Origin of the sequence: Xanthobacter pseudotagetidis (assembly GCF_043194795.2) — a bacterium.
Classification (GTDB): domain Bacteria; phylum Pseudomonadota; class Alphaproteobacteria; order Rhizobiales; family Xanthobacteraceae; genus Xanthobacter; species Xanthobacter tagetidis_A.
The window spans coordinates 505,826-562,001 of sequence record NZ_CM195534.1 but is presented as its reverse complement, the minus strand read 5'-3'; the positions used below and the strand labels follow the sequence as shown (position 1 = coordinate 562,001).

Genomic DNA, 56,176 nt, shown 5'->3' with positions numbered 1-56,176 from the left:
CCGCGCCAGCATCCCGCCGAGCCGCTTCACATCCAGAAGGCCGGTGGCGGCATCCGCCCGCGCGGCGCGCAGCAGCAGATGGTCGCTCTCGTGGCGGCGCAGCACGTCGTAGATCAGGTCGGTGGAGACCGTGACCTGCCGCGCCGTCTTCTCCTTGCCGGGAAAGCGGCGCTCGATCAGCCCGGCGATCACCGCGCAGTGGCGGAACGTGCGCTTCATCAGCGCGCTTTCGGCGAGCCACGCCTCCAGGTCGTCGCCCAGCATGTCCTGGTCGAACAGATCGGCCAGCGAGAGCCGCCCCTGCCGCACCGCAAGCCCCATGTCGCCGGCGCCCCAGACCGCGAGCGCATAGTCGTTGGCGACGAAGCCCATGGGCTTCAGCCGCGCCCGCTCCAGCCGCCGGGTCAGCAGCATGCCCAGCGTCTGATGCGCGAGCCGGCCCTCGAACGGATAGGTCACGAGATAGTGGCGGCCGGACTGCTCGAAGGTCTCCACCAGCAGGTCGTCGCGTCCGGGCAGGCGCGAGCGCGCGCGCTGGAGCTCCAGCCACTCGCGCACCTGCGCCGGCAGCGAGGCCCAGCGTTCCGGAGCGGACAGAAGCGAGCGCACGCCGGCGGCCAGGAAGGTGGAGAGCGGGAACTTGCCCCCCGCATAGGCGGGAACCCGCGGCTCCTTGGCGGTGCTGCGCGAGACATAGACCTCGTCCTCCACCAGCGCCTCGTAGCGCAGGATCTCGCCCGCGAAGACGAAGGTGTCGCCCGGCACCATGGTCTCGACGAAGTACTCTTCGACCTCGCCCAGCATCCGCCCGCCGAAGCGCACCTTTCCGGCCACCCCGCTCTTCGACGCGCCGCGCGCCGAGACCAGGCGCACCTTCAGCATGGCGGCCTCGACGATGGTGCCGACGTTCAGCCGGTAGGCCTGCGCGATCATGGGGTTGGCGACCCGCCACAGGCCCTCCTTGGTGCGGCGGATCTTGGCGTAGCGCTCATAGGCCTTCAGCGCGTAGCCGCCGGTGGCGACGAACGCGACCGCGGCGTCGAAATCGGCGCGCGGTAGGGCGCGGTAGGGCGCGGCGGATGTCACCTCGCCATAGAGCGCCTCGGCGTCGAAGGGCGTCGCGCACGCCATGCCGAGGATGTGCTGGGCCAGCACGTCCAGCGCCCCGGCGCGCTCGGGCGGGGTGTCCTGCGCCCCAGCCTTCACCGCCTCCAGCGCCGCCCGGCATTCCAGCACCTCAAAGCGGTTGGCGGGAATGAGCACCGCGCGCGAGGGCTCGTCGAGCCGGTGGTTGGCGCGGCCGATGCGCTGCATCAGGCGCGAGGCGCCCTTGGGCGCGCCCACATTGATGACGAGATCCACGTCGCCCCAGTCGATGCCGAGGTCGAGCGAGGAGGTGGCCACCACCGCCTTGAGCCGCCCGGCCGCCATGGCGGCCTCCACCTTGCGGCGCTGCTCCACCGCCAGCGAGCCGTGATGGAGCGCGATGGGGTAGCTGGCGTCGTTGATGCGCCACAGCTCCTGGAACAGGAATTCCGCCTGCCAGCGGGTGTTCACGAACACCAGCGAGAGCGTGTTGGCGCCGATCAGCTCGTAGATCTCGGCAAGCGCATGGTGGGCGGTGTGGCTCGCCCAGGGCATCCTCGCCCGGCTCTCCAGCATGGAGACGTCCGGCGCCGCCCCGCCCGCCGCCACCACGAGATCGGCGAGCGGGGCGCCCGCGCCTTGCGGCACCAGGTAGCGCCGGAGGTCGTCCGGCTCGGCGACGGTGGCCGAGAGGCCGACGCATTGCAGCCCCGGCGCGATCGCCCTGAGTCGCGCCAGCGTCAGCGCCAGCAGGTCGCCGCGCTTGGAGGTGACGAGGGCGTGCAGTTCGTCCAGCACCACCCGCTTGAGGCCGGAGAACAGGTGGTCGGCATCCTTGGAGGCGAGCAGCAGCGCGATCTGCTCCGGCGTGGTGAGCAGGATGTCGGGCGGGTCGCGCCGCTGGCGCTGGCGGCGCGAGGCCGGCGTGTCGCCGGTGCGGGTCTCGACGCGGATGGGAAGGCCCATCTCCGCGACCGGCGCCTCCAGGTTGCGGGCGATGTCCACCGCCAGCGCCTTCAGCGGCGAGATATAGAGCGTGTGCAGCGGCGACGGCGGCCGCTCCGCCTGCCAGCGGGCGAACGGAACCGGGGCGGCGCCCTCCTCCCCGCCGGCGCCGGCCTTGCCCCCTTCCTTGCCCCCTTCCTTGCCTGCGGGGGAGGGCGGAACAGGGGCGGGCTTGGGCGGGGCGATGCGGCGCGCCGGCTTCCCGCCCCGCGCCGCGCTCAGCTCCACCAGCGTCGGCAGGAAGCCGGCCAGCGTCTTGCCGGCGCCGGTGGGGGCGATGAGCAGCACCGAGCGGCCGGCCGCCGCGGCGCCGAGCAGATCGAGCTGGTGCGCGCGGGGCGTCCAGCCGCGGGCGCGGAACCATTGGCGGAACGCTGGGGGAAGGGCGGCCTCGGCCCTGGGCGCGGCATGGGACACGTCCCGAAGATAGGATGCGGCCGGCGGTTTCGCGATGGTGTCTTTAATCGCCCGTCAACCGTCTCGGCCCCATGGTGCGCCGTCAGTTCCCGCGTGGAGTAGCCAAGTCCCATGATGTCCCGCGCCGACCGGACCGTCCTCAGCGAATGGTGGTGGACGGTGGACCGGGCCCTGCTCGCCGCCCTCTTCGGCCTGATGATCATCGGCATCATCCTCTCGCTTGCGGCGAGCCCCGCCGTGACGGCGCGGATCGGCATCGACGATCCGTTCCATTTCGTGAACCGCCAGCTCCTGTTCCTCGTCCCGGCGGTGGGGGTGCTGCTCGCCACCTCCTTCCTCACGCCGCGCGCGCTCCGGCGCACCGCGATCGGCGTGTTCGCGCTGTTCTTCGTCCTGCTGCTGGCGACCCTGGTGTTCGGGCCCGAGGTGAAGGGCGCCCGGCGCTGGCTGACGCTCGCCGGCATCACGGTGCAGCCCTCGGAGTTCATCAAGCCGGCCTTCGTGATCCTCGCCGCCTGGCTGTTCGCCGAAAGCTCGAAGCGGCCGGAGATGCCGGCGCAGTCGCTCGCCATGCTGCTGCTGGCGAGCGTGCTGGTCCCGCTGGTGCTCCAGCCCGATTTCGGCCAGAGCCTGCTGATCTGCCTCGTCTGGGGGGCGCTGTTCTTCCTCGCCGGGCTGCGCTGGATCTGGATGGTGGGCCTCGTCGGCGTGGGCGCGGGCGCGGGCGTCGTCGCCTACCTCACCGTGTCGCACGTGCAGAAGCGCATCAGCCGCTTCATCAATCCCGATTCCGGCGACACCTACCAGATCGAGGCCGCGCTCAACTCGTTCCGCAACGGCGGCTGGTTCGGCACCGGGCCGGGCGAGGGCACGGTGAAGCGCATGCTGCCGGACGGGCACACCGACTTCGTCTTCGCGGTGGCGGGCGAGGAGTTCGGCATCATCCTCAACCTCATCATCCTGGCGCTGTTCGCCTTCATCATCCTGCGCTCGCTCCGGCGCGCCATGGACGAGAGCGACCCGTTCGCGCGCTTCGCCATCACCGGGCTGACGCTGCTGTTCGGCCTCCAGGCCTCCATCAACATGGCGGTGAACGTGCACATCGCCCCGGCCAAGGGCATGACGCTGCCGTTCATCTCCTATGGCGGGTCCTCGCTGATCTCGCTCGCCTTCGGCATGGGCATGCTGATCGCGCTGTCGCGCAAGCGTCCCGGCGCCGCCGCGCTCGCCGCGCTGAGCGAGCCGCGCCGGAAGGCGGAGCCGCGCGCGATGGAGACGTCCGGGCCGGAGCCGGCTGCGGCCGCCGCGCCCTGAGATTTCCGCCCCGGCGCGCGCCGGGGTAGAACGGCGCCGCAATCCCCACGGGGGTCCGGCAAAGGATGAAGATCTTGAGCGAGCTCGTGCTTCTCGCCGCCGGCGGCACCGGCGGCCACCTCTTCCCCGCCGAGGCGCTGGCGGGCGTGCTGACGGCGCGCGGCTTCACGGTCGACCTCGCCACCGACGCGCGCGCCGCGCGCTATGCCGGCCACTTCCCGGCGCGCGAGCTGCATGTCCTGCCGGCCGACACGGTGCGTGGGCGCTCCGCCGTCTCGCTGGCCCGCACCGGCATCGCCTTGGTCTCGGGCCTGGTCTCGGGCCTCGCTTTGATGCGCCGGCTGAAGCCCGCCTGCGTGGTGGGCTTCGGCGGCTACCCCACGGTGCCGCCGCTGCTGGCGGCCTCGATCAGCGGCCTCCCCACCGCGCTCCACGAGGCGAACGGCGTCATGGGTCGGGCGAACCGCATGCTGGCGCGCCGCGTCGGCGCCATCGCCACCGGCTTTCCGGGCCTGTGCCGCAACGATCCGGTCCTCGACGCCAAGGCGGTGTGGACCGGCAACCCGCTGCGCCCCGCAGCGGTCGCGGCCGCCGCGCTCGCCTATGACCCGCCCGCCCCCGGCGGTCCCCTGAAGCTCCTGGTGTTCGGCGGCAGCCAGGGCGCGCGCGTGATGTCCGACGTGGTGCCCGATGCCATCGGCCTGCTCGACGGCGCGCTGCGCGGACGGCTCCAGGTGGTCCAGCAGGCGCGCGAGGAGGATGCGGACCGGGTGCGGGCGGCCTATGCCGCGCTCGGCGTTTCGGCGGAGATCGCGACCTTCTTCGACGACCTGCCGGCGCGCATGGCGGCGGCCGATCTCGTCATTTCCCGCTCCGGCGCGGGCACGGTGGCGGAGCTGTCCGCCATCGGCCGGCCGGCGATCCTGGTGCCGCTGCCCCACGCGCTCGACCAGGACCAGGCCGCCAACGCGCGGGCGCTGGCGGACGTGGGCGGCGCCAAGGTGCTGAGGCAGGTGGAGTTCGATCCCGAGCGGCTGGCGCTGGAGATCCACACCTTTGCCGGCGAGCCGGACGCATTGACGCGGATGGCCGATAAGGCCAGAAGCCAAGGCGTGCTCGACGCCGCCGAGCGCCTGGGCGACCTGGTCCAGCACCTCGCCGGCGGCGGCACGGTGAAGACCTTCAAGGACAAGACCATCAAGGAACCGCACGCATGAAGCTGCCGTCCGGCCTCGGAGCCATCCATTTCGTCGGCATCGGCGGCATCGGCATGAGCGGCATCGCCGAGGTGCTCGCCAATCTCGGCTACACGGTGCAGGGCTCCGACGCCGCCGAGAGCGCCAACGTCAAGCGCCTGCGCGAGCACGGCATCACCGTCTTCATCGGCCACGACGCGGCCAATCTGGGCAACGCCGAGGTGGTGGTGGTCTCCTCCGCCATCAAGCGCGACAATCCCGAGCTCGCCGCCGGCCGCGCCAAGCGCCTGCCGGTGGTGCGCCGGGCCGAGATGCTGGCCGAGCTGATGCGGCTGAAGAGCTGCGTCTCCATCGCCGGCACCCACGGCAAGACCACCACCACCTCGCTGGTGGCGACCCTGCTCGACGCCGGCAATTTCGACCCCACCGTCATCAATGGCGGCATCATCAACGCCTACGGCACCAACGCCCATCTCGGCCAGGGCAAGTGGATGGTGGTGGAGGCGGACGAGAGCGACGGCACGTTCCTGAAGCTGCCCACCGAGGTCGCCATCGTCACCAATATCGACCCCGAGCACCTCGACCACTTCAAGACCTTCGACAAGGTGCAGGAGGCGTTCAAGGCGTTCGTGGAGAACGTGCCGTTCTACGGCTTCGCGGTGATGTGCATCGACCATCCGGTGGTGCAGGCGCTGGTGGGGCGGATCGAGGACCGGCGCGTCATCACCTATGGCGAGAACCCGCAGGCGGACGTGCGGCTCGTCGACGTGGACCTGAAGGGCGGCGTCACCAAGTTCGGCGTCGTGTTCCGCAACCGCGCCGGCAACGTGGTGCACGAGATCAAGGGCCTGCGCCTGCCCATGCCGGGCAAGCACAACGCCCTCAACGCCACCGCCGCCATCGCGGTGGCGCACGAGCTGAAGGTGCCGGACGACAGGATCGTCGAGGCGCTCTCGCGCTTCGGCGGCGTCAAGCGCCGCTTCACCCGCACCGGCGAATGGAACGGCGCCGCCATCTTCGACGATTACGGCCACCACCCGGTGGAGATCGCCGCGGTGCTGCGCGCCGCCCGCGCCGCCAGCGAGGGGCAGGTGATCGCGGTGGTGCAGCCGCACCGCTACACCCGGCTCGCCTCGCTGTTCGACGAATTCTGCACCTGCTTCAACGATGCCGACCACGTCATCGTCGCCCCGGTCTACGCCGCCGGCGAGGCGCCGGTGGCGGGCGCGGACCGCGACCATCTGGTGGCGGGGCTGGTGGCGCACGGCCACCGGAGCGTGACGCCGCTCGAAGGGCCGCAGGACCTCGCGGGCATCGTCGCGGGGCTGGCGAAGCCCGGCGACTATGTGATCTGCCTCGGCGCCGGCAGCATCACCCAATGGGCCTACGCGCTTCCAGGCGAGCTTCAGGCGCTGAAGCCGGCGGCGTGAGGCCAGGACACGAGGTGCTTGCCGCCCCATCCGGCGATCGTGATGCCATCGCCCTCCGGCTCGACCGGAGGACCCATGGATGCTCCGGTCGAGCCGGAGCATGACGGTACCTGAAGCCGGATGTGGCCCCCACGCCTTCGGAACGTCCCCAATAATCTGATTATGATACCTTCAATGTCCCGGAGGCGGTGCTTTAACACCACCGCGCGCCGCTTGCGCCGTGGCATAGGGATGCAGCGCCGGACAACCGCCCTAAAGATGGCGATATTCCTTGGTCCGCAGCCCTTTCGCCACCAAAAGACCGCGCCTTTCGGCTAGTTTCTGGTGACGTTGACGCATCGATTCGAGACACCCAGCATGGCCGAACCCGTCCCCGCCGCCTCCCCCGACGATTATGGCGCGAAATCCATCCAGGTTCTCAAGGGCTTGGATGCGGTGCGCAAGCGTCCGGGCATGTATATCGGCGACACGGACGACGGCTCGGGCCTGCACCACATGGTCTACGAGGTGGTGGACAACGCCATCGACGAGGCCCTGGCCGGCTGGGCGAAGGAGGTCACGGTCACGCTGGAGGCCGACGGCTCGGTGACCGTCACCGACGACGGGCGCGGCATCCCCACCGACCTGCACCCGGAGGAGGGCGTCTCCGCCGCCGAGGTCATCATGACCCAGCTGCATGCGGGCGGTAAGTTCAACCAGAACTCCTACAAGGTCTCCGGCGGCCTCCACGGCGTGGGCGTGTCGGTGGTGAACGCGCTGTCCACCACGCTGGACCTCACCATCTGGCGCGACGGCAAGGAGCACTTCATGCGCTTCCGCCACGGCGACGCGGAAGCCCCCCTGAAGGTGGTGGGCGAGGCGCCGGCCGGAAAGCGCGGCACCAAGGTGAACTTCCTGCCGAGCCCGCAGACCTTCACCAGGACCGAATTCGACTACGCGACGCTGGAGCACCGCCTGCGCGAGCTCGCGTTCCTGAACTCGGGCGTGCTGATCGTGCTCACCGACGCCCGCGGCCCGGAGCCGAAGCGCGAGGAGCTGCACTACGAGGGCGGCGTCGAGGCGTTCGTGAAGTATCTCGACCGCTCGAAGTCGGCGCTGATCCCGAAGCCGGTGGTGATCCGCGCCGAGAAGGACGGCATCACGGTGGAGGCCGCCCTCTCGTGGAACGACGGCTACCACGAGAACGTGCTGTGCTTCACCAACAACATCCCGCAGCGTGACCGCGGCACCCATTTCACCGGCTTCGCCGCGGCGCTGACCCGGCAGGTTCTGGGCTACGCCAACGCCTCCGGCATCTCCAAGAAGGAGAAGGTGGAGCCCACCGGAGAGGACTGCCGCGAGGGCCTCACGGCGGTCCTGTCCGTGAAGGTGCCCGACCCGAAATTCTCCTCCCAGACCAAGGACAAGCTGGTCTCCTCCGAGGTCCGCCCGGTGGTGGAGAGCCTCGTCGGCGAGGCGCTCGGCAACTGGTTCGAGGAGAACCCGGCCGAGGCCAGGAACGTGATCGGCAAGGTGGTGGAGGCCGCCGCCGCCCGCGAGGCCGCCCGCAAGGCGCGCGACCTCACCCGCCGCAAGAGCCCGCTCGACGTCGCCTCCCTGCCCGGCAAGCTCGCCGACTGCCAGGAGCGCGACCCGGCGAAGTCCGAGATCTTCATCGTCGAGGGCGACTCGGCCGGCGGCTCCGCCAAGCAGGGCCGCGACCGGGCCTTCCAAGCGGTGCTGCCCTTGCGCGGCAAGATCCTCAATGTCGAGCGCGCGCGCTTCGACAAGATGCTGTCGTCCGAGCAGATCGGCACGCTGATCACGGCGCTCGGCACCGGCATCGGCCGCGACGACTTCGACATCTCGAAGTTGCGCTACCACAAGATCATCATCATGACGGACGCCGACGTGGACGGCGCCCATATCCGCACCTTGCTGCTCACCTTCTTCTTCCGGCAGATGCCGGAGATCGTCGAGGCGGGGCATCTCTTCATCGCCCAGCCGCCGCTCTACAAGGTCGCCCGCGCCAAGTCGGAGACCTACCTCAAGGACGAGCGGGCGCTGGAGGACTATCTCATCACCGCCGGCCTCGACGAGGCCTCGCTCCACACCGCCGCCGGCGAGGTGCGCACCGGCGCCGACCTCGCCCAGGTGGTGGAGGTGTCGCGCCAGTTCCGCGGCGCGCTGAACGCGCTCCATCCGCGCTACAACAAGGCGGTGGCCGAGCAGGCCGCGCTCGCTGGCGCGCTGGAGGCGGAGGCGCTCGAAGGCCCGCGCGCGACGGCGGCGGTGGCCGAGGTGGCGCGCCGGCTCGATGCGCTGGCGGACGAGACCGAGCGCGGCTGGACCGGCACCGCCGACGAGGCCGGCTTCAGCTTCGCGCGCACGGTCCGCGGCGTGATGGAGGTGGCCCGTCTCGACGCCGCCTTCCTCGCCGCCCCCGACGCCCGGCGCCTCGCTTCGCTCGCCCGTGACCTCGACGGCGTGTTCGCCGGCGCGGCGACGCTCAAGCGCAAGAGCGACGAGCACGTATTGTTCGGCGCCGTCGACCTGTTCGACGCCGTCACCGACGCCGGCCGCAAGGGGCTCTCGCTCCAGCGCTACAAAGGCCTCGGCGAGATGAACCCGGACCAGCTCTGGGAAACCACGCTCGACAAGAACGCCCGCTCCCTGCTCCAGGTGAAGATCAAGGAGGTGGACGCGGCCGACGACCTGTTCAACCGCCTGATGGGCGACACGGTGGAGCCGCGCCGCGAGTTCATCCAGGAGAACGCGCTCAAGGCCAGCGTCGACGTGTGAGGCGGGGCGGGCATCGCGCCCGGCCACGACCAGCGGGTGAAGCCGTGACGGCGTCCGGCTGCGCCCGCAGCACCCGCCGCCCCGCTTGCACCGCAGCTGATCGGATAAAGCGTTCTCTTTCTTAAAGCCGGCGCGCGATCCGCTGCGCAAACGGATTCTCTTTGCTCCCGGCGCGCTCTATGGTGCGCTCGCGGGCAGGGAGCGGGCGGACCGGAGGGCGCCGATGGCGGCGGAGCTGCGGAGACCGGCCGCGCAGCGGCGGACCGGCGACAGATGACCTCGCGGCTCTACTGGCTTTCCACGGGCGCGGCGCTCGCCGCCGGGCTCGGCCTCATCCTCGCCGATCCCGCCCCCCTCGCCGATTTGCGCAACGGCCTGTTCGACCTCTACCAGCGCGCCGCGCCGCGGCCCTACGATCCCGAGGCGCCGGTGAGGGTGGTGGACATCGACGACGCCTCGCTGGCGCGCGAGGGCCAGTGGCCCTGGCCACGGGCGAAGCTCGCCGCGCTGGTGGAGCGCCTCGCCGAGAAGGGCGCGGCGGCGGTGGCGTTCGACATCGCCTTCTCCGAGCCGGACCGGCTCGATCCCGCCGCGCTCGCGGCGCAGCTTCCGGAACAGGTACGGGCAAGCGTCGCCGAGGCCCTCGCCGGCCAGGAGAGCAGCGACGCCTTGTTCGCCCGCGCCCTCGGCGCCATGCCTTCCGTGCTCGGCGCGGTGCTGACCGGCAGCGGCCCGCAGAGCGCGCTGCCGGCCAAATGGGGGCTGGCGGCGGCGGGCGACGACCCGCTCGCCTTCCTGCCGCGCTTTCCCGCCGTGGTGGCGCCTTTGCCGATGCTGGCGCAGGCGGCGGCGGGCATCGGCGTGCTGAACTGGCTGCCCGACCGCGACCAGGTGGTGCGCCGGGTGCCGCTGCTGCTGGGGCTCGGCCGGCAGGTGGTGCCGAGCCTGGCCGCCGAGGCGCTGCGGGTGGCGCAGGGCGCCTCCACCTATGTGGTCCTGTCCTCCAACGCCTCCGGCGAGCAGGCCTTCGGCACGTCCAGCGGCATCGTCGCGGTGAGGATCGGCGCCGTGGAGGCGCGCACCGATGCCCAGGGCGAGGTGCGCGTGCGCTTCTCGCCTTCCGATCCGCGCCGCTTCGTGCCGGCCCACGCGGTGCTCGACGGCTCGGCCGACCGCGCGGCGCTGGAAGGGCGGATCATCCTCGTCGGCACCAGCGCGGCGGGGCTGAAGGACACCCGGGCGACGCCGCTCGACGCGGCGGTGCCGGGCGTCGAGATCCAGGCCCAGCTGATCGAGCACCTCGTTTCCGGCGCGAGCCTCGTGCGGCCGGACTGGTCGCGCGGCGCCGAGCTGGTGCTGGCGGCGGCGCTCGGGCTGCTGCTGGCGCTGGCGCTGCCGAGGGTGCCGCCGCTGGTGGCCGGCCTCGGCGGGCTCGCGGTGCTGGCGGGGCTCTGCGCCGGCTCGTTCCTCGCCTTCACCCGGCTCGATCTGCTGATCGATCCCATGGCGCCGGGCGCCACCGCGCTCGCGGTCTATCTGGTGGGCGTGTTCGCGCTCTATCGCGAGGAGCAGCGCCAGAAGCGCTGGGTGCGCTCGGTGTTCGGCCGCTTCGTCTCGCCCAACGTGGTGTCGAAGCTCGCCGCGGATCCCTCGCGCCTGGTGCTCGGCGGCGAGACGCGCGAGATCACCATCCTGTTCTGCGACCTGCGCGACTTCACCACCTTGTCCGAGACCATGGACGCGCAGGCGCTGACGCGCTTCATGCACGCCTACCTGACCCCCATGACCGAGGTGGTGCTGGCCCATGGCGGCACCATCGACAAATATATCGGCGACGCCATCATGGCGTTCTGGAACGCGCCGCTGGACGATCCCCACCACGCCCGCAACGCCACGCTCTGCGCCCTCGCCATGAGCGCCCGTCTCGATGCGCTGAACGCCGAATGGCGCGCCCAGGCGGAGCGGGACGGGCGGCCCTACCATCCGGTGCGCTGCGGCATCGGGCTTGCCACCGGGCCGTGCTGCGTCGGCAATCTCGGTTCCGACCAGCGGCTCGAATATTCCTGCCTCGGCGACGACGTGAACCTCGCCTCCCGGATCGAGGGCGCCACCAAGGGCCTGCGCACCGACATCCTCGTCTCCCAGGCGACCCGGGACGCGGCGGCGGGCCTCGCCTTCCTGGAGGCGGACGAGCTGACGCTGAAGGGCAAGACCAAGGCGAGCCGGCTCCATCTGGTGGCGGGCGACGGAGCGGTCGCCGCCTCGGCCGGGTTCGAGAGCCTTGCCCGGCGCCATGGCGCCCTGGTGGCCGCGCTCGATCGCGGCGACGGCGCGCAGGCACGGCCCCTGGCCGAGGGGCTCCTGGAGGCGGGGCCGGAGCGGCTCGCGCGCTTCTACGGCCTGTGCCTTGAGCGCGCCGGGGCGGTCCAGACAGCTGAAGAGCGCTGACCGGGCCAGTGCGGCCATCGCAAGGCTAATCTTTCCTTAAGAAAATAAAAGCGCACGAATTATTATCCCGGCTAATGACCGTTATTCTTACCGCTTGTGTCCGCCTGCACGCGGCCTCACCATAGGTCCGGGTTCACTGGGAGGCTTGTCATGCGAGGATTGAAGATCGCCTTGGCGCTCGCCTTGGCGCTGAGTGTTTCCGCGTGTTTCGAGGGGGCGCAGGGGCCGGCAGGGCCGGCTGGCTCCGCGGGTCCCATCGGCGCGGCCGGCGCGGCGGGGCCCACCGGACCGGCTGGGCCTGCTGGACCGGCCGGCCCCACGGGTCCCGCAGGCCCCACCGGACCCGCCGGACCGGCAGGCCCCCAAGGGCCGGCGGGCATGCCGGGCGCCTCGGCCGCCGCCAGCATCATCCTGCGCGCCGCCGGCTGCCCGGCCGCCGGCTGCCGCGCCAGCTGCGAGACCGGCGAGAGCTTCCTCAGCGGCTATTGCGTCAACGACCAGCGCGGGCTCCAGCACATCGGCGTCATCTCCGCCCAGGAGGGCAAGACCGAGGTGGAGTGCCTGAACCCGGTCAAGCAGGTGGTCGCCGTCTGCCTGAAGCCGTGAGCGCGCGCCGCGCCGCCTGAGGGGCGGAGCGCGCCCGCACCGGAACCGCCCTTCCGGCCGGCCTCGGCCGGGAGGGCCTCACCCGCGCCGGCGCAGGATCTTGAGGCGCCCCAGAAGCTCCGCCACCGCCTCCGGCGGCAGATGCGCGATCTCGCGGGCGATGAGGTTGGCAAGCTCGGTGGCCTGGGGCGAGAGGCCCGCCGTGTCCACCGTCACCTTGGGATGGGACACCTCGGCGAGGCGCGCCAGATCCTCCGCCTCGTCCCAGATCACGTTGAAATAGGCGATCACGCGCTGCACCAGCGCCCAGGTGGGCCGGCCGCGCCGGCCGTTCTCCAGCGCCGAGAGATAGGTGGGGCTCACGCCGATGGCGTGCGCCATCTGCGTCAGCGTCACGCCCTTCTCGGCGCGCAGGTCGCGCACGCGGCGTCCGAACGGCGTCATGGCGCATCCTCCCGCGGGCAAGGGCCCGCGGGAGGATGGAAGCCGATTCGCGCCCGGCGGACAAAGGGGCCGGAAGCCCGCGGCGCGGGGCGGTCACCGGATGGCCGGCACGGACGCTCAGGCCCAGGAGCCGTCGTCGTCGCCGCCCCAGTCGCCGCCGTCGTCCTGGGCGAAGTCCTGGCCCTGATCCTGCCCCTGGTCCGCGTTCCAGAAATTCTCCTCGGCCGCGGGCTGGCCGCCGAGCGCGTTCTGGGCGTCGGAACCGAGATCGGTGCCGCCGGCGCCGGCGTCCGACTTCGGCAGCTCGGCCGCCGCAGCCTGCGCCACCGGGCCGCCGCCGCCCGCCATCATGTTCTTGATGCCGTCATAGAGCAGCGCGCCGCCGGCGACGCCCGCCGCCGTGGCGAGCGCGCCCTGCAGGAAGCCGCCGCCGCCGAAGCCGCCGCGCTGCGGCGCCGCCTGCTGGCCCCAGGGGCCGGGCGGCTGGCCCTGCTGCGCGTAGCCGGGCTGCTGGCCATAGCCGGGCGGCACACCCATGGGCTGCTGCCCATAGGACGGAGCGGAGGCGGCGCGTCCCCCGGCGGACGGCACCGACGGGCGGGTGCCGCCGAACAGTCCGCCCAGGAAGCCGCCGCTCGACTGCGGCGCGCGCTCCTCGGCGGCGCGGGCCTGCGCCTCCAGCTCCTGCACCCGGGCATAGGCCTGCTGGAGCGCATGCTCCTGGACCAGCACGGTCTGCGCGAGGGCATAGGGGGCGTGGGGTGCCTCGGCGAGGCGGCGGGCGATCAGCGCCTCCGCCTCCGCGTCGCGCGGCTGGTTCTCGATGCCGCGCATGCGGTCGAACAGGCCGTCGATCAGGGCACGTTCCTCGGGGGTCATTTCCGTCTCCGGTGAGGTTGACGCACCCCATATGAGGACGCCATCCGGGCGCAGGAAGGGCGGCCGGATGAATTTTTCGTAACGTTACGTAAGGTAGGCCGTGAAAACCCAAAACGGCCATCATGCTCCGACTTGATCGGAGCATCCATGTGTCACGTCCGGGACAGCGGGCAGCGTCCATGGGCCCTCCGATCAAGTCGGAGGGCGACGGCGGTGATAGGGCCACAGGGTGCGAGAGCCTACCGCGCGCGCTATGGCCGTCATGCTCCGGCTCGACCGGAGCATCCACGCACCCTCCCGGCGTTGGGCCCGGCCGCAGGATGGGCCTATTCCGCGGCGTCCGCGCCCGCCTTCTCCACCGACGGCGACGCGGCGACGCCGAAGCGGCGGGCCACATAGTCCTCCACCAGCTGCCGGAACTCGGCCTGGATGTTGGGGCCGCGCAGGGTCACCGCCTTCTTGCCGTCGATGAAGACCGGGGCGGACGGGGTCTCGCCGGTGCCGGGCAGCGAGATGCCGATGTCGGCGTGCTTGCTCTCGCCCGGCCCGTTGACGATGCAGCCCATGACCGCGACGTTCAGCGTCTCTACGCCGGGATAGCTCTGCTTCCACACCGGCATGCGCTCGCGGATCATGGTCTGCACGCTCTGCGCCAGCTCCTGGAACACGGTGGAGGTGGTGCGCCCGCAGCCGGGGCAGGCCGCCACCAGCGGCACGAAGGTGCGCAGGCCCATGGTCTGCAGGATCTCCTGCGCCACCTGGACCTCCAGCGTGCGGTCGCCGTTCGGCTCCGGGGTCAGCGAGACGCGGATGGTGTCGCCGATGCCCTGCTGGAGCACCACGCCCATGGCGGTGGAGGAGGCGACCACCCCCTTGGAGCCCATGCCGGCCTCGGTGAGGCCGAGATGGAGCGCATAGTCGGAGCGGCGCGACAGCTCGGAATAGACCGCGATCAGGTCCTGCACCGCCGACACCTTGGCGGACAGGATGATGCGATCGCGCGGCAGGCCGATCTCCTCGGCGAGCGCGGCCGAGACCAGCGCCGAGCGCACCAGCGCCTCGCGCGTCACCGCCCGCGCCTCGGCGGGCTTCGGCAGGCGGGCGTTCTCGTCCATCAGCGTGGTGAGCAGCTCCTGGTCGAGCGAGCCCCAGTTGGCGCCGATGCGCACCGGCTTGTCGTGGCGGATGGCGGTCTCGACGATGGCGGCGAACTGCCGGTCCTTCTTGTCGCCGAAGCCGACGTTTCCGGGATTGATGCGGTACTTGGCCAGCGCCTCGGCGCAGGCGGGATAATCGGCCAGAAGCTTGTGGCCGATATAATGGAAGTCGCCGACGAGGGGCACGTCGATGCCCATGCGCAGCAGCTTCTCCCTGATGTGCGGCACCGCGGCGGCGGCCTCGTCGCGGTCGACCGTGATGCGCACCAGCTCGGAACCGGCGCGGGCGAGCGCCGCCACCTGGCGCACCGTGGATTCCACGTCCGCGGTGTCGGTGTTGGTCATCGACTGGACCACCACCGGCGCGCCGCCCCCCACCATCACCTTGCCCACGGGAACGCCCACGGTCAGCCGCCGCGCGGCGGGGCCGGCCTGGAGCAGGTCGTCGGGAACCACGGGAGCGCTGTCGATGATGGCGGACGTCATGGGTCGAAGCCTCGGGCCGGTGCTCGGTCCGGCGCGCGCGGATGCGGCGGGCCGGCCCGTTCGAGGTAGGCGCGGGCCGGGCGGGCGTCAACTGCCACGCACCGACAGAGGCGGCCCGCTCGCGCGGCGGTTGAGCCATTCTGGCGCCACTTCGGCAAATCCGGGGCAACCGTTGCCAAACCCGGAAACCTTCGGTCACCAAATGGAGAAGCTTTGTCTCGGCAGCAACCTATTTCGGACGCAGCCGCCTGGAATCCTCCCCGCCGTGGGCGAAGAGATCCTGCGGTCGATGCGGCGGCCAGCCATGCAAGGGTGGGTGCGATGGAGTTTTGCCGGTCTTCAACGGAGGCATCGGAACCGCCGCCGTCCGCGCCCCGCCGACGGCGGCTGGCCGGCCTTCGGCGGCGGGCGCGGCACATGCCCTGGCGGGTGCTCACCGCCGCCGCCATCGTCGGCGCGGCGGCCTATGCGGCGAGCCAGATCCCGCTGCGCCAGCGGCTGCGGCTCCAGGCCCAGCTCACCGCCTTGTTCACCCAGGCGCCGGTGCTGCTGGTGGGCGACAGCATCACCTACCAGGCGGGTCCCGCCCAGCTATGCGGGGCCGAGGTGTTCAACGCCGCGGTGCCGGGAGACCGGATCGCCGACCTCGTGGCCGACGCGCCGGACTATGCCCGCCAGCTCGCCGCCACCCGGGTGGTGATCGCCGTGGGCGTGAACGACGCCTGGCCGAACCACCGCGACCTCGACGGCTGGATCGCCGACTATCGCCGCCTCATCGCCCATTATGCCGGACGCGAGATGGTTTTGGTGGAGATCAACCCGCCCGACATGGCCATGCCGCTGTTCGTGCAGCGGCTCGATTTCGGCTTCATCGCCGGCGCCAACGCCGCGATCCGGAAGATCGCCGCCGAGACCGGCGCGCGGCTGGTGCCGGCTCCGGTCCGGGTCAAGACCCTCGACGGGCTGCATCCCACGCCCGCCGACGCCGACCTGTGGCGCGCGCGCCTGTCGCTGGCGGCGTGCGCCTGATCGTTGGCCGCCTTTCCGAAGGCAGGTACCGGCGCCTCACTCCGGCGCGCCGGCCTCGCCGCGGCAGCGGGCGCACAGGCCGGCGATCTCCAGCACCCGCTGGCGCGGGGTGAAGCCGGAGGCACGCGCCGCCCAGGCAAGGTCGCGGCCCACCGCGTGGGAAGCCACCTCCTTGGTCAGCCCGCAGCGCTCGCAGATGAGGAACACCACCACCTCGTCCGCCCCGTCCTTGGCCTCATGGGCGTGGGCGCAGGCCAGGAAGGCGTTGCGGCTTTCGATGCGGTGGGCGAGGCGCTCGGCCACCAGGAAGTCGAGCACCCGGTAGACCGACATGGGCGGCACGCTCTCGCCTTCTCGCGCCAGGCGCTCGACGATCTCATAGGCGCCGAGCGGCACATGGCTTTCCGCCAGGATGCGCATGACGTTTCGCCGCAGGGGCGTGAGACGCAGGCCCTTGTGGGCGCAGCACGCCTCCATGCGGGCCACGGCGCCCGCCACGCACGACGCGTGGTCGTGATCCTCGTGCGAAACCGGAATGGTGCTCACGGACATGCCGCAAATATAGGCGAACATGCGCGGCGCGCCAAAGGGCAATCCCCGCCTTGCGCTTGGAGCGCGGCCATGGGCATGCTCGGCACCGCCGGGGCTCGCGCCGCGTGACAGCAGCGTCACACCGCTCCGGTAAATGGATCAGCCGCGCCCGGCCGGACCACGCCGCGCCATTCTGAGGGAAAAGCCATGCTGAAGGGAAAGGTCGCCGTCGTCACGGGGTCCACCAGCGGGATCGGGCTCGCCTACGCGCGCGCCTTCGCCAAGGAAGGCGCGAACATCGTCATCAACGGCCTCGGTGACGCCGCCGCCATCGAGAAGGAGCGCGCCGCGATCGAGAGCGACTTCGGCGTGAAGTGCGCCTACTCGCCCGCCAACATGCTCAAGCCCGACGAGATCGAGGGCATGGTGAGGCTCGCCGAGACCACCTTCGGCTCGTGCGACATCCTGGTGAACAACGCCGGCATCCAGCACGTGGCGCCGATCGAGGAATTCCCGGTCGACACCTGGAACATGATCATCGCCATCAACCTGTCGGCGGCCTTCTTCGCCATGCGCGCGGCCATCCCCGGCATGAAGGCGCGGAAGTGGGGGCGCATCATCAACACCGCCTCCGCCCACGCGCTCGTCGCCTCGCCCTTCAAGTCGGCCTACGTCTCGGCCAAGCACGGCATCGCCGGGCTCACCAAGACCGCCGCGCTCGAGACCGCCACCTTCGGCATCACCTGCAACGCCATCTGCCCCGGCTATGTGTGGACCCCGCTGGTGGAGAAGCAGATTCCCGACACCGCCAAGGCGCGCGGCATCTCCGAGGAGGAGGTGAAGAAGAACGTCATGCTGGCGGCCCAGCCCACCAAGGAGTTCGTGACCGTGGAGGAGGTGGCCGCGCTCGCCGTGTTCCTGTGCTCGGAGAACGCCCGCTCGATCACCGGCTCCATGCAGCAGATCGACGGCGGCTGGGTGGCGGAATAGGCCCCGGGACGGGACTCCGGACCGGCGCATGAGCCGCACCGGCACCCGGCGCATCTCCCTCGCGCTCCAGGGCGGGGGCGCCCACGGCGCCTTCACCTGGGGCGTGCTGGACCGCCTGCTCCAGGAGGAGAGCCTCTCCGTCTCCGGCATCTCCGGCACCAGCGCCGGGGCGATGAACGCGGTGGTCCTGGCCTCGGGCCTCGCCAAGGGCGAGCCTGGAGCAGAGCCGGAGGAGGCGCGCCGCGCGCTTGCCCAGTTCTGGCGCGACGTCTCGCGCGACGGGCGCATGTCGCCGCTCCAGCGCACCGCCTTCGACCGGCTGCTGGGCAACTGGTCGCTGGCGCGCAACCCGGCCTATCTCGCCTTCGAGGTGGCCTCGCGCTTCTTCTCGCCCTACGACCTCAACCCGCTGAACATCAACCCGCTGCGCGAGATCCTGGAGGCGCACGTGGACTTCGAGGCGATCCGCGCCTCGCAGGTGGCGGTGTTCATCTCCGCCACCAACGTGCACACCGGCCGCGCCCGCATCTTCGACCATAGGGAGATGACCGCCGACGCGGTGATGGCCTCCGCCTGCCTGCCGTTCCTGTTCCAGGCGGTGGAGATCGACGGCGTGCCCTATTGGGACGGCGGCTACATGGGCAACCCGCCGCTGGTACCGCTGTACGAGAAGGCGGAGGCGGACGACATCATCCTGGTGCAGATCAACCCGGTGGCGCGCGAGACCACGCCGCGCACCGCCGCCGAGATCCAGAACCGCATCAACGAGATCACCTTCAACGCCTCGCTGCTGGCGCAGCTGCGCTTCATCGACCAGGCCGCGAAGCTGATCGACCAGGGCTTCATCAGCCGCCTGACGCACGGCGGGTCGAGCTTCCGCCGGGTGCGGCTGCACCGCATCGGCGGCGCCGACCAGCTGGCGAAGCTCGACGCCACCTCCAAGCTCAATGCGGAATGGACCTTCCTCCAGCACCTGCGCGACCTCGGCCGGGCGGCGGCGGAGGAGTTCCTGGAGACGCACGGCGACGACATCGGCCGGCGCTCGACGCTCGACCTGCGGCTGGAGTTCGCGGACTGAGGCGGCCGCGGGGCGGCTCGACGTCTCAGCCGAGCTCGAACGTGGTGATGCCGAAGATGCGCTCGAGCGGAAGATCGGGCGCCGCGCCGCGATACATGCGGGCGGTCTCGAACACCGGGGCAAGGCCCAGCGCGGCGGCGATCTGCGCGCCGGCCCGGTTCGGCTCCGGCACGTCGAGAAAGAGCGGGCCTTCGCCCGCCGCCCGCGCCAGGGCGAAGGCGAGCGCGCGGGCACCCTCGGCATCGTCGCAGAACAGCGGGCCGATCTTGGCGCCCTCGCGGCACCGGCGCACCACGCCATAGCCCCGCACCCGCCCATCCGCCACCAGAGCGAGCGCATGGCCGGCGGGAGAACCGAGCCAAGCCTCAAGGAAGGCCGGCCGGGCAAAGCCGAAGCAGGCGAGATCGCAGGCGGCCACCGCCGCGCGCAGCTCCGGGCCGATGGGACGGATGCCGTCCCCGGACGTCGCCGCTGCCGGCCCCGCCCCCTCGCGCCGGGCCATGCCGCCATGGCGCACGTTGCGGTGGGCGAGGACGAAGCCCGAGCGGGCATAGTTCGCCTGCTGCGCCACCACGCCGTCGAGCCCGATCACCCGGCCCTCCAGCCGCGCCATGGCCTCGGTCCACAAGGCGAGGCCGTGCCCGCGCCCGCGCAGGTCCGGCCGGCAGATGTAGAAGCCGGCGAAGGCGAAGCCGCCATCGTAGCGCACCGCCGAGATGGTCGCGGCGAGGCTGCCGTCCGGCGCGAACAGGCCGAGGAAGCCGCCCGGGTCCTGGGCGAGGAAGGCGCCGGCATCGGCAAGGCCCGGGTTCCAGCCCTCGCGCGCAGCCCAGTCGAGGGCGATGGCCGCCTCGGACGGCGCGAGCACGCGCACCGCGGCGCAGCCGCCGCCGCTCATCCTTGCCCGCGCTCCCTGCGCCGGGCGGGACCCAGCTTCTGCGGACGGGCCTCCTCGAACGAGCGCGGCAGGACCACCACACGGTCGCGGCCGCCGCCCTTGGCGGCGTAGAGCGCCCGGTCCGCGCGCTCGATCAGGGTCGCCACCGAGCGGTCGTCCGCGAGGCGGAAGGTGCCGCCGATGGAGGCCTGGACCGGCAGCGCGTGGCCGTTCACCTCCACGGGCACGCAGCGGATGGTGGTCAGAAGCTTCTGCGCCACCTGCTCGGCGCCCACGGCGTCGGTGCACGGCAAGAGGATGGCGAACTCCTCGCCGCCGACGCGCGCCGCCAAGTCGCCCGCCCGGAGCGCGTTGGCGCAGCGCTGGGCCACCTCCGACAGCACCTTGTCTCCCGCCGCATGGCCGAAGCGGTCGTTGATGGACTTGAAGTGGTCGATGTCGAGCATGAGGATCGACAATTGCGTGGCCGCGGCGAGCGCCGCCGTGAAGGCGCGCTCGGCCTCCTCGAAGAAGCGCCGGCGGTTGTGGAGGCCCGTGAGCTCGTCGGTGCCCGCCAGATGCCGCAGCTCCTCCTCCAGGCGCCGGCGCTCGGTGACATCCCAGAACACGACGATGTAGGTCGAGCCGATGAAGCGGAAGCGGAACTGGACCGTGCGCTGGTTGCCGTCACGGCAGAGAACGTCCCACTCCGCCCGCTGCACCTCGCCCGGCGCGGCGCGCACCATCTCGCACCGCTCGCGCCATTCGCGGATCGCGCGGGCGCGGGCGGCATCGTCCGGAAAGCCGCGCTCCCACCAGTCGTCGTGGTGCGGCACGTGGCCGTCATAGGCATAGCCGAACAGCTCGTCGGACAGGCTGTTGCAGAACAGCTCGCGGAAATTGCCGTCATAGATCTCGACGCCCACCGGCAGGGAGCGGACGATCTCCTCCAGCATCACCCCGAAATTCTCGATCCCCGCCTCGGTGCGCTTGTGGGTCGCGGCATCGGCCGCGAGCGCGCGCAGGGTGAGGACGCACAGATCCTGCTCCGGGATGCGCGCCGGCTTGAAGCCGAGCGTGGCGAGGCCGCCCGGCGTGCGGCAATAGAGCATCAGCTCGCCGACATCCTCGATCTCGCCGCAGACCAGCGGCTTCAGGCGCCCGGCGGCATAGGCGCCGAGGAAATCCGAAAGCTCGCCGTCCAGGCTCACGCTCCCGAGCAGGCTGCGCGCCCGTGCGTTGCCGCGCACGACCCGGCTGTCCCGGGCGTCCACCACCAGGAGTGGCGCCTGCACCAGATCGACCCAGGCCAGGCTGTCAGCAGTCATGCACGCAGAGCCACGAAAACCCAGATAGGTGCCGCCTCGGCCAACAGTGGCACGGACGGGGCGCGAATACGTGCGACACTTTGCCGCTTTCGTGATCCGACTGCTGGTCTGTCCGCATCAAGAACCCGCCGAAGCCCGCCAATTCCGAAGGAACGGCATCCTGCGCCTTCTCGACGCGGCCACAGACCCCCTCCGTTCCCGCCATGGCAACAGGCTCAACCGCGGATCGTCAAGGGCAATCGTCTAAACCGTGGCGACCTGCTCAAGAAAGCCGGCCAGATCCTCGGTCACGTGGTCCACATAGGCCGCCTCGCGGCCTTCGAACTCCCAGCTCTCGCGGGCCTCGATCCGCTCGCCCGGCGGCACCACCAGGACGGTCGCCATGCCCAGGCGGTGCGGCACCTCCAGGTTGCGGGCGAGGTCCTCGAACATGGCGGCGCGCGGCGCCTCGACGCCATGGGCCCTGAGGAAGCGCAGATAGGCCTCCTCGGTGGGCTTGGGGTGGAACTCGGCGGCGACGATGTCGTGCACGGCCGCGAAGTGGCCGCCCATGCCGAGCTTCTCCAGCACGTTGCGGGCGTGGCGCTCGGAGCCGTTGGTGTAGACCAGCTTGCGGCCCGGCAGCGCCTCGATGGCGGCGGCGAGGCGCGGCGAGGGGTCGAGGCCGGCGAGGTCCACGTCGTGCACGTGGGCGAGGAAGGCGGCGGTGTCGATGCCGTGCTCCAGCATCAGGCCGCGCAGCGAGGTGCCGTAGCGGCGGTAATAGTCCTTCTGGAGCACGAAGGCCTCCTCGGGCGTGATGCCGAGCAGGTCGGTGATATAGGCCTTCATGCGGGCGTCGATCTGCCCCCACAGATCGTGGCGCGCGGGATAGAGGGTGTTGTCGAGGTCGAACACCCAGGTCTCCACGTCGCGGAAATCGGCACGGGCGTCGACGGCGCTTCGCGGGTCGGCGGTCATGGGGGTGTCTCGCAGGGTTTGGTGCCCGGGTGTCGCTCAGAACGGTCCGCGCGAATAGAGCTCGTCGAGCAGATGCTGAAGCGAGGCGATGCGGGCGCGATAGGCGCCGGTGAGGCAGGCGACGTTGCCGCCGCAGGCGACGCGCGTCGAGAGCCAGGCGCGCTGGGACTCGCGCAGGTCGGCGCGGGCGCCCATGCCCGAGGTCTTGGTGAGCACCTCGTACATCATCGACAGCTTCACATCGAGCTGGGCGAGGCCGCAGTCGGCGCAGATGGCGCGCTCGTCGGGCGCGGTGTCGGTGGCGCAGCTGAAGCTCTGGGCCACGGCCGGCGCCGGGCCGGCGAGGACCACCGACAGCGCGAGCACGGCGAACGGAAGGCGGGCGGAAGGGGTCATCGCGAAGGCCTCATGAGGCTGGAGCGGTAGCGGGCAAAGCCGTCGGCGCGCAAGCGGCAGGCCGGGCAGGCGCCGCAGCCGTAGCCCCAGTCCCACCGGCGTCCGCGCTCGCCCAGATAGCAGGTGTGGGTCTCCTCGACGACGAGATCCACCAGCGCCGGCCCGCCGAGGCGCCCGGCGAGCGCCCAGGTCTCGGCCTTGTCGATGAACATCAGCGGCGTGTGCAGCACGAAGCGCCGCTCCATGCCGAGATTGAGCGCCACCTGCAGCGCCTTGATGGTGTCGTCGCGGCAATCCGGATAGCCCGAGAAGTCGGTCTCGCACATGCCGCCGACGATGTGGCGCAGCCCGCGCCGGTAGGCGAGCGCCGCGGCGAAGGTGAGGAACACGATGTTGCGGCCCGGCACGAAGGTGTTGGGCAGGCCGCCGTCCTCCATCTCGATGGCGACGGCGCGGGTGAGCGCGGTCTCCGAGAGCGCCCCGAGCACGGAGAGGTCGAGCACGTGGTCGGCGCCGAGCCGCCCCGCCCAATCGCCATTCAGTCCGGCGAGCGCGTCGCGCAGCACCGGGCGCCGGTCCAGCTCGACGCGATGGCGCTGGCCGTAGTCGAAGCCGAGGGTCTCGACCTTGGCGAAGCGCTCCAGCGCAAAGGCGAGGCAGGTGGTGGAATCCTGCCCGCCCGAGAACAGGACCAGCGCGCCTTCCTCGGCGATCCCCGCTGCGCGCATGACGTGCCTATTCTCCCGGGGCCTTGGCCTCGATGGCGATGGCGTGCAGCCCCCTGGCGATCTCGCCCTCGAGCAGCGCGTTCACCATGCGGTGGCGCTCGATGCGGCTCTTGCCGGAGAAGCCCGGCGCCACGACCCGCACGCGGATATGGGTGATGCCGCCGTCGTCGCGGCCGGCCGGGCCGCGCTCCAGGTGGCGCACGCCGGCATGGCCGGCATGCTTGTGGCTCTCGTCCACGAGGTCGAGGGCGAGCGGGCTCAGGCCCGCTTCCAGGGTCCGGCGGATGGAGGAAAGATGGACGTCGCTCATGATCGAACCAATCCGTGAATGAACGCTGCCGGCGGCAATGGCCCGCGACGATGGCGCGGTCGCCGTTGGCATACTATATGTGCCTTGCGCCCGCGCTGCCATCCATGCGCGGCGTCCGGGCCGCCCGGCGGCCTCGGACCCTTCCCCTCTCCTTTCTTGCGGTGCCGAAAGGCGGCCCGCATAATCGCCCGGCCATGAAGCTCGACTCCCCGCTCTTCGACCGCATCCGCGTCAAGCCCGGCGACGACCGGACGCGCCGCGCGCACACCGCGTGCTGCGAATGGGCGGGCTGCACCCAGGCGGGGACCCATCGCGCGCCCAAGGGCCGGCACCAGGAAGGCCAGTACTGGCGCTTCTGCCTCGACCACGTGCGCGAGTACAACCAGTCCTACAATTATTTCGCCGGCATGACCGACGACGCGGTCTACGCCTACCAGAAGGACGCGCTCACCGGTCATCGCCCGACCTGGAAGATGGGCGCCAAGGCGGGCGCGCCCGGCAGCGCCCACGGCGCCGCCGCGGCCGGCTTCCGCGCCGCCGGCTACGGCGATCCGTTCGGCTTCGGCGCCGAGTTCGGCGAGAACGTCGATGTCGCGCGCCCGGAGGCCGAGGGCCGCGTCATCCGCACCGCCGAGCGGCGGGCGCTGGAGGTGATGGGCCTCGAGATGTCCGCCGGGGCGGACGAGATCAAGGCCCGCTTCAAGACCCTGGTGAAGCTCCACCACCCGGACGCCAACGGCGGCGACCGCTCGGCCGAGGACCGGCTGAGGAACGTGATCCAGGCCTATAACAGCCTCAAGCAGGCGGGATTTTGCTGACCGGTCCTCAGGACCGGCCGCACCGGACGGCCGCGGCGCGCCCCAGGGGGCGCCATGGCGCAACAAGAGCAGCAGGCGGCGCGCGGCGCGCGCCCACGGAGGTTTCATGAGTGCCACCGCGACCCAAGCGCCCACCCCGGACATGAAGGTGTCGGTGCGCCAGACCTTCGGCATCGACATCGACATGGAGGTGCCGGCCTTCTCCGAGCCGGACGAGCACGTGCCCGAGCTCGACGCGGACTATCTGTTCGACCGCACCACCACCCTCGCCATCCTCGCCGGCTTCGCCCACAACCGCCGGGTGATGGTCACCGGCTATCACGGCACCGGCAAGTCCTCGCACATCGAGCAGGTGGCGGCGCGCCTCAACTGGCCGTGCGTGCGCATCAACCTCGACAGCCACATCTCGCGCATCGACCTGATCGGCAAGGACGCCATCGTCGTCAAGGACGGCATGCAGGTGACGGAGTTCCGCGACGGCATCCTGCCCTGGGCCTACCAGAACAACGTCGCCTTGGTGTTCGACGAGTACGACGCCGGCCGCCCGGACGTGATGTTCGTGATCCAGCGCGTGCTGGAGAGCTCGGGGCGCCTGACCCTGCTCGACCAGAGCCGGGTGATCCGCCCCCACCCCGCCTTCCGCCTGTTCGCCACCGCCAACACCATCGGGCTCGGCGACACCACCGGGCTCTATCACGGCACCCAGCAGATCAACCAGGCGCAGATGGACCGCTGGTCCATCGTCACCACGCTGAACTATCTCGCCCACGACAAGGAAGTGGACATCATCCTCGCCAAGGCGAAGCACCTGCGCACGCCGGAGGGCCGCGACACCGCCAACCGCATGGTGCGGCTCGCCGACCTGACGCGCTCGGCGTTCATCAACGGCGACCTCTCCACCGTGATGAGCCCGCGCACCGTCATCACCTGGGCCGAGAACGCGGAGATCTTCCGCGACATCGCCTTCGCGCTCAGGGTGACGTTCCTCAACAAGTGCGACGAGCTGGAGCGGCCGCTGGTGGCCGAGTTCTACCAGCGCTGCTTCGGGCAGGAACTGCCCGAAAGCACGGTGAACGTCGCCCTCTCCTGATCCCGACGCGCCCGGCCGAGAGCCGGGCCGTCCGCTGCCGAAGAGCCGGACATGGCCCCGACCAACCGCACCACCTCCAAGGGTCCCAAGGAAGCGCCCGTCGAGCCGTTCAAGCGCGCGGTCTCGGCCTGCTTCAAGGCGGTGGCCGGCGTGGCCGAGTTCGAGGTGTCGTTCGCGCCCGAGCGCCCGGCGCTGGGCCCGGACCGGGTGCGCCTGCCCGAGCCGCCGCGCCGCCTGTCCCCGCACGACGCGGCGATCGTGCGCGGCCATGCGGATTCGCTGGCGCTGCGCCTCGCCTGCCACGACCCCGCCACCCACCGCAAGATGCTGCCCTCCGGCGACACCGCCCGCGCGGTGTTCGAGGCGGTGGAGCAGGCGCGCGTGGAGGCGCTGGGCGGCAGCCGCATGGCGGGCATGAAGACCAACCTCTCTGCCATGCTCGCGGACCGCTACCACCGCGGCAACTATGCCGACATCACCGACCGCGCCGACGCGCCGCTCTCCGACGCCGTGGCCTTGATGGTGCGCGAGCGCCTCACCGGCGAGGCGCCGCCGCCCGACGCGCGCAAGATCGTCGAATTGTGGCGCGACTATATCGAGGACCGCGCCGCCGGCGACCTCTCCCGCTTCGCCGAGAGCATGGGCGACCAGAAGAAGTTCGGCGAGATCGCCCGCGACCTTCTCGCCTCGCTCGACATGGGCGAGGAGAGCGGGCTCGATTCCGAGAGCCAGGACCAGGACGCCGAGAGCGAGGGCGGCCAGGACGACCAGGGCGGCGAGGACGGCGAGACCCGCGAGGACGACGGCCAGCAGGGCGCCACCGAGGTGGAGGCCGAGCTCTCCCAGGAGGAGATGCCCGAGAGCGCCATGGAGAGCGACGCCGCCCCGCCGGCGGACGTGCCCGACGCCGACGACATGGGCGACAGCGACGAGCCGGCCGAGCCCTGGCAGCCGCGCCCCTCCATGACCCACGACAACAAGGGGCCGGAATACCACGCCTTCACCACCAAGTTCGACGAGGAGATCGCCGCCGAGGAGCTGTGCGACCCGGAGGAGCTGGCGCGGCTGCGCTCCTATCTCGACAAGCAGCTCTCGCACCTGCAGGGCGTGGTGGCGCGGCTCGCCAACCGGCTCCAGCGCAAGCTTCTCGCCCAGCAGAACCGGGCCTGGGAGTTCGACCTGGAGGAGGGCATCCTCGACCCGGCGCGGCTCTCGCGCGTGGTGACGGATCCCACCGCCGCGCTCTCCTTCAAGCGCGAGCGCGACACCGAGTTCCGCGACACGGTGGTGACGCTGCTGATCGACAATTCCGGCTCCATGCGCGGGCGGCCGATCACGGTCGCCGCCACCTGCGCCGACATCCTCGCCCGCACGCTGGAGCGCTGCGGCGTGAAGGTGGAGGTGCTGGGCTTCACCACAAGAGCCTGGAAGGGCGGGCAGTCGCGCGAGGCCTGGCTCGCCGCCGGCAAGCCGGCCGGGCCGGGGCGCCTCAACGACCTGCGGCACATCATCTACAAGTCCGCTGACGCCCCATGGCGCCGTGCCCGGCGCAATCTCGGGCTGATGATGCGCGAGGGGCTGCTGAAGGAGAACATCGACGGCGAGGCACTCGACTGGGCGCACCAGCGCCTGCTCGCGCGCACCGAATCCCGGCGCATCCTGATGATGATCTCCGACGGCGCGCCGGTGGACGATTCCACCCTCTCCGTGAACGCCGGAAACTATCTGGAGCGGCACCTGAGGCACATCATCGCCCAGATCGAGAACCGCTCGCCGGTGGAACTGATCGCCATCGGCATCGGCCATGACGTGACGCGCTACTACAAGCGCGCCGTCACCATCGTCGACGCCGAGGAGCTGGGCGGCGCCATGACCGAGAAGCTCGCCGAGCTGTTCGGCGACGACGCCGGCGGCGGCCGCGGCCGGCTGCACTGAGGCGGGACGTGACCGCGCGCGGCGCCCGGCGTCTTTTCGGCCCGGCGCGGGCCACGCTCGGTGCAGCGGCGGCGCTTCTCGCTGTCATCGCGCTCGCCGCCGCCTTCACCAAGCCCGGCGCCCTGCCGCAGGAAAAGGTGCCGGTGGCGGTGGACGCGCTGCCGGTGAAAAGCTTCGCCTTCGGTTCCCAGGACCATCGGTTCGGGCCCCTGGAGTTCCGGGGCGGGCTGGTGCTCTCCTCGGCCTTTGCCGGCTTCGGCGGCATCTCCGGCTTCGCGCTCGACGGCGACGGCGGGCGCTTCCTGGCCGTGACCGACGCCGGCCTGTTCCTCGAAGGGCGGCTGGTCGTCGACGGCGACCTGCCGGTCGGCCTCGCCGACGTGAGCGCCATCGCCATCGGCGACGACAAGGGATCGCCGCTCGCGCGCTCCGGACAGGGCGACGCCGAGAGCCTGACCCTGTCGGGCGACGCGGCCTATGTGGGCTTCGAGGGACGCAACCAGATCTGGCGCTATCCGCGCTCGCCCCTGGGCGCGGCCGGCGTCCCGGTGGAGGCCCCGGCGATCCGCGGCCTCTCCGTGAACAAGGGCCTGGAGGCGCTGTTCTTCGTGCCGTCAGGCCCGCTCCGGGGGGCGCTGGTGGGCATCGCCGAGGAGGGGGCGACGCGCGCCGACGCGCTCGACGGCTTCATCATCGGCGGCCCCCGGCCGGGCACCTTCTCGGTGCGCCGGCGCGACGCCTTCGCCGCCACCGACGCGGCGGTGACGCCGGACGGCGACGTGATCCTGCTGGAGCGCCACTACACCCGCGCGACCGGCGTGAAGATGCGCCTGCGGCGCTTCCCGCTCGCCGCCGTGAAGCCGGGCGCGGTGATCGACGGCGAGGTGCTCGGCACCTTCGACATGGGCTACCAGATCGACAACATGGAAGGGCTCGCGGTGACGCGCAACGCGGCCGGCGAGACGCTGCTGACGATCGTCTCCGACGACAATTTCAACCCGCTCCAGCGCACCGTCCTGCTGCGCTTCGCGCTGCTGGCGGACTGAGCGCGCCCCCTTGGCGCCGCCACCGACGGCATGAGGGCCGCGCATGTCCCGTCGCGGGACGATGCCGGGCCGGCGGCCGGAACGGCGGGAGAACGGAGCGCGCCCGAATCGCCCCGCGCCGCCCTTTCACGCTCCGTTCCGCCGGCCGCCGGCGGTCCGTGCAGCCGGCCCGGCCGTGACGGCGCCGCGGTCAGCCGCGCGAATCCTTCTTGGCCTGCGCCACCGCCACGAACTTGGTGACGCGGCCGGCCTCGCCGGCGGCGCCGATGGGATCGACGCGGGTGCGCGCCTTGGCGCGCATGCCCTCATTGGCGCGCGGCAGGTTGGCCGGACGCGTGGCGCGCTTGGAATCGCGCTTCAGCTCCAGGGCGCGATGGGCGTTCGCCACCAGCTCGGTGCGGGACGCCTCGGCCTCGCGCCGCTTCACCTCGCGCCGGGCGCGGGTGAGGGCGTCGTTGAGCACCGACGCCTTCTGGCGGTTGCCGGCATCGGCCTTGTCATAGGCCGCCTCGCCGCGTCCGCCCTTGCCGCGCATGGCGCGGCGCTGGTTGTTGGCGATCGTGAGCGCGCGCTCGCGGCGCTCGCGCAGATGACGCACCAGGGCATGCAGGTCGGCGTCGGGCAGCATGCCGATGGCCGGCTGGCGGGTCTGGTCGACGAAGCCCAGCTCGTCGGCGGTGAGCACGCGCTGCTCGGTCTTGCGCGGATGGGCCATCCTGTCGTTCCTCCGTTGCTGGGCTTGATCGGCGCGCCAGGCGCACCACCTTGAAAGTCATGGCTATTTCACCGGATTGCGTCGGCGGTAAGACGGGCGCAGAGGGAGGGGGGCGCATCATGGGCACGGACCGGACCCTCGCCGCCTTCCAGGCCGGCGAAACGCGCGTCGAGGTCCGGCTCGGCGACATCACCGCCCTGGCGCTGGACGCGATCGTCAACGCCGCCAATTCATCGCTGTTGGGCGGCGGCGGGGTGGACGGGGCGATCCACCGCGCCGCCGGGCCGGAGTTGCTCGCCTATTGCCGCACGCTCGGCGGCTGCCCCACCGGCGAGGCGCGCCTCACCCCCGGCTTCCGGCTGAAGGCGCGGCACGTGATCCACACCGTGGGGCCGGTCTGGCAGGGCGGCGGGGCGGGGGAGGATGCGCTGCTCGCGCGCTGCTACCGCGAAAGCCTCGCCCTCGCCGAGGCGGCGGGCCTCGGCTCCATCGCCTTCCCCGCCATCTCCACCGGCGTCTATGGCTTTCCGGCCGAGCGGGCGGCGCCGCTTGCGGCGGCGGCCGTGCTCGACCATGTTCGCGCACGGGCGCTCGTGACGCGCGTCGTCTTCTGCTGCTTCTCGCAAGGCTCCGCGAACCTGCACCATGCCGCCCTCCGCGCCCAAGGCCTCGAGCCGATCTCCCTCGAGCCCCTCTCCCTCAAGCTCCGCGCCGATCCCGCCCCGTGAGGCCGAGGCGGCGCCGCCGGTGCCGGTCCTCCACCGCGACGGCATGATGCTGATCGTCGACAAGCCGGCGGGGCTGCCGGTCCACAAGGGGCCGAAGGGCGGGGAAACGCTGGCGGACCATCTCGACGCACTGCGCTTCGGCCTGCCGCGCGCGCCCGAGCTTGCCCACCGGCTCGACAAGGACACCTCCGGCTGCCTGGTGCTCGGCCGCCACCCCAAGGCGCTGGCGCTGCTGGGCAGGCTGTTCGCCGCCGGCGCTGTGGACAAGACCTATGTGGCCGTCACGCAGGGCGCCCCCGCCGAGGACGAGGGCCGCATCGACCAGCCGCTGGCCAAGCGCTCGCCCCATCGCGGCTGGTGGATGCAGGCGGTGCCCAAGGGAACGGCAGGGGCGCAGGAGGCCATCACCGACTTCAAGGTGCTGCACCGGGGCGATCATCTGAGCGTGCTCGCGCTCTCCCCCGTCACCGGCCGCACCCACCAGCTGCGCGCGCACCTCTCGCATCTAGGCTGCCCGATCCTGGGCGATGCCGTCTATGGCGGCGCCTCGCGCCTGCCCGGCGGGCCGATGCTGCACCTGCATTCCCGGCGCATCTGCGTGCCGCTGGCGAAGAGCGGGCCGGCCGTTGCGGCAACCGCCCCTTTGCCGCCGCATATCTGCGCCAGCCTTTCCGTGCTCGGCCTGGTGCCGGAGGAGATCGGCGCGGCGGCCGACCGGTGGGCGCAGACGCAGGCGAAGCCCGCGCGCGCCTGACCCGCATGTGCCCCACATGTGCCTGACCCACATGTGAAGGCCCGCCTCGCCGGCTCCGGCTGGCCCGTTCCTTGCTACGTGTTAAGGTTGTCGAACAGGGGCCGTCGCCGGGCGACGCTCCCCGCCGACGCAGCGTGATGGAGGTTGCGTGACCACGCCTCGCGAGAACAAGCATCCGCGCCGCGCCGAGAGCCCCGAGGGCCTGCTCGCCAAGGCGGTCGGGCGCGCGCGCCTGGTCATCGCCTGGGAGCGGGCATGGCCGATCCTGGTGCGCATCGGCGTGGTGGCGGCGGCCTTCCTCGCGGTCTCGTGGGCCGGGCTGTGGCTGTCCCTGCCGATCTATGGCCGCATCGCCGGCGTGGCCCTGTTCGCGCTGGCGCTGATTCTTGCCGCATGGCCGCTGCTGTCCTTCGCATGGCCGACCCGCAGGGACGCCATCGCCCGGCTCGACCGGAAGAGCGCGCGCGCCCACCGGCCGGCCACCGCCATTTCCGACGCCCTCGCCACCAAGCCGGACGACGCTGTCGGCGCCGCGCTGTGGCGCGCCCATCTCGCCCGTGCCTTGTCCGCCGCGCGCGGGCTCGATCCCGGCGTGCCGGCGCCGGGGGTGCCCGCCAAGGACCCGCGCGCCGTGCGCGCGCTGGCGCTCCTCGCCCTCATCGCCGCCTTCTTCTTCGCCGCCGGCGACCGGGCGGGGCGCATCGGCGCCGCCTTCGACTGGCGCGGCATCGCCCCGGCGACGCCCTACCGGCTCGACGCCTGGGTGGACCCGCCCGCTTATACCGGGCGCGCGCCCATGGTGCTGCCGGGCCTGCGCTCGGAGGACCCGACCTCGCTCAACGCTTTGGCGCTGCAGGTGCCGAGCGGCAGCGTGCTGGTGGTGCGCGCCGCCGGCATCGATACCGAGGCTTTGAAGCTCGACGGCGGCATCGCCGAGGAGAAGCCGCAGGCGACGGCCCAGGACGCGACCAAAGACGCCAAGCCGCAGGACGCCAAGCCGCAGGCGGACGCGCTCCCCGCGCGCGGGGAGCGGCGCTTCGTCATCCGCGAGAATGCGGATGTCTCCTTCCTCGGCCCGGACCAGCGCCGGCTGATGTGGCACTTCAAGGTGCAGCCCGACACGCCGCCCTCCATCGCCTTCGCCAAGGACCCGCAGGTGGGGCTGCGCAACACCACGGTGCTCGCTTATCGGATCGAGGACGATTACGGGATCAAGGAGGCCGACGCCGTCCTGGTGCCGGCCGTGCCCGAGGCGCCCTTCTTCCCTCGCCCGGGATCGAGCGTGCCGAAGGTGGCGCCGAAGCCGCTGGTGCCGGCGCCCGAGGTGAAGCTCACCTTGCCCTCGGGCGGCCGCTCCGGCGCCGCCCAGACCACCAAGGACCTGGTGGCCCACCCCTGGGCCGGCGCCACGGTCGCCATCACGCTCAAGGCCAAGGACGAGGCCGGCAACGAAAGCGTCAGCGAGACCAAGACCTTCCGCCTGCCGCAGCGCGCCTTCACCAAGCCGCTCGCCAAGGCGCTGGTGGACGAGCGCCGCCGGCTCGCGCTCGATCCCTCCAGCCGCCGCCGGCTGGTGAACGTGCTGACCGCGCTCACCGACGAGCCGCAGAAGTTCAAGCCCGACATGAGCGAGTATCTCGGCCTGCGCACCGGCCTCGCCATGGCCCGCGGCGCCCGCAACGACGCCGACCTGCGCGCTCTGGTCGACTATCTGTGGGACATGGCGGTGCGGATCGAGGACGGCACCCTCACCGACGCCGAGCGCGCGCTGAAGGCGGCGCAGGAGGCGCTGCGCGAGGCGCTGGAGCGCGGCGCCAGCGACGAGGAGATCCGCAAGCTGACGCAGGACCTGCGCGCCGCCATGGAGCGCATGATGCGCCAGATGGCCGAGCAGGCCATGCGCGACCGCGGCGCCAACGACCGGCCGCTGGACCAGAACACCCGCATCATGCGGCCCCAGGACCTGCAGAAGATGCTGGACCGCATCGAGGACCTCGCCCGCTCCGGCAACAAGGAGGCGGCGCGCGAGCTGCTCGACCAGCTCCAGGCCATGATGGAGAACATGCGTCCGGGCAACCGCCAGGCCGGGCGCGGGCAGCAGGGCCAGCAGCAGCAGAGCGAGCTCGGCGCCATGATCCAGGAGCAGCAGCGCCTGCGCGACCGCACCTTCCGCCAGGGGCAGGAAGGCCAGCAGGGCCAGCGCGGGCAACGCGGCCAGCAGGGGCAGCAAGGCCGGCAGGGCGAGAACGGTGAGGGCCAGGAGGGCTTCGACCAGCTCCAGCAGGGCCAGCAGGACCTGCGGCGACGGCTCGGCCGCATGCTCGACCAGCTGCGCCGCATGCAGCCCGGCCAGCAGGGACAAGGCCAGGGGCAGCAGGGCGACGGCGGCCAGGGGCAGGGGCAGGAGCAGGACGACATGGCCCGCGCCGGCGACCAGCTCGGCCGCGCCGAGCAGGCCATGCGCGAGGCCGAGGAGGCGCTCGGCCGCGGCGACGGGCAGGGCGCGCTCGACGCCGAGGGCCGCGCGCTCCAGGCGCTGCGCCAGGGCGCGCAGTCGCTGGCCCAGGCCCAGCAGGGCAACGACCGCGGCCCCGGCCCGGGCGGGCCCGGCGAGGACGCCGCCCAGCGCGTCGATCCGCTCGGCCGGCCGCTGCGCAGCCAGGACTATGGCGACGACTTCACCGTGAAGGTGCCCGACGAGGTGGACGCCCAGCGCGCCCGCCGGGTGCTGGAGGAGCTGCGCCGCCGCCTGGAGCAGCCCATGCGCCCGCAGATCGAGCTCGACTATCTGGAGCGCCTGCTGAAGGGGCTGTGAGGCGGGCGGCGCTGGGCGACCCGAGGGCGCCGCGCCCGGTCGCGAAGCGGGCGGCGGAAAGTTCGTTGCCGTCTCAGCCACCGTCATGCTCCGGCTTGATCGGAGCATCCATGCCGTCTTCCTTCGTCGCGCCCGGCCGCGACATGGGCCCTCCGATCAAGTCGGAGGGCGACGGCGGGGAAGAAGCAATGCGGCGCGCGAAACCCAAACCACCGTCATGCCCCGGCGTATCCGGGGCATCCACCGTGCCGCTCGTGGGCTGCCGAAAGCGAAGCGTCAGACCAGCCGCGAAGTGGTCCCCCGGACCAGCCGGGGGATGACGGCGGTGAAAGGCGGCGAGGGCGTTGCGGGCCCCTAACCGAGCCCCAGCCTGCGGCAGAGGTCGTCCAATTGGTCGAGGCTGGCATAGAGGATGCGCAGCTCGCCCGCCTCGCCCTTGCCGGCGATGGCGACCTTGAGGCCGAGCGCGTCGGCGAGGCGCTTCTCCAGCGCCCGCACGTCGGCGCTCTTGGTCTCCGGCGCCGCCTTGCCCGCGAGCCGGCCCTCGACCTCGGCACGAACCTTGCCGAGCGCCTCCACGTCGCGCACGTTGAGGCCCTTCTCCACCACCTCGCGGGCGACCCGCTCGGCATCCGGCACGCCGACGAGCGCGCGGGCGTGGCCGGCGGTGAGGCGCCCGTCCGCCAGCATGGCCTTCACGCTTTCCGGCAGCTTCAGCAGGCGCAGCGTGTTGGCGATGTGGCTGCGGCTCTTGCCGATCACCTTGGCGAGCTCGGCCTGGCCGTACTTGAACTCGCCCATCAGCGCCTCGTAGCCCAGCGCCTCCTCCACCGGGTTGAGGTCGGCGCGCTGGACGTTCTCGATGATGGCGATCTCCAGCGCCTCGCGGTCGGTGAGGTCGAGCACCACCACCGGCACCTCGTGCAGCGCCGCGCGCTGGGCGGCGCGCCAGCGGCGCTCGCCGGCGACGATCTCGAAGCTGTTGGGCGCGGTGAGCGGGCGCACGACGATGGGCTGGATGATGCCCTTCTCGCGGATCGAGGCGGTAAGCTCCTCCAGCCCCTCCTCCATGAAGGCGCGGCGCGGATTGCGCGGATTCGCCCGCACGTGCTCGATCGGCACCCGCCGGGGACCGCCCGCCGCGCCGCGCCCCGGCGCGCCGGGACGGCCGGGAGGAGCATCGTTCGCATCCCCGATCAGCGCCGCAAGGCCCCGGCCGAGCCGGGAGCGCGTCTCATCCGCCATGGACTAAATTCCTATTCTTGTTCTGCGGGGTCGGCGTCACGCAGCGGCCTGAGCGCGAACCGCTGCTCACGCAGCGGCCTGGGCGCGAACCGCTGCTCACGCAGCGGCCTGGGCACGGGCCGCCCGCTCGCGCTGGATCACCTCGGAGGCGAGGCGCAGATAGGCCTGGGAGCCGACGCACTTCAGGTCGTAGAGCAGCACCGGCTTGCCGTAGGACGGCGCCTCGGAAACCCGCACGTTGCGCGGGATCACGGTCTCGTAGACCTTGTCGCCCATGAACTGGCGCACGTCCTGGACCACCTGGTCGGACAGGTTGTTGCGGGCGTCGTACATGGTCAGCACGACGCCATGGATGGTGAGGTCGGGATTGAGGCCGGTGCGCACCTGCTCCACGGTCTTCAGCAGCTGGGAGAGGCCCTCCAGCGCGAAGAACTCGCACTGCAGCGGCACCAGGATGGCGTCGGCCGCCGCCATGGCGTTCACCGTCAGCAGCGACAGCGAGGGCGGGCAGTCGATCAGCACGTAGGAATAGGCCGGTCCCGTCGTGTCGGCGGCGAGCGCCTCCAGCGCCGCGCGCAGGCGATAGGCGCGGTCGCGCGCGGAGGCGATCTCCAGCTCCACGCCCGAGAGGTCCAGCGTCGCCGGCGCCACGTGCAGCGACGGCACCCCGGTCTCCATGACGGTCTCGCGCAGGGTCGCCTCGCCCACCAGCACGTCATAGGTGGAGAGGTTGCGCGCCCGCCGGTCGATGCCGAGGCCGGTGGAGGCGTTGCCCTGGGGATCGAGGTCCACCACCAGGACGCTCTCGCCGATGGCGGCGAGCGCGGTGCCGAGATTGATCGCCGTGGTGGTCTTGCCGACGCCGCCCTTCTGGTTGGCGAGCGCGAGCACGCGCGGCGGCGCGCCGGCGCCCCGGTCGGAGAGCGGGGAGATGATGGTCTCGGTCATGGCCTGTTCCTCGGCGCCCGGTCGCGGGCGCGTGCCTGACGTGTGATGTCCGGGCCGGCGTCCACGACGGGCGCCTCTGGTCTCGCCGACCGCACCACCAGGATCCGTCCGTGGGGATCGCTGAGGCTCGGGGCGAGGTCGAAATCGAGTGTCCAGCCTTTGCGCGCCTCGGTCAATTCGCGTTCGGCGTCGCGGCCCTTCGGAAACAGGCCCAGCGCCCCCTCGGCGAGGAAGGGCGCCGCGAGGTCGAGCAGCTTCGGCAGGGGCGCGAGGGCGCGGGCGGAGACCACGTCGGTGCCGGGCGCGAGGGCGGCGGACACGTCCTCGATGCGCCGCGCCTGGACCTCCACGGGCAGGCCGGCCTGCCGCGCCGCCTCGCGCAGGAAGGCGGCCTTGCGGGTGTCGGATTCCACCAGCACCACGCGCGCGCCCGCGCGCTCGGCCATCACCGCCGCGATGACGAGGCCCGGGAAGCCGCCGCCGGAGCCGAGATCCACCCAGCGCCGGGCTTTTTCCGGAACATGGTTAATGAGCTGCAAACTGTCGGCGATGTGCCGGCTCCATAGCTCCGGCAGCGTGGCGGGCGAGACCAGGTTCAGCGTCTTCTGCCACTTGGCGAGCAAGGCGGCGATGGCCTCCAGGCGCGTGAATGTTTCACGTGAAACCAGCGCCGCGACCTCGGCCTTGCCCTTCTCCTGCGTCATGGACGCCAATTCCTTCCATCCGCCACCGGCGCCGTCATCGCCGACCGGAACGACCGAACCGTGCCAGCCCCGCGACCGCCGCGCCGGAGGCCGGCCCGTCCCCATGATCCACAGCCTGCGCAGCGCGAGGTCCGCGCCTAGCGGGTCGCCGCGCCCCTCTTCCGCGCATGGGTCACGAGCAGCGCCAGCGCCGCCGGCGTCATGCCCTCCATGCGGCCGGCCTGGCCCACCGTGCGCGGGCGCACGCGGGCAAGCTTCTGCTTCAGCTCGTTCGACAGGCCCGGCAGGTCGCCAAAGGCGAGGTCGTCGGGCAAGGCCAGCGCCTCGTCTCGGCGCAGGACGGCGATGTCGGCCGCCTGCCGCTCCAGATAGACGGCGTACTTCGCATCCGTCTCCACCTGCGCGGCGATGTCCGCCGGCAGGGCAGCGAGCTCGGGCCAGATGGCGGCGAGGCGCGCCAGGTCGATGTCGGGATAGGCGAGCAGGTCGAAGGCCGAGCGGCGCTGGCCGTCCTGGTTCAGGGCGAGGCCGGCCCGCGCGCCCTCGGTGGGCGTGAGCGTGAGGCCGCGGGCCAGCGCGCGCGCCGCCTCCAGCGCCTCGTTCCGGCGGGTGAAGTGCGACCACCGCTCGCCGCCCACGAGGCCGAGGTCGCGCCCGAGCGCGGTCAGGCGCTGGTCGGCATTGTCGGCGCGCAGCGTGAGGCGGTATTCGGCGCGCGAGGTGAACATGCGGTAGGGCTCGCTCACGCCGCGGGTGACGAGGTCGTCCACCATCACGCCGAGATAGGCGGAGGCCCGGTCCACCGCCGCGCCGTCCATCCCGCCGGCGCGGCGCGCGGCATTGAGTCCGGCGAGCAGCCCCTGGGCGGCGGCCTCCTCATAGCCGGTGGTGCCGTTGATCTGCCCGGCGAGGAACAGCCCGGCGACGCGCTTCGCCTCCAGGGTGGGCTGAAGCTCGCGCGGGTCCACATGGTCGTACTCGATGGCGTAGCCGGGCCGCAGCATCGCCACCTTCTCCAGCCCCGGAATGGTGGCGAGCAGGGCCCGCTGCGCATCCTCCGGCAAGGAGGTGGAGACGCCGTTGGGATAGACGGTGGGATCGTCCAGCCCCTCCGGCTCCAGGAATATCTGGTGCCCGTCGCGCTCGCCGAAGCGGACGATCTTGTCCTCGATGGACGGGCAGTAGCGCGGCCCGGTGCTCTCGATGCGGCCGGAATACATGGCCGAGCGCGAGAGGTTGGCGCGGATCACCGCGTGCGTCGCCTCGGTGGTGCGGGTGATGCCGCAGGCCACCTGCGGGTTCGGCAGGCGGGTGGTGAGGGCGGAGAAGGGCTCCGGCTCCGCGTCGCCCTGCTGCATCTCCAGCGACGCCCAGTCGATGGTGCGCCCATCGAGGCGCGGCGGCGTGCCGGTCTTCAGGCGGCCGAGGCAGAGGCCGAGCCGCGCCAGCGCCGGCGAGAGGCCGAGGCTCGGCTTCTCGCCCATGCGGCCGGCGGGAAAGCTCACCTCGCCCATGTGGATGAGGCCGTTGAGGAAGGTGCCGGTGGTGAGCACCGCCGCGCCGCAGGCAAGGCGCCGGCCGTCGGCGAGAATCACCGCGGCGAGCCTTCCGTCCTTCACCTCCATATCCGCCGCCTCGCCCTCGACGATGAAAAGGCCCGGCTGCGCCTCCAGCGCCGCCTGCATGGCGCGGGCATAGAGGGCGCGGTCGGCCTGGGCGCGCGGGCCACGCACCGCCGGTCCCTTGCGCCGGTTGAGGACGCGGAACTGGATGCCGCCCTGATCCGCCACCCGACCCATGAGGCCATCCAGCGCATCGATCTCGCGCACCAGATGGCCCTTGCCGAGCCCGCCGATGGCCGGATTGCAGGACATGGCGCCGATGGTGGCGCGGGCATGGGTGAGCAGCGCCGTGCGCGCGCCGGCCCGCGCGGCGGCGGCGGCGGTCTCGCATCCGGCATGGCCGCCGCCCACGACGATCACGTCGAAGGCGGGCAGGGGGGCGTCGGTGGGCATGGGCTCCAAAATTCCAGGCGCGCGGTGATGCGCGGCTTGAAAAAGGAGAAACGTCGGCTTTCGGGCCGCGTCAAGGCGGGAGGCGCTTCGGCGCGGCTCAGGAGCCACGAGCGCAGCTTCTGGCCCCAGCCCCACCATTGGCCCCCTCTCCCCTTGTGGGAGAGGGCACGGTGAGGGGTGTCACCCGCTCAGATAGGATGCGCCCCGCGCGACGCGACCCGCTCCCGCGCAGGGAGAGGGAGAGCCACGACGCCGCTTCCACTCGGCCTTTGGCCGCCCGCCGTCGCCCGCCGGCTTGACCGGAGGGAGCCCATCGCATCCGTCGCTCGGGGATGTTTCACGTGAAACATCCCCGCCCTCCCGCCTCACTTGCCGATGCAGAAGGCGCCGAAGAGCGCGTCCAGCACGTCCTCCACGTCCACCCGGCCGATCACCCGGTCGAGAGCGCGGGCGGCGAGCCGCAGCTCCTCGGCGCGAAGCTCCTCCCGGCCGCCGAAGTCGCCGGCCGCGCGTGCCAGGTGGCCGGAGGCCTCGGCCAGAGCGAGCCGCTGGCGCGCGCGCGAGACCAGTGCCGGCTCGCCGCCGACGAGCGCCTGCGCCTCGGCCTCCAGGCGGGCCAGCAGCGCCTCGATCCCGGCGCCGGAATGCGCGGACAGGCCGATCCACCCCGGCGGAACAGGCGGGCCGCCGAGGTCGGCCTTGGTCCGCACGCGGATGGCGCGGGCGAGCGCGGCGGGCGGCGTTTCGGCCCCATCCGAGAGCCAGAGCACCAGGTCCGCCGCCTCGGCGCGGGCGAGGGCGCGCCGCACGCCCTCCTGCTCCACCGCATCCGCGCTCTCGCGCAGGCCCGCCGTGTCGAGCAGCAGCACCGCCTGCCCGGCGAGCTCCAGATGCACCTCCAGCACGTCGCGCGTGGTGCCGGGAATGGGGGAGACGATGGCCGCGTCCCGCCCGGCGATCAGGTTCAGCAGCGTCGACTTGCCGGCATTGGGCGGCCCGGCGATCGCCACCGTGATGCCGTCGCGCACCCGCTCGCCGCGGCCGGCATCGCGCACCGCGACCTCCACCGCCGCCGCCAGCGGGACGATCACCGCGCGCGCCTCAGCCACCAGATCGTCCGGCACGTCGCCCTCGTCGGAGAAGTCGATGGAGGCCTCCACCAGCGCCAGCGCCTTGACCAGCCCCGCGCGCCAGTCGGCGATGCGGCGGGAGAGGGCGCCGGAGGCGAGCGCGAGCGCCTGGCGACGCTGCGCCTCGGTCTCGGCGGCCACGAGATCGGCAAGGCCCTCCACTTCCGAAAGGTCCATCTTGCCGTTGGCGAAGGCGCGGCGGGTAAACTCGCCGGCCCCGGCAGGGCGCAGGCCGGGCAGGGCGCCGAGCGTCCTGAGCACCGCCGCCACCACCGCGCGGCCGCCATGAAGGTGCAGCTCGCCCACGTCCTCGCCGGTGGCGCTGGCGGGGCCGGGAAAGAACAGGGCGAGGCCCCGGTCGAGAACCTCCCCCGTCGCCGGGTCGCGCAGCGCGCCGTAGCGGGCCGCGCGCGGCGTCGGCAGCACGCCGGACAGCGCGCGGACGGCCGCCCCCGCCCCCGGCCCGGAGAGCCGCACCACCGCGACGCCGCTCGGCGGGCGGCCGCTGGACAAGGCGAAGATGGTGTCCGCGAACATCGTCATGCGCCTCTCTTCGGGGGCCCCTGGGGCCGACAGCGCGCGTTTGCAGCCGCCGGCCGCGCCCTTATATCTGAAGGGCGGGCACCATCGGCAGCCCGATGGCTTTTTCGCCCGCCGCCTTTGCCATTCAGACGTTGCCATGAGGACGTTGCCATGAGCGAGAACCGCCTTGCCGCCGAGACCAGCCCCTATCTGCTCCAGCACAAGGACAATCCGGTGCACTGGTGGGCCTGGGGGCCGGAGCCGTTCGCCGAGGCGAGGCGCGCCGGCAAGCCGGTCCTGCTCTCGGTGGGATACGCCGCCTGCCACTGGTGCCACGTGATGGCGCACGAGAGCTTCGAGGACCCGCAGATCGCCGGGGTCATGAACGCGCTGTTCGTGAACATCAAGGTCGACCGGGAGGAGCGCCCGGAGGTGGACCAGATCTACATGTCCGCGCTCCACCAATTGGGCGAGCACGGCGGCTGGCCGCTCACCATGTTCCTCGACGCCGACGGCAATCCCTTCTGGGGCGGCACCTATTTCCCGCCCACCGCGCGCTACGGGCGGCCGGGCTTCGCCGACGTGCTGCAGCAGATCGCCGAGGTCTATCGCGACGACCCGCAGAAGATCCGCGCCAACACCGAGGCCATCGTCGCCCGCCTCCACAAGGCGGCGCAGCCCAAGGACGGGGTGGCCATCGGCCTTGCCGACATGGACAAGGCGGCGACCCAGCTGATCGAGGTGTTCGACCGCGCCAACGGCGGCCTGAAGGGGGCGCCGAAATTCCCCAATTCGAGCCTCCTGGAGCTGATGTGGCGCGCCGGCGCCCGCACCGGCAACGCCCAGATGCGCGCGCTCGCCGCCTTCACGCTCAACCGCATGAGCGAGGGCGGCATCTACGACCATGTGAGCGGCGGCTTCGCGCGCTATTCGGTGGACGAGATCTGGTTCGTGCCGCACTTCGAGAAGATGCTCTACGACAACGCCCAGCTCCTGGAGCTTCTGGCGCTGGCCCATCGCGACACCGGCGACGCGCTGTTCCTCGACCGCGCCCGGCGCACGGTGGGCTGGCTCGCGCGCGAGATGCGCACCGAAAGCGGCGCCTTCGCCGCCAGCCTCGACGCCGACAGCGAGGGCCACGAGGGCAAGTTCTATGTCTGGCAGTTCAAGGAGATCGAGGCCCTGCTCGGCGCCGAGGATGCCGCCTTCTTCTGCCGCCTCTACGACGTGACGCCGGCCGGCAACTGGGAGGCCGGCAACATCCTCAACCGCACCGATGCGGGCGACGTGAGCGAAGAGGACGAGGCGCGCCTCGCCCCCATGCTCGACCGCCTGCTGGAGGCCCGCGCCGCCCGCGTGCGCCCGGGCCGGGACGACAAGGTTCTGGCGGACTGGAACGGCCTGATGATCGCCGCGCTGGCGCGCGCCGGCGCCTTCCTCGGTGAGCCCACCTGGGTGGCGCTGGCGCAGCGCGCCTTCGATGCGGTGGTCGGCCATCTGGCGCGCGGCGACCGACTCGGCCATTCCTGGTGCGACGGCAAGGCGGTGCATCCCGGCCTCGCCTCCGACCTCGCCGCCATGGCGCGGGCCGGCATCGCGCTCCACGAGGCGACGGGTGCGGCGGAGCCGCTGTCGCGGGCCGGCGCCTGGCTCGCGGCACTGGAGCGGCACCATCTCGACGCCGGGACGGGGGCCTACTTCCTCACCGCCGACGATGCGGAAGACCTGATCCTGCGCCCCCGTTCCAGCCACGACGAGGCGAGCCCCAACTACAACGCGGTGGCCGCCGATGCCCTGGTGCGGCTCGCGGCGCTGACCGGGGACGACGCGCTGCGCGCCCGCGCGGACCGCATCATCGCCGGCCTCTCGGGCGAGGCGGCGCGCAACGTGCTCTCCCACGGCGCGCTGCTGAACGCCATCGACACCCGGCTTCGCCTCGCCGAGATCGTGGCGACCGGGGCGACGCGGGAGGCCTTCGCCGCTGCCGCGCTGAGGACCGAGTTCCTCAACCGGGTTCTGGTGCGCGCCGCCGACACCGCCGATCTGCCCGCCGGCAGCCTCGCCGCCGCCCGCGCCGCCGCCGCGCCGGCCGAGGGCGCGGCCTTCGTGTGCGTCGGCGAGCGCTGCTCGCTGCCGCTGACGTCTCCGGAAGGCATAGCGGGGGCGATGGCGGAATTTTCCGCCTGAAACGCCCTGATCGGGCGGCGGGCGAATGCCGCCCCCTCTCAAATCCGCTCAGAGAGTCGCCGGCGGGCGTTTTCCGCCGGACGACCTTCGCCTCGGACGAAAGTGCGTTCGGCCGCCCTGGGCCTTCCTACGCGATCGATTTTTTCGATGGTGACGGGAAATTCGACAACTTTTGATTGTCGAAACGCTCAGCCGGCCGCCTTGTCCGGCGCGGCCGCATCGCGCGCGTCGTAGGTCAGCCAGATCGCCTTGTCGCCGAGCCCGGCCACGAAGGTGGCGTGAGCCTCCGCCTCGGCGGCGGTGACGCGGGCGGGCAGGGGGGCGGGACGGGGCCGGGCGGCGACGGCGACGGCGGACACCAGGCGCGGCGCTTCCGACACGTCCTCCACCAGGCCGATGAGGCTCGCCTGCTTGCCGCCCAGCAGCTCGCCATAGACCTCGGCCAGCAGCTCGGCGTCGAGCAGCGCGCCGTGCTTCACCCGGCGCGAGCTGTCGATGCCGTAGCGGTTCATCAGATCGTCGAGGCGGTTGCCGCCGCCGGGATGCTTGCGCCGCGCCAGCGCCAGCGTGTCCACCACCCGGTCGCGGGCGATCACCGGGCGGCCGGCGCGCTCCAGCTCGGCATTGAGGAAGCCGATGTCGAAGGCGGCGTTGTGGATGACCAAGGTGTCGTCCTGGATGAATTCGATGAATTCGTCGGCGATCTCCAGGAACTTCTTCTTGTCGGACAGGAATTCGGAGGAAAGCCCGTGCACGTTGAAGGCTTCCACCGGCATGTCGCGCTCGGGGTTGATGTAGACGTGGAAGACGTTGCCGGTGAGGATGCGGTTCACCATCTCCACGCAGCCGATCTCCACCACCCGGTCGCCGCCGTGGGCCTCGAGGCCGGTGGTCTCGGTGTCGAGCACGATCTCACGCATGCCTGTGGTCCCTCATCCCCTCCGGCCGGGCCCGGCGAGCGCCCGCGCCACGCCCTCGACCTGATGGCGCGCCGCCTCGAAGCCGCGGCCGGTGTCGATGACGAAATGGGCGCGGCGGCGCTTCTCGGCATCCGGCATCTGCTTGGCGAGGATGGCCTCGAAACGCGCCTCCGTCATCCCCGGCCGGTCGAGAACGCGGGCGCGCTGCACAGCTATCGGCGCGCTCACCACCGCCACCGCGTCGACGCGCCGGTCGCCGCCGGTCTCGAACAGAAGCGGGATGTCGAGCACCGCCAGCCGCGCGCCGGCGCGCCGGGCGGCGTCTAGGAATTTATTCTCTTCCGCCCGCACCAGCGGATGAACGATGGCCTCCAGCCGCGCCATGGCCGCCGCGTCGTTCAGCACCCGCGCCGACAAGGCCGGGCGGTCGATGGCGCCGTCGCGGGTCACGCCGGGAAACGCCGCCTCCACCGGCGCCACCGCCGCCCCGGCATAGAGAAGGTGCACGGCGGCATCGGCGTCGTGCACCGGCACGCCCAGGTCGCGGAACATGGCGGCGGTGGCGGACTTGCCCATGCCGATGGAGCCGGTGAGGCCGAGGGTCCACACCGTTCAGGCCTCCAGCTGGCCCTTGGCGCGAAGGTCCTCGATGATGACCGCGCGCAGCGCGTCGCTCACCTCGGGCCGCACGCCGAACCAGCGCTCGAAGCCGGGCACGCCCTGGTGCAGCAGCATGCCGAGCCCGTCCACCGTGCGCAGCCCGCGCGCCCGCGCAAGCTTCAGCAGCGGCGTGACGAGCGGAACATAGACCACGTCGCTCACCACCGCCTCGTCCCTGAGCGGCGACAGGTCGATAGCCATGGGCTCGGCGCCCTTCATGCCGAGGCTGGTGGTGTTGACGAGGATGTCGGCCGCCGCGAGCGCCGCCGGCACCGCCTCCCAGCCCTTGGGGTGAACCTTGCCGGGAAAGGGCTTCGCCACCTCCTCGGCCCGCGCCAGCGTGCGGTTCACCAGCAGCACCCGCTCGAAGCCGCGCTCCACGAGGCCGCGCACCACGGCGCGCGAGGCGCCTCCCGCGCCGAGCACCAAAGCCAGCCGCCGCGCGCCCTCCCAGCCGGGCACGGTGGCGTCGAGATTGGCGAGGAAGCCGTAGCCGTCGGTATTGGCGCCGCAGAGCCGGCCGTCCTCCAGCCACAGGGTGTTCGCCGCCCCGAGGGCGACGGCGGAGGGGTCCGCCTCGTCGAGCACCGAGAAGGCGATCTCCTTGTTCGGCGCCGTGACGTTGCAGCCGGCATAGCCGCGCGCGGCGAGCGAGCGGTAGAAATCGGCGGCGGTGTCGGGCGGCACCTCCTCGCGGCCATAGAAGCCGTCGATGCCGTGCTCCTTCAGCCAGAAGCCGTGCAGCAGCGGCGAGCGGGAATAGCTGACCGGCTGGCCGGTGATGCAGACCCTGATGGTCATCGTCCGATCCTCATCCCGCGCTCACGGCAGAAGCCCCTGCTCGCGGAAGAAAGCGAGCAGCTGGAGCAGCGGCAGCCCCAGGATGGTGAAGTGGTCGCCGTCCACGCGGGTGAACAGATGCACGCCCACCGATTCCAGCTGGTAGGCACCGACCGATGTGAGCACCCGCTGGCCGGCGGCGGACAGATAAGTGTCGAGCGTGTCGTCCGAAAGCGTCCGCATGGTGAGGAAGGCGCTCACCACCGCGTCGAACACGATCGCGCCGTCGAACGCCACCGCCACCGCCGAGTGCAGCGCGTGGGTGTGGCCCGACAGGCGCTTGAGCTGATCGCGGGCGGCCTCGACGGTGCGTGGCTTGTGGAAGATCTCCGGCCCCAGCGCCAGCGTCTGGTCGGCGCCGACGACGATGCGGCCGGGCGCCGCCTTGGCCCCGCCGAGCGCCTTGGCCCGCGCGAGCAGCAATGCCACCTGGGCCGGCTCGATGTCTCCCGCCTCCGCTTCGACCGCGCGCTCGTCCACGTCGGCGGCCACCGTCTCCACCGGCAGGCCGGCATGGACCAGGAGGGTGAGCCGCGTCGCGCTTTTCGACGCCAGGATCAGCGGCTGCTCGCCGCGCCATAAGGTCATGGGAAATCAGGTCTCCGCGATGGCGCGGCGCCGTCGCTCCGCAAGCAAGGCGACGATGGTGGCGGCGGTCTCCTCGATGGAGCGCCGCGTCACGTCGATCAGCGGCCAGCCGTTGCGGGCGCACAGGCGGCGCGAGAAATTGATCTCCTCCGACACCGCCTCGCGGTCGGTGTAGGAGGTGCTGCTGCTGCCGGCATTGAGGCCGAGCAGCCGGTTCTGGCGGATCTCGACGATGCGCTCGGCGCTGGCGACGAGGCCCACCACCAGGGGCGCCTTCAGGCTCTCGATGTTGCTGGGCAGCGGCACGTTCGGCACCAGCGGGATGTTGGCGGTCTTGATGCCCCGGTTGGCGAGATAGATGGAGGTCGGCGTCTTCGAAGTGCGCGAGACCCCCAGCAGCACCACGTCCGCCGCCTCCAGGTCCTCGGTCATGTGGCCGTCGTCGTGCATCACCGTGAAGTTCAGCGCGTCGATGCGCTTGAAATAGCTGGCGTCGAGCGAATGCTGGCCGCCGATGCGCGGCGTCGGCTCGCCGCCGAGATAGGACTGGAACAGCTGCACCACCGGCGCCAGAACCGACATGAACGGCACGCCGAGCTCGCGGCAGCGGCTCTTGAGGCGCTCGCGAATCTCCTTGTCCACCAGCGTGTAGAGCACGATGCCGGGATTGCTCTCGATCTCGGACAGCACCCGCTCCAGCTGCTTCATGGAACGCACCAGGGGGTAGACGTGTTCTATGGGCAGCACGTTGGCATATTGCGCGCAGGCGGCGCGGCCCACATTGATCAGCGTCTCGCCGGTGGCGTCGGACACCAGATGCAGGTGAAAGTAGCTCTCGCTGGGCGATTTCAATGCGCTCACGCTTGTCCACCGGTCCTGTGAAAGCCTGTTGAGAAGCCATGCCCGCTTGCGCCCGCGAAGGCAAGTGCGTGGAGAACGGGCATCGCCATCCACAATCGGACCCGAAAGGACAGCTCCGGAGCGGGACCTGTGGGCGGATGTGGACGCCGTTCGGATGGTGGGCGTTAACCCTTCATTAACCGGTGCTTCGCCGGCTTCGCACATGCACCAAGTCGGGGTGCGATCCCATGTCGGCCTGTGGATCGGTTGTCGACGGCCCTGCGAATGGTTAATCAACCCCTAAGACTCCAAAGACTCTCTTTTAAAAATAGACTCTCATTTTTGAAGGGATGGGGATGACCCTGCCGCGCGCCACGCAATCGCGCTTCCTGAAAGTGCTGGGCGGCGAGCCGCTCGATCCGCCGCCGTTCTGGATGATGCGCCAGGCCGGGCGCTATCTGCCGGAATACCGGGAGGTTCGGGCCAATGCCGGCGGCTTTCTGGACCTGTGCTACACGCCGAAGCTCGCCGCCGAGGTGACGCTGCAGCCGATCCGGCGCTTCGGCTTCGATGCCGCGATCATCTTCTCCGATATCCTCGTGGTCCCGCACGCGCTCGGCATCGACCTCACCTTCGAGGCCGGCGAGGGCCCGCGCCTCGCCCCGGTGAGCGATGCCGCCGGCGTCGCGGCGCTGGCGCCCGTGCTCGACCGCGCCAAGGTCGAGCCGGTCTATGAGGCGATCGCGCTGACACGGGCGGCGCTGCCGCACGAGACGGCGCTGATCGGCTTCTGCGGCGCGCCCTGGACGGTCGCCACCTACATGGTGGCGGGCCGCGGCACCGACGACCAGGCGCCTGCCCGGCTGCTGGCGCTGCGCGAGGAGGCCCTGTTCCAGCAGCTCATCGACCGGCTGGTGGACGCCTCCATCGCCCATCTGTGCGCGCAGATCGAGGCCGGCGCCGACGCGGTGCAGATCTTCGACACCTGGTCGGGCGTGCTCGATCCGGTCTCGTTCGAGCGCTGGTGCGCACGGCCCATGGCGCGCATCGCCGAGGCGCTGGCGGGCCGCTATCCAAGCGTGCCGGTGATCGCCTTCCCGAAGGGCGCGAACCTCGAGGCGCTGGAGCGCATGGCCGACACCGGCATCGCCGCCATCGGCCTCGACTGGACCGCCGACCGGCGCTCCACCCGCGCCCGCCTGTCCGACACCGTGGCGCTCCAGGGCAATCTCGATCCGCTGCGGCTGATCGCCGGCGGCGCCGCGCTGGAGGAGGAGATCGCCCGCATCCGCAGCGATTTCCTGGGCGTGCGCCACATCTTCAACCTGGGCCACGGCATCCGCCCCGAAACCCCGGTCGAGCATGTGGAAAAGCTGGTGGAAGGCGTGCGCCGCGCGCTGTGAGAACGAGGCCTTCCAAAGGCCTTCCGTGCGCCTGTGACTTGCGGGGACAGGGATGCTCTACGACTGGATCAAGGCGCTGCACGTCATCGCCGTCATCTCCTGGATGGCGGGGATGCTCTATCTGCCGCGCCTGATGGTCTATCACTGCGCCGCCGAGACGGGCTCGGCGCAGTCGGCGACCTTCAAGGTGATGGAGCGCCGGCTGCTGAAGGCCATCATCAACCCGGCCATGGCGGTCACCTGGCTCGCCGGCCTGTGGCTCGCCTACGAGGGCGGGTGGTACATGGCGCCCTGGTTCCACGCCAAGTTCGCGCTGGTGCTCGCCATGTCGGCCATGCACGGCTTCCTGTCGCGCTGGGTGCGGGACTTCGCCCAGGACCGCAACACGCGGCCGCAGCGTTTCTTCCGCATCGCCAACGAGGTGCCGACCGTGCTCATGATCGGTATCGTGATCCTGGTGGTGGTCAAACCGTTTTGATGTCGCATGCGACGCTAGAGCACGCGCCGATCAGCTCGCACCGCCAGGGGACCGGATAACGCGTTCTTCCTCATCGCGTTAGGGGGAGATTCCCCCGCCGGGCGGATTGAGTTTGATCGGATCGCCCTTTAGGAGGGCTTGCGCGGCGGAATTGAGCCCCCTATCTTCGCGCTGCTTTCCTCAACGCAGGCAAACGCGCCTCCTCAAGCTTCGATCCCGTCATGGGGCCGGCTGGCGCGTCAGGTGAAAGCTCCCGCCCGGCTCTCCCTGAAGACCTGCGATCCCCCGTCCATCCAGACACGCCGGCCGCGATCAATCCCCGATCGGGCCGGGAAATCTCAAGACATATCGAGGCTTTCCCATATGCGGGAAGTGAAACTTCAAGACCTCAAGTCCAAGACCCCGGTCGAGCTGCTCGCCTTCGCCGAGGAGAACGAGGTGGAGAACGCCAGCACCCTGCGCAAGCAGGAGCTGATGTTCGCGATCCTCAAGCAGCTCGCCGCCACCGAGACCGAGATCATCGGCGAAGGCGTGGTGGAGGTGCTCCAGGACGGCTTCGGCTTCCTGCGCTCCCCCGAGGCCAATTATCTGCCCGGTCCGGACGACATCTACGTCTCCCCCTCCCAGATCCGCCGCTTCGGGCTTCGCACCGGCGACACGGTCGAGGGCCAGATCCGCTCCCCCAAGGAGGGCGAGCGCTATTTCGCGCTGCTCAAGGTCAACACGATCAATTTCGAGGACCCCGAGAAGGCGCGCCACAAGATCAACTTCGACAACCTGACGCCGCTCTATCCGGACGAGCGCCTGAGGCTCGAGCACGACGAGCCCACGGGGACGAAGAAGGACTTCTCGCCGCGAATCATCGACATCGTGGCGCCCATCGGCAAGGGCCAGCGCGGGCTCATCGTCGCCCCGCCCCGCACCGGCAAGACGGTGCTGCTGCAGAACATCGCCAAGTCCATCACCGCCAACCACCCGGAGTGCTTCCTGATCGTGCTGCTCATCGACGAGCGGCCGGAGGAAGTCACTGACATGCAGCGCTCGGTGAAGGGCGAGGTGGTCTCCTCCACCTTCGACGAGCCGGCCTCGCGCCACGTCCAGGTGGCCGAGATGGTGATCGAGAAGGCCAAGCGCCTGGTCGAGCACGGCCGCGACGTGGTGATCCTGCTGGATTCCATCACCCGCCTGGGCCGCGCCTACAACACCGTCGTGCCGTCCTCCGGCAAGGTGCTCACCGGCGGCGTGGACGCCAACGCGCTCCAGCGCCCCAAGCGCTTCTTCGGCGCGGCGCGCAACATCGAGGAAGGCGGCTCGCTGACCATCATCGCCACGGCGCTGATCGAGACCGGCTCGCGCATGGACGAGGTGATCTTCGAGGAGTTCAAGGGCACCGGCAATTCCGAGGTCATCCTCGACCGCAAGGTGTCCGACAAGCGCGTGTTCCCGGCCATCGACATCACCCGCTCCGGCACCCGCAAGGAGGAGCTGCTGGTCCCGGCCGACACGCTCAAGAAGATGTACGTCCTGCGCCGCATCCTCAATCCCATGGGCACGGTGGATGCCATCGAGTTCCTGCTGGACAAGCTGCGGCAGACCAAGACCAACCAGGACTTCTTCGATTCCATGAACACCTGAGGCGGGCGGGTCGGCCCTGCCCCGGCCCGACGCGGCTCCCTCTCCCTCAGGGAGAGGGCCGGCCTTTCGCCCCGTCGTGCTCCGGCTTGACCGGAGCACCCATGGATCTCCAATCCTCTGCCCGCCCGCGGATGGGCCCTCCGGTCAAGCCGGAGGGCGACGGCCGCATGCGGCTATCCCGGCGTCCCCGCCCCTCGCCCAACCCTCTCCCCGCCGCGGAGAGGGCTTTCCCGGCGCGGGGTCCGTTTGCCGGGACAAAGCCGCAACATCCCGCGCGCAGCGATTCGCTCCCGTTCCGTTCCATCGCCGTTCGCGCGGCGCCCGGGACCCGTGTCAATCCGGGACAATTGCGTAGGGGCGGCCTTTCCGCAGGCGGGTCGAGCGCCTATCTTCAGGGATGAAGAGCGGCGATGGCCGCACCCCTCGATTCCAGGACGTTCGCCATGTTCATCCAGACCGAAGCGACGCCGAACCCGGCGACCCTGAAGTTCCTGCCCGGCCGTTCCGTGCTGGGTCAGGGGACGCTGGAGGTGCGCTCGCCCGACGATGCCGCCCGCTCGCCGCTGGCCCAGCGCCTGTTCGAGGTGGACGGCGTCTCCGGCGTGTTCCTGGGCTCGGACTTCGTCACCGTCACCAAGGCGAAGGGCGAATGGCCGCACATGAAGCCGGCCATCCTCGGCGCCATCATGGAGCACTTCCTCTCCGGCGCCCCCGTGGTGGCGGACGGCGTCGCGGCGACGCACGAGGACGGCGACGAGTTCTTCGCCGCGGACGACGCCGAGATCGTCTCCACCATCAAGGAGCTGCTGGAGACCCGCGTGCGGCCGGCGGTGGCCAATGACGGCGGCGACATCACCTTCCGCGGCTTCAAGGAGGGCGTGGTGTTCCTCAACATGAAGGGCTCCTGCTCCGGCTGCCCCTCCTCCACGGCGACGCTGAAGAACGGCATCGAGAACCTGCTGCGGCACTTCGTGCCCGAGGTCGTGGAGGTGCGCCCGGTCTGAGCGGTTCGCCGCCTGCGCGCACCGGGGCTTGCCCGCGCGCATTAACCTTGAGAAAGGGTAAGCACCGGCCAACCCCTTCCGTCGGCGCCGTTTCCGGTCAATCGTGAGGGGCGATCAAGGGCGCCCCTTAATGCTTGTGCTTGCCATCGATACCGCGCTCGCCGCCTGTTCCGTGGCGGTGCTCGACGCCGACACCGACACGGTGGTCGCCGGCGACAGCGTGCTCATGGAGCGCGGCCATGCCGAGGCGCTGATCCCCATGGTGGAGCGCGTGATGGCTTCCGCCGGGCTCGACTTCGAGCATATCGACCGGTTCGCCGTCACCGTCGGGCCGGGCAGCTTCACCGGCCTGCGCGTCGGCATCTCGGCGGCGCGCGGCTTCGGCCTCGCCTGCGACCGGCCGGTGGCGGGCATCACCACGCTCGCCGCGCTCGCCGCCCCGTTCCTCGCCACCGACGACACCCTGCCGGTGGTGGCGGCCATCGACGCCCGGCACGGCAACGTCTTCCTGCAGATGTTCGGCGCCAGCGGACGCACCCTCATCGCCCCGCGCGCCACCACCGTGCGCGACGCGGCGCGGGCGGTGGCGATCGGCCCGGCGCGGCTCGTCGGCTCCGGCGCCGCCCTCATCGCCGACGCCTGGCCCCCCGGGGAGCAGCCTCCCGTCTCCGTGGATTTCGCCGCCGCCCCCGACATCGCCTGGGTGGCGCGCCTCGGCGCGGTCGCCGATCCCGCCGTGGCCGAGCCGCGGCCCTTCTATCTGCGCCCGCCCGACGCCAAGCCGCAGGACAAAGCGCGCATCGCCCGCCGATGAGGAGCCTGATCGAACGGCTGTTCCCGCCGCGCCCGCCGGCGGTGCGGGAGGCGGTCGCCGCCGATGCCGGCGCGCTGGCGCAGATCCATGCCCGCGCCTTCCGCCACGGCTGGGACAGCGCGGAGTTCGAGCGCCTGATCGCCGAGCGCGCCGTGCGCGCGCACGTGGTGAGCGAGGGACCGCGCGGCGCGCCCATGGGCTTCGTGGTCTCCCACGTGGTGGCGCCGGAGGCGGAGATCCTCTCCGTCGCCGTGCGCACCGACCGCCGCGGGCGCGGCCTCGGCGGCGCGCTGCTGCGCCGCCACCTGGCGCGTCTCGCGGCGGAGGGCGTCACCACCTCCTTCCTCGAGGTGGAGGAAGGCAACGCCGCCGCGCTCGCGCTCTATGGCCGCCTCGGCTATGTCCAGGTGGGGCGCCGCAAGGGTTATTATTCCGGCGCCGGCGCCGATGCGCTGCTGCTGCGCCTGGATTTCTGAGCCGGCCGGCCCGCGCCCCGCTTTCCCCCGCCCCTTGCGGCGGGTGCGGGGGAAAGCGATAAGGCGGTCTGTCGCCGGCATGCGGAGGTGCCGCCCTTGAATGACAAGATCAGCGTGATCGAGGAGGCCTGCCTCGCCAAGGGCATGCGCATGACCGAGCAGCGCCGGGTGATCGCCCGCGTGCTCTCGGGCGCGGCCGACCATCCCGACGTCGAGGAGCTGTACCGCCGCGCCGCGGCCATCGACGACAAGATTTCCATCTCCACCGTCTACCGCACCGTGAAGATGCTGGAGGACGCCGGCATCATCGAGCGCCACGACTTCGGCGACGGCCGCGCCCGCTACGAGCAGATGCCCGACGAGCACCACGACCACCTCATCGACCTGCGCTCCGGCCGGGTGATCGAGTTCCGCTCGGAGGAGATCGAGCGCCTGCAGGAGGAGATGGCGCGCCGGCTCGGCTTCAAGCTGGTGGGTCACCGCCTGGAGCTCTATGCCGTGCCCCTGGACGAGGAGTGAGCGGGCGCCCGCGCCTCCTCTTCATGCCGCGCCACACCTTGCTGCCTCCCCGGACACCCCGATGACCGAGAGCGCTCCCGATCCGCATGCGCCGGCCCAGCCGGCGGAAGCTCTCGCGCTGGGCCCCGACAGCCCGGCGCTGGCGCGCTGGCTCACGCGCCTGCGCATCGGCCTGATCCTCGCCGTGGTGCTGATGGTGACGGCGGTCGGGCTTCCCATCCAGTGGGCGGCGCTGAGATTGGGGCTGCCGCTGCGCCGGCATATCCCGGTGCTCTACCACCGCATCCTGCTGCGCCTGATCGGCGTGCGGGTGCGCCTGATCGGCGCGCCGGCGGCGGACAGGCCGCTGCTGCTGCTCTCCAACCACGCCTCCTGGCTCGACATCCCCGTGGTGGGCTCGCTGACGCCGCTGTTCTTCGTGGCGAAGAGCGAGGTGGCGGGCTGGCCGGTGGTGGGCCTGCTGGCCAGGTTCCAGCGCACCGTGTTCGTCGACCGCCAGCGCCGGCAGGCGACCGGCAGCGTCAACCGCGAGATCGCCGAGCGCCTGCACGAGGGCGACCCGGTGGTGCTGTTCGCAGAGGGCACCTCCTCCGACGGCAACCGCGTGCTGCCGTTCCGCACCGCGCTGGTGGGGGCGGTGCGCGAGGCGGTGGCGGCGGCCGAGGCGGTCGCCGTTCAGCCCATGGCGATCGCCTATGTGCGGCTCCAGGGCCTGCCCATGGGGCGCCAGCACCGGCCGGCGGCGGCCTGGTTCGGCGACATGGAGCTCGCCCCCCACCTGCTCGACGTGCTGCGCCACGGCGCCATCGACGTGGAGGTGAGCTTCGGCGTGCCGCTGGTGCTCGACGCCGCCCACGACCGCAAGCAGGTCACCCGCGATGCCGAGCAAGCGGTGCGCGCGCTCCGCGCCGCCGGCCTCGCGGGGCGCGGCGGCTAGACCGGGCCCGGCCCTCGGCATTGTTCCGCCGCCGCCGCGCGGCTCCCCTCCCCCTTGTGGGGAGGGGTGAGGGGGCGGGGGGTCGCGCCGCCGTGCGGCTTCTGAGGCGCTCTATCTCCGGACACCCCCACCCCTGCCCCTCCCCGCAAGGGGGAGGGATGGCCGAGCGGGGAGCGCCGGGATGCGCCCGGCGGCTCGCCGGTGGGAAGGGCCGGCCTTGCCTCCGGCCGCCCGCTCGGGCAAGACCGGGTCATGACGACCCTCGCCGCCCTCGGCTTCGGCTATTGCGCGCGCCACCTGGTGGCGCTCCATCCTGGCGCCTTCTCCCGTGTGATCGGCACCGCCCGCACGCCCGACAAGGCCGGCGCCATGCCGCCGGGCGTGGAGGGCTTCGTGTTCGACGGGCAGGCGCTTTCGCCGGAATTGGCCGCGGCGCTGGGGCAGGCCGATGTGCTCGTCGCCTCCGCCCCGCCGGACGAGGCCGGCGACCCGGTGCTGCGCGCGGCCGGGCCGGCGCTCGCGGCGGGACGCCTGTCGCAGGTGGTCTATCTCACCACGCTCGGCGTCTATGGAAACCATGACGGCGCCTGGGTGGACGAGGCGACCGCGCCGCGCCCCGACAGCCCGCGCCTGGTGCGCCGGCTGGAGGCGGAGGCGGCCTGGTTCGATTTCGGCAAGCGGGCCGGCATCCCGGTGGCGGCGCTCAGGCTCGCCGGCATCTACGGCCCCGGCCGCAACGCGCTGGCGCAGGTGCGGGCCGGCGAGGCGCGGGCGATCGACAAGCCGGGCCAGGTGTTCAACCGCATCCATGTGGACGACATCGCCAGCGCCGTCCTCGCGGTGGTGGAGCGGCGCTTCTCGGGCGTGCTCAACGTCACCGACGACGCGCCCGCCGCCTCCAGCGCCCCCATCCTCCACGCCGCGGCGCTGCTGGGCCTGCCGGCGCCGGATCTGGTGCCGTTCGCCGAAGCGGCCAAGGCCATGAGCCCCATGGCGCTGAGCTTCTGGGACAACAACAAGCGCGTCTCCAACGCGAGGCTCCGGGGCGAGCTCGGCGTGGCGCTGGCCCATCCGACCTATCGCGAGGGGCTCGCCGCGCTGCTGGCGGCCGGCGAGGGCGCGGCCTGAGCCGGGAGCGCCTCACCGCGAAGCCGGGGAATGGCGGCGGGGCGCGGAAGCGGGCCTGTCCTACCGCCGCACGAAGGTGAGGTAGGTGGGCGTGCGCCCTTCCGCGCGCGCCTTCTGCTCGTAGCGGGTGCCGCTCCAGTGGGGATAGGGCTCGATCCAGTCCGCCGCCGTGCGCGCGCTCCAGCGGAAGGCGCCATGGCGGCGCACCTGGGCCAGCGTCCAGCCGACGTAATGCGGCACGTCGGAGGCGAAGCGGAACTCGGCGCCCGGCGCCAGGGCGCGGGCGATGAGACCGAGATTGTCCGGATTGACGAACCGCCGCTTCCAGTGCCGCCGCTTGGGCCACGGGTCGGGATAGAACAGGTCCACCCCGGCAAGGCTGCCCGCCGGCAGGCGCGCCAGGACCAGCGCCGCGTCGACGTCGATGACGCGGACATTGCGGAGTCCCGCCTGGTCCAGGTCCACCAGCATGCGCGCCATGCCGTTCAGGAACGGCTCGACGCCGATGAAGCCGGCCTCGGGCCGCCGCGCCGCATGGGCGATGAGATGCTCGCCGCCGCCGAAGCCGATCTCGAGCCGGATCTCGTTCGGGCGGTGCGCGAACAGGGCCGCCGGATCGCCCGAGTCTTCAAGTGCGAAGCGGCGTTCCGGCAGCAGCCGGGCGATGGCGTCCTGCTGCTGGCCGCGCAGCGTCTTGCCCACGCGCCGGCCGAAGAAGGCGCTGCGGGGCTCGGCGTCGGTGGTGTGTCGGTCTCGGGTCGGCATGGCTGGTCGGACACGGGGCGTCGGTGGTCGCCGCACGGGACGGCATGGCGGGACGACATAGGAAAAAAGACGGGATTTGTCGTGTCGGTCCCGCCCGCGGCGGCTCCACGGGGCCCTGAAACGACCATGGCCGGGCGATGCCCGGCCATGGTGCGTTCGGATTAAGGGACGCTCAGGCGAGCGCGGTCTTCAGCGCGTCGGCGAGGTCGGTCTTCTCCCAGGAGAAGCCGCCGTCGGCATCGGGCTCGCGGCCGAAATGGCCGTAGGCCGCGGTGCGGGCATAGATCGGCTTGGTGAGGCCGAGATGCTCGCGGATCCCGCGCGGGCGCAGGTTCATGACCTCGCGCAGCGCCTTCTCCACCTTGGCCTCGTCCACCTGGCCGGTGCCGTGCAGGTCCACATAGACCGCCAGCGGGTCGGAGACGCCGATGGCATAAGCGAGCTGGATCGTGGCGCGGTCGGCAAGCCCCGCCGCCACCACGTTCTTGGCGAGGTAGCGCGCGGCATAGGCGGCCGAGCGGTCGACCTTGGTCGGGTCCTTGCCCGAGAAGGCGCCGCCGCCGTGGGGCGCCGCGCCGCCGTAGGTGTCGACGATGATCTTGCGTCCGGTGAGGCCGCAATCGCCGTCCGGACCGCCGATGACGAACTTGCCGGTGGGGTTCACGTGCCAGACCGTGGCGTCGGTGATCCAGCCGGCCGGCAGGGTCTTGCGGATGTAGGGCTCGACCAGGTCCTGCACGTCCTTCGAGGTCATGCTCTCGTCGAGGTGCTGGGTGGAGAGCACGATCTGCGTCACGCCCACGGGCTTGCCGCCCTCATACTGGACGGTGACCTGGCTCTTGGCGTCGGGGCCGAGCTGCTTGGCGGCGCCGGAATGCCGGGCCTCCGCGAGGTCCTTGAGGATCTTGTGGGCGTAGAAGATGGGGGCCGGCATCAGCGAAGGGGTCTCGCGCACGGCGTAGCCGAACATGATGCCCTGGTCGCCGGCGCCCTCGTCCTTGTTGCCGGCGATGTCGACGCCCTGGGCGATGTCGGCGGACT

At 71.6% G+C, this 56,176-nt stretch carries 50 protein-coding genes (2 of these 50 cut by a window edge); 26 read left to right on the top strand and 24 right to left on the bottom strand.

From position 1 onward, the window contains the following. Positions 1-2,508, bottom strand: partial view of a ligase-associated DNA damage response DEXH box helicase gene (locus V5F67_RS02560; protein WP_394021398.1) — the 5' portion only. Its footprint begins 156 nt before the window's first position; only the first 2,508 of its 2,664 coding nucleotides appear in the window; it begins with the start codon at positions 2,506-2,508; its stop codon lies off the left edge, out of view. Positions 2,509-2,619: 111 nt separating this feature from the next. Between V5F67_RS02560 and ftsW the strand changes: the two genes are divergently transcribed. The 6 genes from ftsW (at position 2,620) to V5F67_RS02530 (ending at position 12,283) form a co-directional block, all read left to right on the top strand. Further along, a complete protein-coding gene (gene ftsW, locus V5F67_RS02555; RefSeq protein ID WP_394021399.1) occupies positions 2,620-3,822 on the top strand; it encodes a putative lipid II flippase FtsW in 1,203 nt (400 codons plus the stop codon). Between the two features lie 65 nt (positions 3,823-3,887). Beyond that, on the top strand, positions 3,888-5,039 hold the full coding sequence (murG, locus tag V5F67_RS02550; RefSeq protein WP_394021400.1) for an undecaprenyldiphospho-muramoylpentapeptide beta-N-acetylglucosaminyltransferase: 1,152 nt from the start codon (positions 3,888-3,890) through the stop codon (positions 5,037-5,039). After that, a complete protein-coding gene (gene murC / locus V5F67_RS02545; protein WP_394021401.1) occupies positions 5,036-6,448 on the top strand; it encodes a UDP-N-acetylmuramate--L-alanine ligase in 1,413 nt (470 codons plus the stop codon). Before murG ends, murC begins: the two co-directional genes overlap by 4 nt. A gap of 357 nt (positions 6,449-6,805) precedes the next feature. Beyond that, positions 6,806-9,229: a DNA topoisomerase (ATP-hydrolyzing) subunit B gene (gene gyrB, locus V5F67_RS02540; RefSeq protein ID WP_394021402.1), complete on the top strand. Its 2,424-nt coding sequence runs from the start codon at positions 6,806-6,808 to the stop codon at positions 9,227-9,229. A 273-nt stretch (positions 9,230-9,502) separates the two neighbouring features. Further along, on the top strand, positions 9,503-11,677 hold the full coding sequence (locus tag V5F67_RS02535; RefSeq protein WP_394021403.1) for a CHASE2 domain-containing protein: 2,175 nt from the start codon (positions 9,503-9,505) through the stop codon (positions 11,675-11,677). A 378-nt stretch (positions 11,678-12,055) separates the two neighbouring features. Further along, on the top strand, positions 12,056-12,283 hold the full coding sequence (locus tag V5F67_RS02530; RefSeq protein ID WP_394021404.1) for a hypothetical protein: 228 nt from the start codon (positions 12,056-12,058) through the stop codon (positions 12,281-12,283). Positions 12,284-12,361: 78 nt separating this feature from the next. Here V5F67_RS02530 and V5F67_RS02525 read toward each other — a convergent pair whose 3' ends face one another. The 3 genes from V5F67_RS02525 to ispG form a co-directional block, all read right to left on the bottom strand. Then, entirely contained in the window at positions 12,362-12,727 is a 366-nt protein-coding gene (locus tag V5F67_RS02525) for a helix-turn-helix domain-containing protein (protein WP_394021405.1), read from the bottom strand. Between the two features lie 117 nt (positions 12,728-12,844). Further along, complete coding sequence (locus tag V5F67_RS02520) at positions 12,845-13,606, bottom strand: DUF2076 domain-containing protein (RefSeq protein WP_394021406.1); 762 nt, start codon at positions 13,604-13,606, stop codon at positions 12,845-12,847. Between the two features lie 326 nt (positions 13,607-13,932). Continuing rightward, positions 13,933-15,249, bottom strand: coding sequence for a flavodoxin-dependent (E)-4-hydroxy-3-methylbut-2-enyl-diphosphate synthase (gene ispG / locus V5F67_RS02515; RefSeq protein WP_394021407.1), 1,317 nt, complete (start codon positions 15,247-15,249; stop codon positions 13,933-13,935). Positions 15,250-15,666: 417 nt separating this feature from the next. Here ispG and V5F67_RS02510 point away from each other — a divergent pair, with 417 nt between their 5' ends. Further along, positions 15,667-16,278, top strand: a complete 612-nt coding sequence (locus V5F67_RS02510) for an SGNH/GDSL hydrolase family protein (RefSeq protein ID WP_394021408.1) — start codon at positions 15,667-15,669, stop codon at positions 16,276-16,278. 36 nt (positions 16,279-16,314) lie between these two features. Here the strand turns inward: V5F67_RS02510 and V5F67_RS02505 are convergent, their stop codons facing one another. Beyond that, positions 16,315-16,851 carry a Fur family transcriptional regulator gene (locus V5F67_RS02505; RefSeq protein ID WP_394021409.1) on the bottom strand — a complete coding sequence of 179 codons (537 nt, stop codon included), beginning with the start codon at positions 16,849-16,851 and terminating at the stop codon, positions 16,315-16,317. A gap of 165 nt (positions 16,852-17,016) precedes the next feature. Between V5F67_RS02505 and V5F67_RS02500 the strand changes: the two genes are divergently transcribed. Together V5F67_RS02500 and V5F67_RS02495 are read left to right on the top strand one after the other, a co-directional pair. Next, positions 17,017-17,799: a 3-hydroxybutyrate dehydrogenase gene (locus tag V5F67_RS02500; RefSeq protein WP_394021410.1), complete on the top strand. Its 783-nt coding sequence runs from the start codon at positions 17,017-17,019 to the stop codon at positions 17,797-17,799. Positions 17,800-17,827: 28 nt separating this feature from the next. Beyond that, a complete protein-coding gene (locus tag V5F67_RS02495; protein WP_394021411.1) occupies positions 17,828-18,877 on the top strand; it encodes a patatin-like phospholipase family protein in 1,050 nt (349 codons plus the stop codon). A 25-nt stretch (positions 18,878-18,902) separates the two neighbouring features. Here the strand turns inward: V5F67_RS02495 and V5F67_RS02490 are convergent, their stop codons facing one another. The 6 genes from V5F67_RS02490 to V5F67_RS02465 all read right to left on the bottom strand — a co-directional run bounded on the left by V5F67_RS02490 (position 18,903) and on the right by V5F67_RS02465 (position 23,476). Beyond that, positions 18,903-19,775, bottom strand: a complete 873-nt coding sequence (locus tag V5F67_RS02490; RefSeq protein ID WP_394021413.1) for a GNAT family N-acetyltransferase — start codon at positions 19,773-19,775, stop codon at positions 18,903-18,905. Further along, complete coding sequence (locus V5F67_RS02485) at positions 19,772-21,082, bottom strand: GGDEF domain-containing protein (protein WP_394021414.1); 1,311 nt, start codon at positions 21,080-21,082, stop codon at positions 19,772-19,774. Before V5F67_RS02485 ends, V5F67_RS02490 begins: the two co-directional genes overlap by 4 nt. A gap of 243 nt (positions 21,083-21,325) precedes the next feature. Next, positions 21,326-22,042 carry a pyrimidine 5'-nucleotidase gene (locus V5F67_RS02480; protein WP_394021415.1) on the bottom strand — a complete coding sequence of 239 codons (717 nt, stop codon included), beginning with the start codon at positions 22,040-22,042 and terminating at the stop codon, positions 21,326-21,328. Between the two features lie 36 nt (positions 22,043-22,078). Further along, the gene (locus V5F67_RS02475) at positions 22,079-22,438 is read right to left on the bottom strand and encodes a lysozyme inhibitor LprI family protein (RefSeq protein ID WP_394021416.1); all 360 of its coding nucleotides are present in this window, start codon (positions 22,436-22,438) and stop codon (positions 22,079-22,081) included. Beyond that, positions 22,435-23,166, bottom strand: coding sequence for a 7-cyano-7-deazaguanine synthase QueC (gene queC / locus V5F67_RS02470; RefSeq protein ID WP_394021417.1), 732 nt, complete (start codon positions 23,164-23,166; stop codon positions 22,435-22,437). The genes V5F67_RS02475 and queC overlap by 4 nt, the downstream gene beginning before the upstream one ends. A 7-nt stretch (positions 23,167-23,173) precedes the next feature. Beyond that, positions 23,174-23,476 carry a BolA family protein gene (locus V5F67_RS02465; protein WP_394021418.1) on the bottom strand — a complete coding sequence of 101 codons (303 nt, stop codon included), beginning with the start codon at positions 23,474-23,476 and terminating at the stop codon, positions 23,174-23,176. A gap of 194 nt (positions 23,477-23,670) precedes the next feature. Between V5F67_RS02465 and V5F67_RS02460 the strand changes: the two genes are divergently transcribed. The 4 genes from V5F67_RS02460 (at position 23,671) to V5F67_RS02445 (ending at position 28,365) form a co-directional block, all read left to right on the top strand. Then, positions 23,671-24,294 carry a J domain-containing protein gene (locus tag V5F67_RS02460; RefSeq protein WP_394021419.1) on the top strand — a complete coding sequence of 208 codons (624 nt, stop codon included), beginning with the start codon at positions 23,671-23,673 and terminating at the stop codon, positions 24,292-24,294. A gap of 106 nt (positions 24,295-24,400) precedes the next feature. Continuing rightward, positions 24,401-25,384: a cobaltochelatase subunit CobS gene (gene cobS / locus V5F67_RS02455; protein ID WP_394021420.1), complete on the top strand. Its 984-nt coding sequence runs from the start codon at positions 24,401-24,403 to the stop codon at positions 25,382-25,384. A 51-nt stretch (positions 25,385-25,435) separates the two neighbouring features. Continuing rightward, positions 25,436-27,319, top strand: coding sequence for a cobaltochelatase subunit CobT (gene cobT / locus V5F67_RS02450; RefSeq protein WP_394021421.1), 1,884 nt, complete (start codon positions 25,436-25,438; stop codon positions 27,317-27,319). Positions 27,320-27,327: 8 nt separating this feature from the next. After that, positions 27,328-28,365: an esterase-like activity of phytase family protein gene (locus V5F67_RS02445; RefSeq protein ID WP_394021422.1), complete on the top strand. Its 1,038-nt coding sequence runs from the start codon at positions 27,328-27,330 to the stop codon at positions 28,363-28,365. 190 nt (positions 28,366-28,555) lie between these two features. On the opposite strand, the gene V5F67_RS02440 is transcribed toward V5F67_RS02445, so the two are convergent. Continuing rightward, on the bottom strand, positions 28,556-29,080 hold the full coding sequence (locus V5F67_RS02440) for a hypothetical protein (protein ID WP_394021423.1): 525 nt from the start codon (positions 29,078-29,080) through the stop codon (positions 28,556-28,558). A 119-nt stretch (positions 29,081-29,199) separates the two neighbouring features. Here V5F67_RS02440 and V5F67_RS02435 point away from each other — a divergent pair, with 119 nt between their 5' ends. The 3 genes from V5F67_RS02435 (at position 29,200) to V5F67_RS02425 (ending at position 33,377) form a co-directional block, all read left to right on the top strand. Beyond that, the gene (locus tag V5F67_RS02435) at positions 29,200-29,808 is read left to right on the top strand and encodes an O-acetyl-ADP-ribose deacetylase (protein ID WP_394021424.1); all 609 of its coding nucleotides are present in this window, start codon (positions 29,200-29,202) and stop codon (positions 29,806-29,808) included. A gap of 43 nt (positions 29,809-29,851) precedes the next feature. Next, positions 29,852-30,562 carry an RluA family pseudouridine synthase gene (locus V5F67_RS02430; protein ID WP_394021454.1) on the top strand — a complete coding sequence of 237 codons (711 nt, stop codon included), beginning with the start codon at positions 29,852-29,854 and terminating at the stop codon, positions 30,560-30,562. A gap of 148 nt (positions 30,563-30,710) precedes the next feature. Further along, the gene (locus tag V5F67_RS02425) at positions 30,711-33,377 is read left to right on the top strand and encodes a TIGR02302 family protein (RefSeq protein WP_394021425.1); all 2,667 of its coding nucleotides are present in this window, start codon (positions 30,711-30,713) and stop codon (positions 33,375-33,377) included. Positions 33,378-33,731: 354 nt separating this feature from the next. Here the strand turns inward: V5F67_RS02425 and V5F67_RS02420 are convergent, their stop codons facing one another. The 5 genes from V5F67_RS02420 to mnmE form a co-directional block, all read right to left on the bottom strand. Continuing rightward, complete coding sequence (locus V5F67_RS02420) at positions 33,732-34,622, bottom strand: ParB/RepB/Spo0J family partition protein (RefSeq protein WP_394021426.1); 891 nt, start codon at positions 34,620-34,622, stop codon at positions 33,732-33,734. 96 nt (positions 34,623-34,718) lie between these two features. Next, positions 34,719-35,570, bottom strand: a complete 852-nt coding sequence (locus V5F67_RS02415) for a ParA family protein (RefSeq protein WP_394021427.1) — start codon at positions 35,568-35,570, stop codon at positions 34,719-34,721. Then, positions 35,567-36,274: a 16S rRNA (guanine(527)-N(7))-methyltransferase RsmG gene (gene rsmG / locus V5F67_RS02410; protein WP_394021428.1), complete on the bottom strand. Its 708-nt coding sequence runs from the start codon at positions 36,272-36,274 to the stop codon at positions 35,567-35,569. Before rsmG ends, V5F67_RS02415 begins: the two co-directional genes overlap by 4 nt. 137 nt (positions 36,275-36,411) lie before the next feature. Beyond that, positions 36,412-38,289: a tRNA uridine-5-carboxymethylaminomethyl(34) synthesis enzyme MnmG gene (gene mnmG, locus V5F67_RS02405; RefSeq protein ID WP_394021429.1), complete on the bottom strand. Its 1,878-nt coding sequence runs from the start codon at positions 38,287-38,289 to the stop codon at positions 36,412-36,414. 365 nt (positions 38,290-38,654) lie between these two features. Continuing rightward, entirely contained in the window at positions 38,655-39,962 is a 1,308-nt protein-coding gene (gene mnmE / locus V5F67_RS02400; protein WP_394021430.1) for a tRNA uridine-5-carboxymethylaminomethyl(34) synthesis GTPase MnmE, read from the bottom strand. Positions 39,963-40,112: 150 nt separating this feature from the next. Between mnmE and V5F67_RS02395 the strand changes: the two genes are divergently transcribed. Further along, positions 40,113-42,128, top strand: a complete 2,016-nt coding sequence (locus tag V5F67_RS02395) for a thioredoxin domain-containing protein (RefSeq protein ID WP_394021431.1) — start codon at positions 40,113-40,115, stop codon at positions 42,126-42,128. Between the two features lie 188 nt (positions 42,129-42,316). Here the strand turns inward: V5F67_RS02395 and dnaQ are convergent, their stop codons facing one another. Genes dnaQ through V5F67_RS02370 form a run of 5 tightly spaced genes read right to left on the bottom strand, consistent with a single transcriptional unit; the run spans position 42,317 to position 45,988 of the window. Beyond that, positions 42,317-43,048 (bottom strand): DNA polymerase III subunit epsilon, encoded by a 732-nt coding sequence (dnaQ, locus tag V5F67_RS02390; RefSeq protein WP_394021432.1) that lies wholly within the window; start codon positions 43,046-43,048, stop codon positions 42,317-42,319. 12 nt (positions 43,049-43,060) lie between these two features. Further along, positions 43,061-43,657, bottom strand: coding sequence for a dephospho-CoA kinase (gene coaE / locus V5F67_RS02385; protein WP_394021433.1), 597 nt, complete (start codon positions 43,655-43,657; stop codon positions 43,061-43,063). 3 nt (positions 43,658-43,660) lie between these two features. After that, complete coding sequence (locus V5F67_RS02380) at positions 43,661-44,509, bottom strand: shikimate dehydrogenase (protein WP_394021434.1); 849 nt, start codon at positions 44,507-44,509, stop codon at positions 43,661-43,663. Positions 44,510-44,530: 21 nt separating this feature from the next. Beyond that, the gene (locus tag V5F67_RS02375) at positions 44,531-45,136 is read right to left on the bottom strand and encodes a Maf family protein (RefSeq protein ID WP_394021435.1); all 606 of its coding nucleotides are present in this window, start codon (positions 45,134-45,136) and stop codon (positions 44,531-44,533) included. A 6-nt stretch (positions 45,137-45,142) separates the two neighbouring features. After that, on the bottom strand, positions 45,143-45,988 hold the full coding sequence (locus tag V5F67_RS02370) for a pyruvate, water dikinase regulatory protein (protein ID WP_394021455.1): 846 nt from the start codon (positions 45,986-45,988) through the stop codon (positions 45,143-45,145). A gap of 350 nt (positions 45,989-46,338) precedes the next feature. On the opposite strand from V5F67_RS02370, the gene hemE reads away from it, so the two are divergent. The 9 genes from hemE to V5F67_RS02325 all read left to right on the top strand — a co-directional run bounded on the left by hemE (position 46,339) and on the right by V5F67_RS02325 (position 54,370). After that, positions 46,339-47,379, top strand: coding sequence for a uroporphyrinogen decarboxylase (hemE, locus tag V5F67_RS02365; protein WP_394021457.1), 1,041 nt, complete (start codon positions 46,339-46,341; stop codon positions 47,377-47,379). A 52-nt stretch (positions 47,380-47,431) separates the two neighbouring features. Then, on the top strand, positions 47,432-47,857 hold the full coding sequence (gene hemJ, locus V5F67_RS02360) for a protoporphyrinogen oxidase HemJ (protein ID WP_394021436.1): 426 nt from the start codon (positions 47,432-47,434) through the stop codon (positions 47,855-47,857). Positions 47,858-48,220: 363 nt separating this feature from the next. Next, positions 48,221-49,492, top strand: coding sequence for a transcription termination factor Rho (rho, locus tag V5F67_RS02355; protein ID WP_394021437.1), 1,272 nt, complete (start codon positions 48,221-48,223; stop codon positions 49,490-49,492). 443 nt (positions 49,493-49,935) lie between these two features. Further along, positions 49,936-50,496, top strand: coding sequence for a NifU family protein (locus V5F67_RS02350; RefSeq protein WP_394021459.1), 561 nt, complete (start codon positions 49,936-49,938; stop codon positions 50,494-50,496). Between the two features lie 130 nt (positions 50,497-50,626). Beyond that, positions 50,627-51,310, top strand: coding sequence for a tRNA (adenosine(37)-N6)-threonylcarbamoyltransferase complex dimerization subunit type 1 TsaB (gene tsaB, locus V5F67_RS02345; RefSeq protein WP_394021438.1), 684 nt, complete (start codon positions 50,627-50,629; stop codon positions 51,308-51,310). Next, on the top strand, positions 51,307-51,786 hold the full coding sequence (gene rimI / locus V5F67_RS02340) for a ribosomal protein S18-alanine N-acetyltransferase (RefSeq protein ID WP_394021439.1): 480 nt from the start codon (positions 51,307-51,309) through the stop codon (positions 51,784-51,786). The genes tsaB and rimI overlap by 4 nt, the downstream gene beginning before the upstream one ends. A gap of 144 nt (positions 51,787-51,930) precedes the next feature. Then, a complete protein-coding gene (locus V5F67_RS02335) occupies positions 51,931-52,305 on the top strand; it encodes a Fur family transcriptional regulator (protein ID WP_394021460.1) in 375 nt (124 codons plus the stop codon). Positions 52,306-52,366: 61 nt separating this feature from the next. Next, on the top strand, positions 52,367-53,242 hold the full coding sequence (gene olsA / locus V5F67_RS02330; RefSeq protein ID WP_394021440.1) for a lyso-ornithine lipid O-acyltransferase: 876 nt from the start codon (positions 52,367-52,369) through the stop codon (positions 53,240-53,242). A 252-nt stretch (positions 53,243-53,494) separates the two neighbouring features. Continuing rightward, positions 53,495-54,370 (top strand): NAD-dependent epimerase/dehydratase family protein, encoded by an 876-nt coding sequence (locus V5F67_RS02325; RefSeq protein ID WP_394021441.1) that lies wholly within the window; start codon positions 53,495-53,497, stop codon positions 54,368-54,370. 60 nt (positions 54,371-54,430) lie between these two features. Here V5F67_RS02325 and trmB read toward each other — a convergent pair whose 3' ends face one another. Beyond that, complete coding sequence (trmB, locus tag V5F67_RS02320) at positions 54,431-55,135, bottom strand: tRNA (guanine(46)-N(7))-methyltransferase TrmB (RefSeq protein WP_394021442.1); 705 nt, start codon at positions 55,133-55,135, stop codon at positions 54,431-54,433. Between the two features lie 172 nt (positions 55,136-55,307). Beyond that, positions 55,308-56,176 carry the 3' portion of a methionine adenosyltransferase gene (metK, locus tag V5F67_RS02315; RefSeq protein WP_394021443.1) on the bottom strand. The gene runs 325 nt beyond the window's last position, so only the last 869 of its 1,194 coding nucleotides appear in the window; the start codon falls outside the window, past its right edge; it ends in the stop codon at positions 55,308-55,310.

Coding starts and splice junctions, on each gene's coding strand:
- V5F67_RS02500 (WP_394021410.1), top strand. CDS start 17,017: ATGCTGAAGGGAAAGGTCGCCGTCGTCACGGGGTCCACCAGCGGGATC.
- V5F67_RS02505 (WP_394021409.1), bottom strand. CDS start 16,851: ATGTTCGCCTATATTTGCGGCATGTCCGTGAGCACCATTCCGGTTTCG.
- rsmG (WP_394021428.1), bottom strand. CDS start 36,274: ATGACGCAGGAGAAGGGCAAGGCCGAGGTCGCGGCGCTGGTTTCACGT.
- V5F67_RS02380 (WP_394021434.1), bottom strand. CDS start 44,509: ATGACCATCAGGGTCTGCATCACCGGCCAGCCGGTCAGCTATTCCCGC.
- V5F67_RS02430 (WP_394021454.1), top strand. CDS start 29,852: ATGATGCTGATCGTCGACAAGCCGGCGGGGCTGCCGGTCCACAAGGGG.
- V5F67_RS02495 (WP_394021411.1), top strand. CDS start 17,828: ATGAGCCGCACCGGCACCCGGCGCATCTCCCTCGCGCTCCAGGGCGGG.
- V5F67_RS02325 (WP_394021441.1), top strand. CDS start 53,495: ATGACGACCCTCGCCGCCCTCGGCTTCGGCTATTGCGCGCGCCACCTG.
- V5F67_RS02460 (WP_394021419.1), top strand. CDS start 23,671: ATGAAGCTCGACTCCCCGCTCTTCGACCGCATCCGCGTCAAGCCCGGC.
- V5F67_RS02375 (WP_394021435.1), bottom strand. CDS start 45,136: ATGACCTTATGGCGCGGCGAGCAGCCGCTGATCCTGGCGTCGAAAAGC.
- ispG (WP_394021407.1), bottom strand. CDS start 15,249: ATGACGTCCGCCATCATCGACAGCGCTCCCGTGGTTCCCGACGACCTG.
- V5F67_RS02485 (WP_394021414.1), bottom strand. CDS start 21,082: ATGACTGCTGACAGCCTGGCCTGGGTCGATCTGGTGCAGGCGCCACTC.
- V5F67_RS02525 (WP_394021405.1), bottom strand. CDS start 12,727: ATGACGCCGTTCGGACGCCGCGTGCGCGACCTGCGCGCCGAGAAGGGC.
- olsA (WP_394021440.1), top strand. CDS start 52,367: ATGACCGAGAGCGCTCCCGATCCGCATGCGCCGGCCCAGCCGGCGGAA.
- queC (WP_394021417.1), bottom strand. CDS start 23,166: ATGCGCGCAGCGGGGATCGCCGAGGAAGGCGCGCTGGTCCTGTTCTCG.
- V5F67_RS02530 (WP_394021404.1), top strand. CDS start 12,056: ATGCCGGGCGCCTCGGCCGCCGCCAGCATCATCCTGCGCGCCGCCGGC.
- tsaB (WP_394021438.1), top strand. CDS start 50,627: ATGCTTGTGCTTGCCATCGATACCGCGCTCGCCGCCTGTTCCGTGGCG.
- V5F67_RS02350 (WP_394021459.1), top strand. CDS start 49,936: ATGTTCATCCAGACCGAAGCGACGCCGAACCCGGCGACCCTGAAGTTC.
- V5F67_RS02520 (WP_394021406.1), bottom strand. CDS start 13,606: ATGACCCCCGAGGAACGTGCCCTGATCGACGGCCTGTTCGACCGCATG.
- rho (WP_394021437.1), top strand. CDS start 48,221: ATGCGGGAAGTGAAACTTCAAGACCTCAAGTCCAAGACCCCGGTCGAG.
- mnmE (WP_394021430.1), bottom strand. CDS start 39,962: ATGACGATGTTCGCGGACACCATCTTCGCCTTGTCCAGCGGCCGCCCG.
- V5F67_RS02415 (WP_394021427.1), bottom strand. CDS start 35,570: ATGACCGAGACCATCATCTCCCCGCTCTCCGACCGGGGCGCCGGCGCG.
- trmB (WP_394021442.1), bottom strand. CDS start 55,135: ATGCCGACCCGAGACCGACACACCACCGACGCCGAGCCCCGCAGCGCC.
- cobT (WP_394021421.1), top strand. CDS start 25,436: ATGGCCCCGACCAACCGCACCACCTCCAAGGGTCCCAAGGAAGCGCCC.
- murG (WP_394021400.1), top strand. CDS start 3,888: ATGAAGATCTTGAGCGAGCTCGTGCTTCTCGCCGCCGGCGGCACCGGC.
- V5F67_RS02480 (WP_394021415.1), bottom strand. CDS start 22,042: ATGACCGCCGACCCGCGAAGCGCCGTCGACGCCCGTGCCGATTTCCGC.
- cobS (WP_394021420.1), top strand. CDS start 24,401: ATGAGTGCCACCGCGACCCAAGCGCCCACCCCGGACATGAAGGTGTCG.
- hemJ (WP_394021436.1), top strand. CDS start 47,432: ATGCTCTACGACTGGATCAAGGCGCTGCACGTCATCGCCGTCATCTCC.
- rimI (WP_394021439.1), top strand. CDS start 51,307: ATGAGGAGCCTGATCGAACGGCTGTTCCCGCCGCGCCCGCCGGCGGTG.
- V5F67_RS02490 (WP_394021413.1), bottom strand. CDS start 19,775: ATGAGCGGCGGCGGCTGCGCCGCGGTGCGCGTGCTCGCGCCGTCCGAG.
- V5F67_RS02420 (WP_394021426.1), bottom strand. CDS start 34,622: ATGGCGGATGAGACGCGCTCCCGGCTCGGCCGGGGCCTTGCGGCGCTG.
- V5F67_RS02335 (WP_394021460.1), top strand. CDS start 51,931: ATGCGCATGACCGAGCAGCGCCGGGTGATCGCCCGCGTGCTCTCGGGC.
- V5F67_RS02395 (WP_394021431.1), top strand. CDS start 40,113: ATGAGCGAGAACCGCCTTGCCGCCGAGACCAGCCCCTATCTGCTCCAG.
- V5F67_RS02465 (WP_394021418.1), bottom strand. CDS start 23,476: ATGAGCGACGTCCATCTTTCCTCCATCCGCCGGACCCTGGAAGCGGGC.
- gyrB (WP_394021402.1), top strand. CDS start 6,806: ATGGCCGAACCCGTCCCCGCCGCCTCCCCCGACGATTATGGCGCGAAA.
- V5F67_RS02440 (WP_394021423.1), bottom strand. CDS start 29,080: ATGGCCCATCCGCGCAAGACCGAGCAGCGCGTGCTCACCGCCGACGAG.
- V5F67_RS02475 (WP_394021416.1), bottom strand. CDS start 22,438: ATGACCCCTTCCGCCCGCCTTCCGTTCGCCGTGCTCGCGCTGTCGGTG.
- murC (WP_394021401.1), top strand. CDS start 5,036: ATGAAGCTGCCGTCCGGCCTCGGAGCCATCCATTTCGTCGGCATCGGC.
- dnaQ (WP_394021432.1), bottom strand. CDS start 43,048: ATGCGTGAGATCGTGCTCGACACCGAGACCACCGGCCTCGAGGCCCAC.
- V5F67_RS02535 (WP_394021403.1), top strand. CDS start 9,503: ATGACCTCGCGGCTCTACTGGCTTTCCACGGGCGCGGCGCTCGCCGCC.
- mnmG (WP_394021429.1), bottom strand. CDS start 38,289: ATGCCCACCGACGCCCCCCTGCCCGCCTTCGACGTGATCGTCGTGGGC.
- V5F67_RS02510 (WP_394021408.1), top strand. CDS start 15,667: ATGCCCTGGCGGGTGCTCACCGCCGCCGCCATCGTCGGCGCGGCGGCC.
- V5F67_RS02435 (WP_394021424.1), top strand. CDS start 29,200: ATGGGCACGGACCGGACCCTCGCCGCCTTCCAGGCCGGCGAAACGCGC.
- ftsW (WP_394021399.1), top strand. CDS start 2,620: ATGATGTCCCGCGCCGACCGGACCGTCCTCAGCGAATGGTGGTGGACG.